Here is a 57671-nt window from a genome sequence, read left to right on the forward strand (position 1 = left end):
TGATCATGCCTGGCAACATCACCTTCGCCAGCAACTCCGCCGATATCTCCAGCAGCTTCTACCCAACCCTCAACTCCCTGGTGCTGGTTTTCAAGGAGTTCGACAAGAACGGCGTGAACATCGTTGGCCATACCGACAGCACCGGCTCGCAGTCACTCAATCAGAGTCTGTCGCAGCGTCGCGCGCAGAGCGTGGCCAGTTACCTGACGGCCAATGGTGTGCCAGCGCAGCGCATCTCGGCCTATGGCGCTGGCTCCAGCCAGCCGATCGCCAGCAATGCCAGCGAAGCCGGGCGGGCGCAGAACCGTCGCGTCGAGATCAACCTGCAACCGCTCTGATACGCCAATTTCTCTCCTCTCCAGCCCCTGCCATGCAGGGGCTGGCTCGACTGTCTGTCGGTTATTTCCTGGCACAAGGCCATCCTCGAAAAGTCTGTCTAGACTACGCTCAATGAATGCGGAACGTTCGTACACGAATGCTGCGCGGTTGCTATTGGATGAGCGGGGGAAAATCAATGGAGGGCAGCGTCGTTGCACCACCCAAGCCGTGGCGTCCCGTACTGTTGGCGCTGCTGCTGCTGTCGGTGCTCGCCGGGTTGCTGTTGTGGCAGTGGCAGGTCTATCAGGATCGGCAGGCCGAAGGGCATCAGCAGCGTTTTCAGCTCGAGGCGCAGGAGATAGGCCAGCAGGTGCTGGCGCGCATGCAGAGCTACGAGATGGTGCTGCGGGGTGTCTCCGGGCTGCTGATCGGCAGCGCTGACGTCTCGCAGGCGGAATGGGATCGTGCCCTCGATCAGTTGCAACTGCAGGATCATTACCCCGGCATCCAGGCCGTGGCCTGGTCACGCTTCATCCGTGCCGAGCAGCTTGGGGAATTTCTTGCCAGGCAGCGGGCACAAGGGCGTCTGGACTATCAGGTATTTCCCGAGGGAGAACGCCAGCACTACCTGCCCATCGACTACGTCAGCCCGCTGGACTGGCGCAATCGGCGTGCGCTGGGGTTCGACATGTTCAGTGAGGCCGTGCGGCAAGCCGCCATAGAGCGGGCCATCGAGACGGGGGAGGCCAGTCTCAGCGGGCCAGTGGTATTGCGCCAGGAGACCGAAATCAACCAGCAGCCTGGGGTGTTGTTGTTTCTGCCGGTTTTTCAGTCTGGCAAGGCTCTGAACACCGCGCAGGAGCGCCGTGCAGCTCTGCTGGGATTGGTGCATGGGGCCTTTCGTATCCATGACCTGATCGAGGGCATTCTCGGGCTGCAGAGTCGCCGCTTCGATATCGTTCTGGCCGATCGGCAGGCGAGCGATAGCCCCTTGCTCAGCATGGCGCGTCCGGGAGCATCGCAGCCGCCGCTGTTCGCCAGCCAGCAGGATCTGGAGCTGTATGGGCGTACCTGGTCACTGAAGGTGTTCGGCACCGCCGAGTATGAGCGTGCGGTCAACGCCGAAACTCGCCAGTTCAATCTCTGGGCTGGGGGGGCGGTGGCCGTGTTGCTGGCTCTGCTGGTCGGCAGTTATCTCTATCAGCGTGATCGCAAGCAGTACACGAGCGCGCTGGCCACCGCCAAGCTGAAGGAGCGCGAGGAGCGCTTCCGCCTGCTGATCGAGCGCCTGCCGGTGGCGACGCTGCTGTGCAGCGACTCAGGCCGCATCGAGATTGCCAACCGCAGCGCAGCCGAGTTGCTCGGCTGCACGGTGGCAGAGTTGATTGGCGAGTCCGTGCTGCGGGTGATCCCCAATCTCGAATCGCCTCATGACTTGCCGGCACAACTGGCCGATTCCGACGAGCGCACGTTGCGCACGCTGCGTGGCGATTCGGTTCCGGTCAGCATCAGCCTGAACAGCCTCTACGAAGGCAGCGGATATCTGCTCAACCTGGTCGACCTGCGTGCACGCAAGGTGGCTGAAGAGCGCTTTCGTCTGGTGGTGGAGGCATCGCCCAATGCCATCTTGCTGGTCGATGGCATGGGGCGTATCGCCATGGTCAATCGCCAGACCGAACTGCTCTTCGGTTACGAACGCCAGGCGCTGCTCGGCGAGCCGGTGGAAATGCTCCTGCCCACCGCGCAGCGGGGCAATCACGTGGCGTTGCGCCGGGGTTATCAAGCCATGCCCGAGCAGCGCCGCATGGGCGGCAATCGCGAGCTCTTCGGGCAGCATCGAGAGGGGCGCATGATCCCACTGGAAGTGGGGCTGTCACCTATACGCAGTGGTGACGAGAACCTGGTGCAGGCGGTGATCATCGACATCAGCGAGCGCAAGGCGGCCGAACACAAGCTGCGCGATCAGGCCGAGCAACTGTTGTTGGCCAACCGCTACAAATCCGAGTTTCTCGCCAACATGTCCCATGAGCTGCGCACGCCGCTCAACAGCATCCTGATTCTCAGCGACCAGCTCCGCCAGAACGTGGCGGGCAACCTTACCGAGAAGCAGACCAAACATGCCGATATCGTCTATCGCGCCGGCAGCGATCTGCTGCAACTGATCAACGACGTACTCGATCTGGCCAAGGTCGAGGCGGGGCGCATCCAGATCAAGCTGGAACCGATCAACATGCAGGACGTGCTGGTGGAACTGGATGCCAGCCTGCGTCCGATGGCCGAGGTCAAGGGCCTGCGTCTGCATACCCAGCTCGATGCCGGTGTGCCGCGCGTGGTGCATACCGACCGCGTGCGTCTGCATCAGATCCTGCGCAACCTGCTGTCCAACGCGCTCAAGTTCACCGACAGAGGCGAGGTGACGCTGACCGTGAGTAGCGAGGGGCGCCAGACCGACGAGCGCGAGTTGCTGTGTTTCTGCGTTCAGGATACCGGCATCGGCATCGATCCCGCGCAGCACGAGCAGGTGTTCCAGGCCTTCCAGCAGATCGACGGTTCCACCAGTCGCCGCTTCGGTGGCACCGGCTTGGGTCTGGCCATCACTCGGCAACTGGTGATGGCCCTCGACGGTGACATCAGCTTGCAGAGCACGCCGGGGCAAGGCTCTGCCTTTACCGTCCGGCTGCCGGTACAGACGGCCTCTGCTAGCGTCCCCGAGGCGCAGTACGAGGCACCACAGCGGGCCGGTGAGGGGCCGCCGCTGCTGATTGTCGAGGACGATGCCAATTTCGCCGCGGTGATCGCTGAAGAGGCCCATGCTCATGGGTTTTCCAGCGTGCAGTGCCGCACTGGGTTGCAGGCTCTCACGCTGTTGCAGCACGAGACCTTCGCGGCGGTGATCCTCGACATTCTCTTACCCGATCTCAGTGGCTGGCAGCTCTTTCGTCGTCTGCGTGCCCAGCCGAGCCACCGCTATACGCCAGTGCACATCATCTCTTGCGTACCGCAACCGGCGGGCTGGAATGACGACGGTACGCGCTATCTGGTCAAACCCATCGGCCGTGATGAGCTGGAGCAGGTTTTCGTCGAGCTGGGCCATGGCTCTCTGCAGGAGCGCAGCCTGCTGCTGGTGGAGGATGTCGAGGCCGAGCGCGAGCATTATCGCGAGCAACTGACGCAACTGGGCTTGCAGGTCACCGCCTGCGCGGATGCCGAGCAAGCCTGTGCTTGCTATGCACAAGGCAGCTTCGCCGCCCTGGTGATCGACCTCGATCTGCCCGAGCAGGATGGCTTCGTCCTGCTCGACAGGCTCAACCAGATACGCCCGTTGCAAGGCACGCGGGTGGTGATCAATACCGGTGTCGACGTCACCCAGCAGAGCCTGCAGCGCTTGCGTCGCTACAGTGCGGTGGTGGTGTGCAAGCAGGGTGAGGACAGTGAGGCGCTATGCCGTGCCGTGCAGGGGTTTCTCGGCGATGTGCGTGCGCCGGAGCCGACGCAGGTGATCCACAGCCCTCTGCAAGGGCGACGCATCCTGCTGGTGGATGACGATGTGCGCAATCTCTACGCCATGACGGCGCTGCTCGACGAGGTGGGGTTGTGCGTGACGGCGGTCAAGGATGGTCTGGAGGCCATCGCCAGTTTTCAGCAGGAGCCCTTCGAGCTGATCCTGATGGACATGGCCATGCCCAACATGGACGGCTACACGGCCACGCGCCTGCTCAAGGAGGAGCATGACTGCGGCGTTCCCATCATCGCTCTCACGGCCCACGCCATGAAAGGTGATCGCGAGAAATGCATCGCCGCGGGCGCTGACGACTATATGGCCAAGCCGGTCAAGCGTGATGAGTTGCTGGTGCTACTGGAGCGCTGGCTGGGGGCGTCTGTCGGGGCGCCTTCTGGCAATGATCTAAGCTGATGTTAGGAGTGAGCCGTGCACGGGCATAAGGACAGAGGTGGAGCGCTGGCGATGAACAGGAACGCTGCCATGGCTGACAGGCAGACCCTGTTGGTGGTGGACGACCGCGAGGAGAACCTCGAGGCCATGCGTGCCCTGCTGGAAGAGGGTGAGTGGCAGTTGCGCTGCGTGAGTTCGGGGGAGCAGGCGTTGCGCTGCCTGCTCGAGGAGGACGTGGGCCTGGTGCTGCTCGACGTGCAGATGCCCGGCATGGATGGCTTCGAGGTGGCTCGCCTGATGCGCGGCAACCCCCGCACCCGCCTGACGCCCATCATCTTCGTTTCCGCCATCGCTCAGACGCAGGATGCCGTGCTGCGTGGCTACAGCAGCGGGGCAGTGGATTTTCTGCTCAAACCCTTCGACCCGACCATGCTGCGGCACAAGATCCACAGCCTGCTGGAGCACGAACGCAATCGCAGCGATCTGTTGCAGCTGACCCAGCAACTCGATCGTGCCCGCGCCTTCAATGCCTCGGTGCTGGACAATGCCGCCGAAGGCATCATGGTGGTGGGCCAGGATGGGCGAATCCAGTTCGCCAACCCAGCCATGGCGCAGATGCTCGACGGCGAGGTGGGGGATCTGGAGGGCAGTGACTTCATGTCCTTCCTGAGAGCGCCTTCGACCAGCGGGGGATGGCTGCACTCGGAGTTCTACCAGCACTTCAAGCGTGATGAGACCTATCGCGAGCACGAGGCCATGCTGCGTACCTTCAAGGGTGGGCTGCTGCCGGTGGCCTTGTCCTGCTCGCCGCTGCCACGCTCACAGCACGCCATGGTGATCATCGCGCTGGACATGTCGGTGGTGCGCAACCTGCACGCGCAGCTCGAGTCGCAGGCGGTGACCGATTCGCTGACCGGCCTGCTCAACCGCCGGGGGTTCCACCAGGCCCTGGAGTCGGCCTTGGCGCGGATCGAACGCAGTGGTCAACGGGTGGCCGTACTCTATCTGGATCTGGACGGTTTCAAACGCATTAACGACTCCCTGGGGCATGCGGCCGGTGACCAGCTACTGCGGCGTGTCGGCGAGCAGCTCAAGTCCTGCTTGCGCCCTTACGACAGCCTGGCGCGTATCGGCGGTGACGAGTTCACCGCCTTGCTGGACAACCTCAGCCACCCCGAGGACGCCGCCAAGGTGGCAGAGAAACTGATCGAGATGATTTCCGTCAGGCATCGCATGGCGGGGGTGGATTTCACCCTGGGCGCCAGTGTCGGCATCGCCTGCTTCCCCGAATGTGGGCAGAGCGTCGAGGGCCTGCTGCGTGCAGCCGATATGGCCATGTACGAGGCCAAGCGTGCCGGGCGCCAGCAGTATCGCTTCTTCTCGCCGGAGATGAATGGCCGTGCGCGTTCGCGCCTGTTGCTCGAGGAAAGCCTGCGGCATGCCATCGAGAACGATGATTTCAGGCTGGTCTATCAGCCCCAGTACCACATGGCGACAGGCCGGCTGCGTGGTTTCGAGGCGCTGTTGCGCTGGCAGCACCGGGTGGCCGGCACGGTGGCGCCGAATGTCTTCATCCCGCTATTGGAGGAGACCCAGCTCATCAATCGTCTGGGGCCGTGGATCTTCCGCGAGGGTGCCAGGCAGCTCGCCGATTTCAGGCAGCGCTTCGGCGAGGAGCTGGTGCTGAGCATCAACGTCAGCCCGGTGCAGTTCGGCATGCCGCATCTGGTCAGCGATCTGCAGCAGGTGCTCGAGACCCATTGCCTGCATCCCAGCCAACTGGAGGTGGAAGTCACCGAGAGTGCGTTGATGCAGGATCTGGAGCGCACCCAGGCGCAACTGCGCCACCTGCGCGAACTGGGCGTGAGAATCGCCATCGACGATTTCGGTACCGGCTATTCATCCCTGGCCTATCTGCGCCACTTCGAGCTGGATACGCTGAAGATCGACCGTCTGTTCATCGCCAACATGCTCGATTCACCCCGCGATGCCGCCGTGGTCAGCACCATCATCGATCTGAGCCAGAATCTGGGCCTGGAGGTGATTGCCGAAGGGGTGGAAACCCAGGAGCAGCGTGACTGGCTGGTTGCCCATCATTGCGGTGTCATGCAGGGGTTTCTGGTGGCACCTGGCATCGCCGCCGATGCCGCACTGCAGGTGCCGGCGCAACTGGACTGGGCGCGGCTCCCTTTGCCGCGGCCTGATTGAGGCCGCTAGCTACCGAGGCCTTCCGAGCCGTAGCCCGGATGCCTCCAGGTCTATCGCCTATGCCTGCTGCTTGAGCGCGTCCAGCTCCGCATCCTTTTCTTGCCATAGCTGGTTGACCCATAGCTGGAAGCGCTGGCGGTATTCCTCGTCCTGATCGTAGTTATGGCCGATGAACTCGCGTGGAATGTCCACCTGCCTGAAGTTGACCTGCACCGCGTCCAGGCGGCCGCAGAGCAGATCCCAGAAACCGGGTATGCCGTGCGGGTAGTGGATGGTCACGTTGACGATGGCATGCAATTGCTCACCCATGGCATCGAGCACGAAGGCGATACCGCCAGCCTTGGGCTTGAGCAGATGCTTGAACGGTGACTGCTGCTGGGCATGCTTGGCCGGAGTCAGGCGGGTGCCTTCGAGGAAGTTGAACACCGCCACCGGGTTGGTCTTGTAGCGCGCGCAGGCCTTGCGTGTGGTGGCCAGGTCCTGGCCGCGCTTTTCTGGATGCTTGGCCAGGTATTCCTTGCTGAAGCGCTTCATGAAGGGGAACTCCAACGCCCACCAGCACAGGCCGATCACCGGCACCCAGATCAGCTCCTGCTTGAGGAAGAACTTGAGCAGTGGCATGCGTCGGTTGAGCAGGTATTGCAGCACCAGAATGTCCACCCAGCTCTGGTGGTTACTGGTGACCAGGTAGGAGTGTTGCGTGTCGAAACGCTCCAAGCCCTTTACCTGCCACTCGATACGACCGACCAGGCGCATCCAGAACTTGTTCACGCCGATCCAGCTCTCGGCGATGCCATGCATCACGAAACGCAGCGCACGCTGCACCGGAGCGAAGGGCAGCAGCAGTTTGAGCAGGGCGATGAAGAACAGCGGCCAACACCAGAACAGGGTGTTGAGGGCCAGCATCAGGCCGGCGATCAGGCCGCGCAGCGGGGCAGGCAGGAAGTGCAGCATCGGGCGAATGTCTCCAAGGGTGGCGCATGCTGGGGGTGTTCCAGACTACCCCCTAGGGTTTCAGACGCTGCGGCAGTCCCTGCTGCGAGCCGTTTCGAGCGGCAAGGTTAACGATTGTGCACTGACCTGCAAGTGCCAGGTGTGACCACCTGGTATCGCGCCGTAGGGTGCGCCGTGCGCACCGTGAAACAAGCGCGCTTCCTCTGGTGCGCATGGCGCACCCTACGGCCGCTTCAGCTCGGCGGATTGGCCGCCTGGATCGCGGTCAGGGCGATGGTGAAGACGATGTCGTCCACCAGCGCCCCACGCGACAGGTCGTTCACCGGCTTGCGCAGGCCCTGCAGCATGGGGCCGACGCTGATGCAGTCGGCGCTGCGCTGCACCGCCTTGTAAGTGGTGTTGCCGGTGTTCAGATCGGGGAACACGAACACCGTGGCGCGCCCGGCCACCGGGCTGTTCGGTGCCTTCTGCCGGCCGACGCTGTCGATCGCTGCGGCATCGTATTGCAGCGGGCCATCGAGCAGCAGCTCCGGGCGTTTCTGCCGGGCCAGGCGGGTGGCCGCGCGCACCTTCTCCACTTCCTCGCCGCTGCCGGAATCGCCGGTGGAGTAGCTGAGCATGGCTACCCGCGGCTCGATGCCGAAGGCCTGCGCCGAGTCGGCGCTCTGCAGGGCGATTTCCGCCAGTTGCTCGGCGCTCGGATCCGGGTTCACCGCGCAGTCGCCATAGACCAGTACCTGATCCGGCAACAGCATGAAGAACACCGAGGACACCAGGTTGTAGCCCGGTGCGGTCTTGATCAGTTGCAGGGCCGGGCGGATGGTGTTGGCGGTGGTGTGGATGGCGCCGGAGACCAGGCCGTCCACCTCGTCCAGAGCCAGCATCATGGTGCCCAGCACCACGGTGTCTTCCAGTTGCGCTTCGGCCATGGGGGCATTGAGGCCCTTGCCCTTGCGCAGTTCCACCATGGGCTCGATATAGCGCTGACGGATCAGATCCGGGTCGAGGATTTCCAGGCCTTCGGGCAGTTCGATGCCTTGCGCACGGGCCACGGCCTGCACCTCTTCCGGCTTGGCCAGCAGCACGCAGCGGGCGATGCCACGCGCCTGGCAGATGGCGGCCGCCTGCACGGTACGCGGTTCGCTGCCCTCGGGCAGGACGATGCGTTTGGCCGCGGCCTTGGCCCGCTGCACCAACTGGTAGCGGAAGGCCGGCGGCGACAGACGCAGATCATGCGGCGTGCCGCAACGGGCGCTCAGCCAGTCATGGTCGATATGGCTGGCGACGAAGTCGGAAACCTTCTCCGCCCGCTCCCGGTCATCCACCGGGATTTCCTTGTTCATACGGTTGAGGTTGGTGGCGGTGTCGTAGGAGCCGGTGCTCACCGTCATCACCGGCAGGCCGTTGGCCAGGGCAGCCTGGCACAGTTCCATGATGCGCGGATCGGGGGCGAAGTCGCTGCACAGCAGCAGGCCGGCCAGGGGCACGCCGTTCATCGCCGCCAGGCAGGCGGAGAGGATGATGTCGTCACGGTCACCTGGCGTAACCACCAGGGTGCCTGGCTTGAGCAGTTGCACGCTGTTGGCCACGGCGCGGGCGCAGAGCACGATCTTCATCATGCGTCGCTGTTCGTAATCGCCGGCGTTGAGGATGCGTGCACCGAGCAGTTCGGCGACGTCCTTGGTACGCGGCGCGTTGAGTTCGTCCTGCCAGGGAATGCAGCCGAGCAGGCGGAAGCTCTCGCTCTTGAGCAGGGGGGAGGTTTCCTCCAGACGTTCGGTGAAGGCGTCGATGCCGTCCTTGCTGCGCACCTTGTTGAGGATCACGCCGAGCATCTTGGGATCCTTGGGGCCGCCGAACTGCTGGGCCTGGATCTCGATACGGTCGCACAGTTCGCTGAGGCTCTCGTCCTCCGGTGCGCTGACCAGGATCACGTCGGCATCCAGGCTCTTGGCCAGGTGGAAGTTGACCCGTGCGGCGTAACTGGCATGGCGGGTCGGCACCATGCCTTCGACTATCACCACGTCCTTGTCGGCAGCGGCCTGCTGATAGAGGCTGATGATCTCTTCCAGCAGTTCATCCAGGTGTCCGTCACCGAGCATGCGTTCGACATGGCTCAGTGGCAGCGGCCTGGGCGAATTGAGGCCGTGGGTGCGCGAGATCAGTTCGCTGGAACGTTCCGGGCCGAGGTCGCCGGCATGCGGCTGGGCGATGGGCTTGAGGAAACCGACCTTGAGGCCGCTGCGTTCCAGCGCACCGACCAGGCCGAGGCTGATGGAGGTAAGGCCGACACCGAAGCCGGTGGGGGCGATGAAGAAGGTATGCATGAAAAAGCCTCAGTCGAGCAGGGCAAGGGTGTCGAGGGCAATCTGCCGCTCTTCGTTGGTGGGCACCACCAGCACGCGCGGGGAACCGGCGTAATGGATGGCACCGGCGACGCCGCGTACGCAGCGCGCATTGGCCTCGGCATCGAGTTGCAGGCCGAGCAGGCCGAGGTGATCGAGCGTCTTGCGGCGAACCAGCGCCGAGTTCTCGCCGATGCCGCCGGTGAAGACCAGGCCATCCAGACGGCGTAGCGCGCAACTCATCGCCGCCAGCGACTTGGCCAGGCGGTAGCAGAACACCTCGATGGCCAGGGTGGCGCCAGCGTGGCCCCGTTCGCGGGCCTGCTCCAGTGTGCGCATGTCGTTGGACAGGCCGGACAAGCCGAGCAGGCCGCTGTCCTTGTTGAGCATGCTGTCGATGCGCTCCAGGTTCCAGCCCAGGGTGCGGGCCAGATGGCTGTGCAGGTTGGGGTCGACGTCGCCGCTGCGCGTGCCCATCACCAAGCCTTCCAGTGGCGTCAGGCCCATGCTGGTATCGCGGCTCTGGCCATTCTCCACCGCGCAGGTGGAACTGCCGTTACCCAGGTGCGCCACCAGCCAACTGCTGGTCTCGAACGCCAGGCCGCTCATCTGTGCGGCCTTTTGGCTGACATAGCGATGGCTGGTGCCGTGGAAGCCATAGCGTCGCACGCCATGCTCGCGGTACAGCGCTTCGGGTACGGCGTAGCGATAGGCGTGCTCGGGCAAGCTCTGGTGGAAGGCGGTATCGAACACGGCGACCTGCGTAAGCGTCGGGAACAGCTTCATCGCCGCTTCGATGCCCTGCAGGTTGGCCGGGTTGTGCAGGGGCGCCAGGGGCGCGACCTGACGAATGGCTTGCAGACTGGCGGCATCCAGGCGGCTGGCGCTGGCGAAATGTTCGCCACCATGCACCACGCGGTGGCCGATGCCGTGCAGCTCACCGGCAGCGGCCTGCTGCACGATGGGCAGCAGATGCGACAGCGCCAGGCGATGATCGGCGCCTGGCAGCACCAGGCTGTCCTGGTGCTCGCCTCGTTGCCAGTGCAGCACCGCTTCCGGGCTGCCCAGGCGTTCGGCCAGGCCGCTGAGGATGAAAGCTTCTTGCGCTTCGTTGACCAGGGCGAACTTGATCGAGGAACTGCCGCAGTTGATGACCAGAATGTTGCGTGCCGACATGTGAGCTTCCTTGGATTCTTCGTGCGACCGATCCCTGGCGCATCGGCCATGGGCGAATGAGGGCCTGGAGCAACTGGGAATGCGTAGCCAGGGCCGATTCTGCCAGGGTGGTCGGTGGCGTACAGACTGAATATGGCCACAAGATAAGACTGCCAGCCAGCCGCCATACTCGCCCTGACGAAAATCAACGATACACACAGTCCATTTGTCAGGGGTCGGGTCGCAATCACGGCCGGCCTTGGTTAGACTTGATCATTCATTCCTCTTTCGCAAAAGGTCTCCCCATGCTGATCGCCGCCAACAAGGCCGTCTCCATCGATTACACCCTGACCAACGATGCTGGCGAGGTGATCGACAGCTCCGCTGGCGGCGCACCGCTGGTTTACCTGCATGGTGCCGGCAACATCATCGTCGGCCTGGAGAAGGCCCTGGTCGGCAAGCAGGCCGGTGACGAAGTGCAGGTCTCCGTCGAACCCGAAGAAGCCTACGGCGAATACAGCGCCGAGCTGGTCGCGACCCTGAGCCGCGCCATGTTCGAGGGTGTCGACGAGCTGGAAGTCGGCATGCAGTTCCATGCCTCCGGCCCGGACGGCAGCATGCAGATCGTCACCATCCGCGACATCGATGGCGACGACGTCACCGTCGACGGCAACCACCCGCTCGCTGGTCAGCGTCTGAACTTCCAGGTCAAGGTCGTCAATGTACGTGACGCCAGCCAGGAAGAAGTGGCTCATGGCCACATCCATGGTGAAGGTGGTCACCATCACTGATCGAGCCGAAGCGACTTGCGGTCGTCCTTTGCGAGGAAACCGCTGCTAAGCTCAATCATGCGATCAAGGCGCCTCAGGGCGCCTTTTTCATGCATCGCAACTGGCAGGGTAGCTTGCCCTGCTGCACTGGATTCGCCGAGGACGTTCGTCATGAGTGCCTTTCACGATCTCAATCTGCGTGCGCTGGACGGCCAGGATCTGCCGCTGGCGCCTTACAAGGGCCAGGTGGTGCTGGTGGTCAATGTCGCCTCCAAATGCGGTCTGACCCCCCAGTACGCCGGGCTGGAGAAGCTCTATCAACAGTACAAGGGCAACGGCTTTACCGTGCTGGGCCTGCCCTGTAACCAGTTCGCTGGTCAGGAGCCAGGCAGTGAGGAGGAAATCCGCTCATTCTGCAGTCTCAATTACGGCGTGACCTTCCCACTGGGCAGCAAGCTGGAAGTCAACGGCCCGGGGCGTCATCCGCTGTATCGCCTGTTGGCCGGTGAAGGCGCCGAATTCCCAGGTGACATCACCTGGAATTTCGAGAAGTTCCTGGTGGGCCAGGATGGCCGCGTGCTGGCGCGCTTCTCGCCACGTACCACGCCGGACGACCCGGCATTGATCCAGGCCATCGAGAAAGCCCTTGGTCTTTGAGAAGCGGCCAGTCTCTCGCCAATCGCCTGCCCATTGGGGGGGCGTTGGCGAGGTTGGGGTGTGACTGACCTGGATCAAGTCGCCCGATCTTGAATACGGCGTAATCGTCCTTATCTAGTCTGCATCTCAGCGAGCATCTTTTTTCGGGGATGTTGTCCCGGCTCGCTCTCCTGGAGGAAGGACATTTATGCGTATCGACCGTTTGACCAGCAAGTTGCAACTTGCACTCTCCGACGCCCAATCCCTGGCGGTGGGCATGGATCATGCCGCCATCGAGCCGCTGCACCTGATGCAGGCGCTGCTTGAACAACAGGGCGGCTCCATCAAACCGCTGCTGATGCAGGTGGGCTTCGACATCAACAGCCTGCGCCAGGGCCTGACCCGCGAGCTGGATCAGCTCGGCAAGCTGCAGAACCCCACCGGCGACATCAACCTGTCGCAGGATCTGGCGCGTCTGCTCAACCAGGCCGACCGCCTGGCGCAGCAGAAGGGCGACCAGTTCATTTCCAGCGAACTGGTGCTGCTCGCCGCTATGGACGAGAACACCAAGCTGGGCAAGCTGCTGCTCGGCCAGGGCGTGTCGAAGAAGGCCCTGGAAAACGCCATCGCCAACCTGCGCGGCGGCCAGGCGGTGAATGACCCCAACGTCGAGGAGTCGCGCCAGGCGCTGGACAAGTACACCGTCGACCTGACCAAGCGCGCCGAGGACGGCAAGCTCGATCCGGTGATCGGCCGTGACGACGAGATCCGCCGCACCATCCAGGTGCTGCAGCGGCGTACCAAGAACAACCCGGTGCTGATCGGCGAGCCTGGTGTGGGCAAGACCGCCATCGCCGAAGGCCTGGCTCAGCGTATCGTCAACGGCGAAGTGCCCGACGGCCTCAAGGACAAGCGCCTGCTGTCGCTGGACATGGGCTCGCTGATCGCCGGCGCCAAGTTCCGTGGCGAGTTCGAGGAGCGCCTGAAGGCCGTACTCAACGAGCTGTCCAAGCAGGAAGGGCGCATCATCCTGTTCATCGACGAACTGCATACCATGGTCGGCGCCGGCAAGGGCGAAGGCGCCATGGATGCCGGCAATATGCTCAAGCCGGCCCTGGCCCGTGGCGAGCTGCACTGCGTCGGTGCCACCACGCTGGACGAGTACCGTCAGTTCATCGAGAAGGACGCGGCGCTGGAACGTCGCTTCCAGAAGGTGTTGGTGGACGAGCCGAGCGAGGAAGACACCATCGCCATCCTTCGTGGCCTGAAAGAACGCTACGAGGTGCACCACGGCGTGACCATCACCGACGGCGCGATCATCGCCGCGGCCAAGCTCAGCCATCGCTACATCACCGACCGTCAGTTACCGGACAAGGCCATCGACCTGATCGACGAGGCCGCTAGCCGCATCCGCATGGAGATCGACTCCAAACCCGAGGAGCTGGATCGCCTGGATCGCCGCCTGATCCAGCTCAAGATCGAGCGCGAGGCACTGAAGAAGGAAGACGACGAGGCGACCAAGAAACGCCTGGTCAAGCTGGAAGAAGACATCGCCAAGCTGGAGAAGGAATACGCCGACCTCGACGAAATCTGGAAGTCGGAGAAGGCCGAGGTTCAGGGTTCGGCGCAGATCCAGCAACGCATCGAGCAGGCCAAGACCGAGCTGGAAGCGGCGCGGCGCAAGGGCGACCTCAACCGCATGGCCGAGTTGCAGTACGGCATCATCCCGGATCTGGAACGCAGCCTGCAGATGGTCGACCAGCACGGCAAGAGCGAGAATCAGCTACTGCGCAACAAGGTCACGGACGAAGAAATCGCCGAGGTGGTGTCCAAGTGGACCGGCATCCCGGTGAGCAAGATGCTCGAAGGCGAGCGCGAAAAACTGCTGAAGATGGAAGGTCTGCTGCACCAGCGGGTGATCGGCCAGGATGAAGCGGTGGTGGCCGTGGCCAATGCCGTGCGCCGTTCCCGTGCCGGCCTGGCTGACCCCAACCGGCCGAGCGGCTCCTTCCTCTTCCTCGGCCCGACCGGGGTGGGCAAGACCGAGCTATGCAAGGCGCTGGCCGAGTTCCTCTTCGACACCGAGGAAGCGCTGGTGCGCATCGACATGTCCGAGTTCATGGAGAAGCACAGCGTCGCCCGCCTGATTGGTGCGCCGCCCGGCTATGTCGGCTATGAAGAGGGCGGCTACCTGACCGAGGCCGTGCGTCGCAAGCCGTATTCGGTGGTGTTGATGGACGAGGTGGAGAAGGCTCACCCGGACGTGTTCAACGTGCTGCTGCAGGTTCTGGAAGACGGTCGCCTGACCGACAGCCATGGCCGTACCGTGGACTTCAAGAACACGGTGATCGTGATGACTTCCAACCTCGGCTCCGCGCAGATCCAGGAGCTGGTCGGCGACAAGGAAGCGCAGCGCGCGGCTGTGATGGACGCGGTGAGCAGCCACTTCCGTCCCGAGTTCATCAACCGTATCGACGAGGTGGTGGTGTTCGAGCCGCTGGGCCGCGAGCAGATCGCCGGCATCGCCGAGATCCAGCTAGGGCGCCTGCGTGGCCGCCTGGCCGAGCGCGAGCTCAGCCTGGAGCTGACGCCGGAGGCGCTCGACAAGCTGATCGCCGTCGGTTACGACCCGGTATACGGCGCGCGCCCGCTCAAGCGCGCGATCCAGCGCTGGATCGAGAACCCGCTGGCGCAGCGCATCCTGGCTGGCGATTTCGCGCCGGGTGCGCAGGTCAAGGCCAAGGTGGAGGGCGAGGAGATCGTCTTCGCCTGATCGTGTGCTGCGTAAACACCAAGGCCCGCCAATTCGGCGGGCCTTGTCTTTTGTAGCCCCGATTACATCCGGGCTAAGGGATATGCACGGCCTACTCCCTCTCCCATTTATGGGAGAGGGTTGGGGAGAGGGTGGTTCAGGCGACTCTAGCGTTTCCGGATAAGCCCTCTCCCCCGACCCCTCTCCCGCAAGCGGGAGAGGGGAAACTGGGCTTGCCCCTCAGCAACAACCACCCCAATGCTTCTTCTTCGAGGTATGGCCGATGCCGGGGTTGAAGGTATTGGTTGGATCCAGCTCGCGATAGAAACCGGCCAGCGCCGGCTTAGCCACGTAGAGGTGGCCGACGTTGTGCTCGGCCGGATACTCGGCACGGCGCGCGTCCAGCAACTTCCACATGCGGTGCTCCATCTCGATCGGGTCGATGCCCTTCTTGACGATGTAGTCCTGGTGGAACACATGGCAGAAAAAGTGCCCGTAATAGAGCTTGTGGATGATCTGCTCTTCCATTTCCTGCGGCAGGGTCTCGACCCAGTCGCGGTCGTTGCGGCGCAGGGCGATGTCCAGGGCGAGGATGTCCTCGACGCTGCTGCGATGCGCTTCGCGGTAACGGATGGCGGCGCCGGCGATGGCGAAGCGATGCAGGAAGGCCTTGCGCCCTTCCTCGGCGTCGCACTCGAAGTAGGCGCCGCTGGTGCTGCCGCTGAAATATTCGGCCAGGAAAGCGCGGGTCTGCTCCAGGGTGTCGTTGGATACCCGTACCAGCAAATGATGCTCGTAGCGATCACGGTACTCGCGCATGCGTGCCGGCAGATGGCTGGGCAACAGGTTCATCAGCGCCTGGATCACCTTGTCGGTCACCCCGCGCAGGCCGAAGCGCTCGAAGAAGCCGTCGACCCGGCTCTTCATGGCGAAAGCAGCAGGCACCTTGGCGGTGCCGAAGGTGTTGATCACCAGGAAGGTGTCCTTGCCGTATTTCTCGCCAATGTCGAAGGCGGTGCGGTGGATGTACTCGCCGGCAATTGGCAGGCGCGGCAGCTTGGCCAGCAGGTGGCGGCGCACTTCGGTCAGATCGTGCGGGTCGTTGCTGCCGATGTAGAACACCGTGCTCGGTTCTTTCGGGAAGGTGTCCAGGCGCACGGCGAACAGGCACAGCTTGCCGGCCGAACCGGAGGCCTCGAACAGCCGCGAGGGGTCGGCATTGAAGCGTGCCGGGGTGTCGGCATCGACGTCGCGCACGTGCTCGCCATAGCGTGCATCGGAGGCCTTGGCGGTGTCCTCGTTGCGTACCTGCTGCGGCGTGTAGTCACCATTCTGCAGGCGGGTGAGGATTTCCTCGGGGCTGTCGCCCAGGTCGATCCCCAGGTGATTGACCAGCTCCAGCGAGCCGTCGTCCTTCACCTGTGCATACAGCGCCAGCTCGGTGTAGGCCGGGCCACGGCGCACCAGGGCGCCACCGGAGTTGTTGCAGATGCCGCCGAGCACCGAGGCGCCGATGCAGGACGAGCCGATCACCGAATGCGGTTCGCGGTTCAGCGGTGCCAGCGCCTGTTCCAGGCGATCCAGGGTGGCGCCGGGCAGGCACACCACCTGCTCACCATCGTTGATCAGTTGCACGCCGGTGATGCGCAGGGTGCTGATCAGCACGATCTCGCGGTCGTAGTCCTCGCCATCGGGCGTCGAGCCGCCGGTCAGGCCGGTATTGGCCGCCTGCATGATGACGATGCGGTCGGCTGCTACCGCCGCCTGCAGGATGCGCCACTGTTCCAGCAGCGAGCCGGGGCGTACCACCGCCAGCACATGGCCTTCGCCCGTGCGGTGGCCCTTGCGGAAGCGCCGCGTGGCTTGTTCGTCGGTCAGCACGTGGCTGGCTCCGACGATCTGGCGCATCTGCGTCAGCAGGGCGTCACGGCTAACGGGAGTGGCGACTGCAGCATTCATGGGCTCAACGCTCCTTGACCAGCAGATCCGAGGTGATTTCGCCGATGGACTTGGCGCCGGTCAGCACCATGGCCACGCGCATTTCCTTCTCGATCAGATCCAGCAGGTTGCTCACGCCAGCCCCACCGGCGACTGCCAGCGCGTAGATGAAGGCGCGGCCGAGCAGCACGGTGTCGGCACCGAGGGCGAGCATGCGCACCACGTCCAGGCCGGTACGGATGCCGGAGTCGGCGAGAATCTTCAGCTCGCCCTTGACTGCGTCGGCGATGGCCGGCAGGGCGCGGGCGCTGGACAGCACGCCGTCGAGCTGACGCCCGCCGTGGTTGGAGACGATGATGCCGTCGGCGCCGAAGCTCACCGCATCACGGGCGTCTTCCGGGTCGAGGATGCCCTTGATCACCATGGGGCCGTCCCAGAAGTCACGGATCCACTCGAGATCCTTCCAGGAAATCGACGGGTCGAAATTGTCGCCCAGCCAGCCGATGTAGTCGGCCAGGCCGGTGGGGTTGCCACGGTAGGCGGAGATGTTGCCGAGATCATGCGGCTTGCCCATCACCCCGACGTCCCAGGCCCACTGCGGGTGGGTCATGGCCTGCAGCACGCGGCGCAGCGGCCCGTTCGGGCCGCTCATGCCGGAGTGGGCGTCGCGGTAGCGCGCGCCGGGTACGGGCATGTCCACGGTGAACACCAGTGTCGAGCAACCGGCGGCCTTGGCCCGCTCCAGGGCGTTCTTCATGAAGCCGCGATCTTTCAGCACGTAGAGCTGGAACCACATTGGCCGGTCGATGGCCGGCGCGACTTCCTCGATGGGGCACACCGAGACGGTGGACAGGGTGAAGGGGATGCCCTTGGCCGCTGCGGCCTTGGCTGCCTGCACTTCACCACGGCGCGCGTACATACCGGTCAGGCCCACCGGGGCCAGACCCACGGGCATGGACATCTTCTCGCCGAACAGCTCGGTGGATAGATCCAGCTCGGACATGTTCTTCAGCACGCGCTGGCGCAGCTCGATGTTCGACAGGTCGGCGACGTTGCGGCGCAGGGTGTGCTCGGCGTAGGCGCCGCCGTCGGCGTAGTGGAACAGGAACGGCGGCAGCTTGCGCTGGGCGGCGGCACGGTAGTCGGTGGAGGCAGAAATGATCATGGAGTCATCCTGTTGCTTGAAAAGAGAAAGCCTAGCCTGACGACAGACGCCCCGACGGAGTCGGGGCGGGGGTTACCAGGCGATCAGCGGGCCATCAGCGGATCGCTGACGCCCAGCACGTAGATCGCAATCATGGCGATGATGCCGGTGAGCAGCACGTAGTAGAGGGTCGGCCAGATGGTCTTGCGCAGCGTACTGCCCTCGCGGCCGAGCAAGCCGACGGTCGCCGAAGCTGCCACCACGTTGTGGATCGCCACCATGTTACCGGCCGCTGCGCCAACGGCCTGCACCGCGACGATCAGCGCGCTGGAGATGCCCAGGCTGCTGGCCACACCGAATTGGAACTGGCTGAACATCATGTTGCTGACGGTGTTGGAGCCAGCGATGAAGGCGCCCAGGGCGCCGATGCTCGGCGCCAGCAGCGGATAGATGCCGCCGACGCTGTCGGCTACCCAGCGCGCCATGAGAATCGGCATGCTGGCCAGCTCGGCGCCGTTGACCCCGGAGTTGATCAGGATGCGCACCATCGGCACGGTGAACAGCAGCACGAAGCCGGCGCTGAGCAGCACGCTGGAGGATTCCTTCACCGCCCTGCCCAGTTCGCGCGCCTTCATGCCATGCAGGAAGAAGGTGGCCAGCACCACGGCGACCAGGATACCGCCCGGCAGGTACAACGGCTGGAAGTTGGCGCTGACGCCGGTTTCGCCCAGCAGGTCGGGGAAGTTCACCACCACGGCCTTCAGCGCATTGCCTACATCGGGGAATACGCGGCTGATCACCAACAGCGCGCCGACCAGCACGTAGGGCAGCCAGGCACGCAGGGCGCTCATGGGTTTGGCGGTCAGTTCGTCCAGTTTCATCTCGACGCTGCCCAGCCACTCGCTCGGCCATTCGTTGGCCGGGGCGAAATCCCAGGTCTTCTTCGGCACCAGGAACCCGACACGTGCAGCGCTGGTGACGATGGCCAGACCGATCAGGCCGCCCAGCAGCGAGGGGAATTCCGGGCCGAGGAACACGCCGGTGAGCACATAGGGCACGACGAAGGCCAGGCCAGCGAAAATCGCGAACGGCAGTACTTCCAGGCCGGCTTTCCAGCTTTTCTCCTGACCGAAGAAGCGTGTCAGCATCATCGCCATGATGGTCGGCATGACCACACCGACGGTGGCGTGGATGATCGCCACTTCACTGGTGATCAGTTGCAGGAACTGCGCCCAGGACGAACCTTGCTCCACCAGTTGCGCACCGATGGTGGCGGTGTCCAGGCCGGTGTTGATGCCGACGATGATCGGCGTGCCGACGGCGCCGAAGGACACCGGCGTGCTCTGCACCAGCATGCCTAGAAGCACGGCAGCCATGGCCGGGAAACCGACGGCCACCAGCAGCGGTGCGGCGATGGCCGCTGGTGTGCCGAAGCCTGAGGCGCCTTCGATGAAGCAGCCGAACAGCCAGGCGATGATGATGGCCTGGATACGGCGATCCGGGCTGATGGTGGCGAAACCGGCGCGAATGGCGGTGATGCCACCGGAGTGCTTGAGAGTGTTCAGCAGCAGGATGGCGCCGAAGATGATCCACAGCAGGCCGAGGGTGATCAGCAGGCCTTGCAGGGTCGAGGCCAGAACGCGGTTGAGGGTCATGTCCCAGGCGAACAGACCGACGGCTGCGGTGACCAGGTAAACCAGGGGCATGGCGCGCTTGGCCGGCCAACGCAGACCGATCAGCAGAATGGCGGCCAGCAGGATCGGCGAGAACGCCAGCAGGGCGAGAATTCCATTGGACATTGGCTTTACTCCGCACGAGCGCGCGGCTGGCGCGGCAGGGATGAGGCGTGATCGAACAGGCTTGCAGCGTCTTGGGCTGTCATGGCGTGACCTCGATGGATTGTTGTTCTTGTCGGTTAAATTGGTAATACCAATTTACAAAGTTGCGGGCTCAGGTTAAAAGTTGGCCAATTTTCTGTCAAATCGAGAAGTTAAGACTTTGGTCGTAGGGCGCCGACTTGTTCGTCGGAGAGCTGCGCTATAGGCTTGCGCGACAGGGTCTTGGGGCCTGGTCAAACCATTGGAGAGGCTTGGGATGGAAGTAGGGCAGGTGCGCCAGCGGCGTCTATCGGATGACATCGTCGCGCAACTGGAAACCATGATTCTCGAAGGCACCTTGCGTGCTGGCGAGCGGCTGCCGGCCGAGCGTGCCCTGGCCGAGCAGTTCGGCGTATCCCGCCCGTCGTTGCGCGAGGCGATCCAGAAGCTGGTGGCCAAAGGGTTGCTGGTCAGCCGCCAGGGCGGTGGCAACTATGTGGCCGAAAGCATCGGCGCGACCTTCAGCGACCCGCTGCTGCAACTGCTGGAAAGCAAGGAAGACGCCCAGCGCGACCTGCTGGAGTTTCGCCACACCCTGGAAGGTTCCTGCGCCTATTACGCTGCCAGACGGGCCACCGACCTCGACCGGCAACGCCTGAGCGAGGCCTTCGAGGCGTTGCAGGATTGCTATAACCGCAAGGGCAAGGTGACGCGCGCCGAAGAAGGGGCTGCTGATGCCCGTTTCCATCTGGCGATTGCCGAGGCCAGTCACAATGCCGTGCTGCTGCACACCATCCGGGGCCTGTTCGACCTGCTCAAACGCAACGTGGTGACCAACATCGGCGGCATGTACGCCCAGCGCGAGGAAACTCGCGACATGCTCATCAGCCAGCACCGCGCACTCTACGAAGCCATCCTCGAAGGTCGTGCGGAAGACGCGCGCGAGCTATCGAATCGGCATATCGACTACGTGCAGGAAGTGCTCTCGGAAGTGCAGCTCGAAGCCCAGCGCGTGGCGCGTGCGCAGAGGCGCTTGGGGATATAAGGCGAGCGGCAAGCTGCAAGCCACAAGCTGCAAGTAAGAGCTTGCGTTGCTTTTGGCTTGAAGCTTGTGGCTTGCAGCTTGAAGCTTGAAGCTGCTCCCTAGTCTTCCTTGCCCTTGCTGCGCATGGCGCGCTGGACTTCGCGGTCGGCGTCGCGCTCTTTCTCGACGTGGCGCTTGTCGAAGTCCTTCTTGCCCTTGGCCAGGGCAATTTCGCATTTGACCAGGTGCTGCTTCCAGTACAGCGACAGTGCGACGGCGGTGTAGCCCTTCTGCTGCACGGAGCCGAACAGCTTCTCCAGCTCGCGCTTGTTCAGCAGCAGCTTGCGGGTGCGGGTCGGGTCGGCGATCACGTGGGTGCTGGCGGTTTTCAGCGGGCTGATATGCGCGCCCATCAACCAGGCCTCGTCGTCCTTGAGCAACACGTAGCTGTCGACTAGCTGCGCCTTGCCGGCGCGCAGGCTCTTCACTTCCCAGCCGGCCAGGGCGAGGCCCGCCTCGAACTTCTGTTCGACGAAATAATCATGCAGCGCCTTCTTGTTCAGCGCGATGGTGCCTTGAGGGTGTTTCTTTTGCTTAGCCATAGGGCGCGCATTATAGGGAGTCGCCCGCGCCTGCGCCATGGGGCCGCATGCTCGGTTGCGAGGCGCGCTTGAGCCCATACGGTGAATCTTCGACAATGCGCGATCTTTTTTCCCGCAGTATGGGTATGGCCTCTGATGGCAAACGACAAAGTCTCGATTCACGGCGCATGGGCCAGTCGCTGGGTGTTCATCATGGCGGCGATTGGTTCTGCTGTCGGCCTGGGCAGTATCTGGAAGTTCCCGTACATGACCGGTGTCTACGGTGGCGGAGCTTTCGTCCTGATGTTTCTGGTGTTCATCGTGCTGGTCGGTGTGCCGGTGATGCTGGCGGAAACGCTGATCGGTCGTCGTGCGCGACAAAGTCCGGCCAATGCCCTGCGCCAGTTGGCCGGCGAGGCAGGTCGTTCGCCACGCTGGTCTTGGGTTGCCTTTGCCGGCATGGTCACGGCTCTTCTGATTCTGTCTTTCTATAGCGTGGTGGGCGGCTGGTCGCTGGATTACATCCTGGGGATGGGGCGCGGTGACTTTCAGGGGGTGACGGGTGAAAGGGCTGGTTCCCTGTTCGGCGCCCTGATCAGCGATCCATGGCGGATGATCCTCTGGCATAGCCTGTTCCTGCTGCTGTCGGCATGGGTCATCGCCAGGGGGGTAATCGCCGGTCTGGAGCGCTGCCTGCGGATTCTGATGCCGCTGTTGTTCGTGTTGCTGCTGGTGTTGCTGGGCTATGCCCTCAATAGCGGTCATTTCATGGAGGCTGTGCGTTTCATGTTCTCCTTCGAGCCGGAGCGTCTGGCCGATGGTCTGCTGCCTGCCATGGGGCATGCGTTCTTCTCCCTCAGTGTGGGGGTCGGATCCATCATGGTGTACGGCGCCTACATGCCCAAGCAGGTCTCGATTGGCGGCACGGTGATGATCGTCGCGCTCATGGATACCCTGGTTTCCCTGCTCGCCGGCCTTGCCCTGTTTCCCATCGTGTTCTCCGCCGGGCTCGATCCGGGCGAAGGACCCGGACTGATGTTCGTCACCCTGCCGCTGGCATTCGGCAACGTCACGCTGGGGCAACTGATGGGCGTGGTGTTCTTCATCTTGGTACTGCTGGCGGCCTGGACCTCCGCGATCTCCATGCTGGAGCCAATGGTGGCCTATCTGGTCGAGCGTACGCGGCGTAGCCGTGCGCTGATCACCGCGTTCCTGGCTTTTCTCTGCTGGTTCGTGGGGCTGGGGACGGTGTTTTCCTTCAATATCTGGAAGGATGCGAAGTTCTTCGTCAACGGCCCGCAAGGCTTTCAGCTCTATCAATGGGGGGCCAGTGGTGGGCTGGATTTCTTCGGCGTGATCGATTTTCTGACTTCGCGCCTGATGTTGCCGCTTGGCTGCCTGTGCTTCGTTATCTTCGCTGGCTGGGTGATGGGGCGTGACGCCGTACGTGATGAGTTGGCCATGCGCAACCCGCGTCTGTTCTCCCTGGCTTTTTTCCTGATGCGCTATTTGGCGCCGGCAGGCATCCTCGTGGTGTTTGCCGTCGAGTTGTGGAAGTAACCGCTATGACCACCCGTATTCAACGCTCGGCGTTGCTGCCTTATCCGGCACAGGCGCTGTTCGATCTGGTCAACGATGTGGCCAGCTATCCGCAGTTCCTACCCTGGTGCTCCGGCAGCCAGGTTCTCGAGGTCAGCGAGACGCACATGCGTGCCAGCCTGGACGTGGCCAAGGGCAGCATCAGCCAGCGTTTCGTCACGCGCAACGCGCTGGTGCCGGGGCAGCGGATCGAGATGAATCTGGAAGAAGGTCCGTTCTCCGCTCTCAATGGCGTCTGGGAATTCAAGGCGCTGGGTGACAAGGCCTGCAAGATCAGTCTCGATCTGACCTTCGACTATGCTGGGCCGTTGGTACGCGCTACCCTCGGCCCTCTGTTCAATCAGGCGGCCAACACCCTGGTGGACGCTTTCTGTCAGCGAGCCAAGCAACTCTATGGATAGCCGCAGCATCGCCATCGAAGTGGTCTACGCTCTGGCTGACAGGCAACGCTTGCTGCGCCTGTCAGTGCCGCTCGGCACTACTGTGCGTGAGGCTGCTCTGCGCTCCGGCATGCAGCAGTATTTTCCCGAGCTGGATCTGCAACAGGCGCCGCTGGGGATTTTCGGCAAGGCCGTGGCCAAGCCGGAAGAGCGCGTATTGGAAGAGGGTGAGCGGGTGGAAATCTACCGGCCGCTGATTGCCGATCCCAAGGAGGTGCGCAAACAGCGTGCGGCCAGGGCCAAGGCCAAGGAAGAGGGCGAAGAGTCAGCCTGAGCTTTGCAGGCGCAGATGCAAAAAGCCCGGAATCGCTTCCGGGCCTTTTCGTGTCCGCCTGTTACTGCGCGTCGGTATCCAGCGGTTCTGGCGTCGGTACCGGCACGGTTTCCACCTGATCCACCTCGCGCTGGATCTGCTCCAGCAGCGAGCCTGGGGCGGCAGGCTCGTCCTTTGGTTTGGCGGGTTGAGCGGTGCTGGTGTCGCTGCCAGCGCCCATGATGGCCTGGTCACGGCTGACACCGGGCATGAAGTCACCCGCAAGGCCGATGAGCTGGTCGTTGCCGTCGAACGCCAGGCTGACGCGTTCCTGCTGACGCTCGCCGCCGCCTGGCTGGATGCTGTACAGGTAATCCCAGCGATCAGCGTGGAAGGTATCGGTGATCAGCGGATTGCCCATGATAAACCGCACTTGGCGCCGGGTCATTCCTGGGCGTAGCTGGTCTATCATGTCCTGCGTCACGACATTGCCCTGTTGAATGTCGATCTTGTAAACCCCGGGGAATGAACAACCGGCGAGTGCGAAGAGCCCGGTCAGTGACAGGCTGGTCAGCAAGAGCTTGGTTTTTTGCATCGGAGGGTGACTTCCACTATCTTGGGCATCTTGAACCCCGGATCATACCCGTATTAAGGGAGGCTGCGAAAGCAGCCCCTACGAGAAAGCAGACCATGGTTGAAAATAACGAACTGCGCAAAGCTGGACTGAAAGTGACTCTGCCACGAGTCAAAATCCTGCAGATGCTCGATAATGCCGAGTATCGCCACATGAGCGCAGAAGATGTTTACAAGGCGCTAATGGAGGCGGGTGAGGATGTCGGTCTGGCCACCGTCTACCGCGTGCTGACCCAGTTCGAGGCCGCCGGTCTGGTCGTGCGCCACAACTTCGATGGCGGTCATGCGGTATTCGAGCTGGCCGACAGCGGTCATCACGACCACATGGTCTGCGTCGATTCCGGCGAGGTGATCGAGTTCTTCGATTCCGAGATCGAGAAGCGCCAGAAGGAGATCGTCAAGGAACACGGCTTCGAGCTGGTCGATCACAATCTGGTGCTTTACGTGCGCAAGAAGAGCTGATGCTCTTGCTGCAACGAAAAAGGCGACCTGCGGGTCGCCTTTTTGCTTTGTCATGATCCGGATTGCATTCGGGCCATGTCGTTTCAGGCGGCCTGGGCGCTGGTGACCATCTTGCGCGCATGGGCCAGGGATTCCTCGGTCAGGTCGACGCCGCCGAGCATGCGGGCGATTTCCTCGACGCGGCCGTTCTCGTCCAGCTTGCTCACGGCGGTTGAGGTGGCATCGACGCCGCGCTGCTTGTGCACGAACAGGTGCTGATGCCCCTGGGCGGCCACTTGCGGCAGGTGGGTGACGCACAGCACCTGGCCGCGCTCGCCCAGGCGGCGCAGCAGTTGCCCGACCACTTCGGCGGTGGGGCCGCCGATGCCCACGTCCACTTCGTCGAATACCAGGGTCGGCACGCGTGAGGTCTGTGCGGTAATCACCTGGATCGCCAGGCTGATGCGCGACAGTTCGCCGCCCGAGGCCACCTTGGCCAGACCGCGCAGCGGCTGCCCCGGGTTGGCGCTGACCAGGAACTCTACGGCCTCCAGGCCATTGCCGTTGGGTTCGGCACCGTCCAGGGGTTGTAGCTGGATGCTGAAACGCCCGCCAGGCATGCCCAGCGTCTGCATCTCCTCTTGCACGGCCGTAGCCAGGCGTTCGGCCGCGTTGCTGCGCAGGGCGCTGAGTTCGGTGGCCTTTTCCTGATAGTGACGTTCATAGGCGGCCAGTTCTTCGGCCAGGCGCTCGCCGGCTTCGTCGTCGGCATTGAGGCTTTCCAGCTCCTCGAACAGTTGCTGCTGCAGGGCGGCCAGTTCAGTGGGTTGGATGCGGTGCTTGCGCGCCAGGGTATAGATGGTGTCCAGGCGCTCTTCGAGAAACTGCTGGCGCTGCGGGTCGGCATCGAAGTGATCGACGAAGCGGTTCAGCTCGCCTACGGCTTCCTCCACCTGGATCTGTGCATTGGCCAGCAGGTTGCTGGCTTCGCCCAAGGCACCGCCCTGTCCGGCGAAGGTGCCGAGGCGGTTGAGGCTGGCGGTGAGCGCCGAGAGCACGTTGCCGGCGTCGCTCTCGCTGCACAGGTCGAGTACCTGACGGCAGGCGCCGAGCAGGGCTTCGGCATTGCTCAGGGCCTTGTGCTCCTGCTCGAGCTGTTCCAGCTCGTTCTCGCCTAGGGCAAGGTTCTCCAGTTCTTCGAGCTGGTAGCTGAGCAACTGGTGGCGGGCGCGTTGTTCGTCACTCTGGCTAGAGATGCGTTCCAGCTCGTTGCGCGTCTGCTTCCAGCGTTGCGCGGCGAGCTGCACCTGGCGCGCCAGTTCCTGACTGCCGGCGTAATCGTCGAGCAGGCGGCGGTGAGTGTCACTCTTGAGCAGCGATTGGTGTTCGTGCTGGCTGTGGATGTCGATGATCAGTTCGCCAAGGGCCTTGAGGTCGGCTTGCGGGCAGGGGCTGCCGTTGATGTAGCCGCGTGAGCGGCCCTCGGCGGTGATCACCCGGCGCAGGATGCACGGGCCGTCGTTGTCCAGGTCGCGCTCGGCAAGCCAGGCGCGGGCTTCGGGGATGTCGGCCAGGTCGAAGCTGGCGAGGATGTCCGCCTTGTCCGCGCCGGGGCGCACCACGGCGCTGTCGGCGCGGTCACCCAGGCACAGGCCGAGGGCGTCGAGCATGATCGATTTACCAGCACCGGTTTCGCCGCTGATGGCGCTCATGCCGGCGTCCAGCTCGAGGTCCAGATGGTCGACGATGGCGTAGTTGTGGATGGACAGGTGCACCAGCATGGCGAACGCTCCCGAATTGATGTCTGGTTATTTATACAGTGTTTTTTCTCGTGCTGACAATCCTCCTTTATCGCCCCTTGAAAGCTGTGGAATTGGCTCCATATAGGCGGCAGGTGCGCGGTTCGGATCCGCGCCGATTCATTCGAGAGGAGAGAGGCATGGCTGACGAACAGAACCTGGATACGCAGAACCCCGAGGCGCAGGCGGCCGAGAATGCCGCGTCGAGCGATGATCTGGCGGCTCGCGTGCAGGCCCTGGAAGAGCAGCTAGCAGCGGCGCAGGATCAGTCGTTGCGCATGGCGGCCGAGCTGCAGAACGTGCGTCGTCGCGCCGAGCAGGACGTGGAGAAGGCGCACAAGTTCGCCCTGGAAAAGTTCGCCAACGACCTGCTGCCGGTGGTCGACAGCCTGGAGCGTGGTCTGGAGTTGTCCAGCCCGAACGACGAAGCGCTCAAGGCCGTGCGCGAGGGCATGCAACTGACCCTCAAGCTGTTCATCGACACCCTGGCCCGGCATTCGCTGGAGGCGCTCGACCCGCACGGTGAGCCGTTCAACCCGGAGCACCACCAGGCCATGGCGATGGAAGAGAGCACCAACGTCGAGCCGAACTCCGTGCTCAAGGTGTTCCAGAAGGGCTATCTGCTCAATGGTCGCCTGCTGCGCCCGGCCATGGTCGTGGTCAGCAAGGCACCGACCACGCCGCCGCCGTCCATCGACGAGCAGGCTTGAAATATCCGGGGGCGACCCCATCTCTGAGTCAAGCGTTTTAGTGCTACCGGCGCCTGCGAAACGAGGCGACGGAAAAATCAAAGTTTCGGGAGAACATTCATGGGCAAAATCATCGGTATCGACCTGGGGACTACCAACTCCTGCGTCTCCATTCTGGAAAACGGCAACGTCAAGGTGTTGGAGAACGCCGAAGGCGCTCGCACCACGCCGTCCATCATCGCATATGCCGGCGACGGTGAGATCCTGGTTGGCCAGTCGGCCAAGCGTCAGGCAGTGACCAACCCGCACAACACCCTGTACGCGGTGAAGCGTCTGATCGGTCGTCGTTTCGACGAGGACGTGGTGCAGAAGGACATCGGCCTGGTGCCGTACAAGATCGCCAAGGCCGACAACGGTGACGCCTGGGTCGAAGTCAACGGCCAGAAGATGGCGCCGCCGCAGATCAGCGCCGAAGTGCTGAAGAAGATGAAGAAGACCGCCGAGGACTACCTGGGCGAGCCGGTGACCGAAGCGGTGATCACCGTTCCGGCCTACTTCAACGACAGCCAGCGTCAGGCCACCAAGGATGCCGGTCGCATCGCCGGCCTCGACGTCAAGCGCATCATCAACGAGCCGACCGCGGCTGCGCTGGCCTATGGCATGGACAAGGCCAAGGGCGACCACACCGTGATCGTCTACGACCTGGGCGGTGGTACCTTCGACGTGTCGGTGATCGAGATTGCCGAAGTCGACGGCGAGCACCAGTTCGAGGTACTGGCTACCAACGGTGACACCTTCCTCGGTGGTGAGGACTTCGACATCCGCCTGATCGACTACCTCGTCGACGAGTTCAAGAAAGAAACCGGCATGAACCTCAAGGGCGACCCGCTGGCCATGCAGCGCCTCAAGGAAGCCGCCGAGAAGGCCAAGATCGAGCTGTCCTCGAGCCAGCAGACCGACGTCAACCTGCCGTACATCACGGCAGACTCGACTGGCCCGAAACACCTGAATGTGAAGATTTCCCGCTCCAAGCTGGAGTCGCTGGTCGAGGATCTGGTGCAGCGCACCATCGAGCCGTGCCGCACCGCGCTGAAGGACGCCGGCATCGACGTCGGCAAGATCGACGACGTGATCCTGGTCGGTGGTCAGACCCGCATGCCGCTGGTGCAGAAGACCGTTGCCGAGTTCTTCGGCAAGGAGCCGCGCAAGGACGTCAACCCGGACGAAGCAGTGGCCATGGGTGCTGCCATTCAGGGCGCCGTGCTGGCCGGTGACGTCAAGGACGTGCTGCTGCTGGACGTCTCCCCGCTGACCCTGGGTATCGAAACCATGGGCGGCGTGATGACCCCGTTGATCGAGAAGAACACCACCATCCCGACCAAGAAGTCGCAAGTGTTCTCCACCGCCGACGACAACCAGAGCGCTGTGACCATTCACGTGCTGCAGGGTGAGCGCAAGCAGGCCGTGCAGAACAAGTCCCTGGGCAAGTTCGACCTGGCCGAGATTCCGCCGGCTCCGCGTGGCGTGCCGCAGATCGAGGTGACCTTCGACATCGACGCCAACGGCATCCTGCACGTGTCCGCCAAGGACAAGGCCACCGGCAAGCAGCAGTCCATCGTCATCAAGGCCAACTCTGGCCTGTCCGACGAGGAGATCGAGCGCATGGTGCGTGACGCCGAGGCCAATGCCGAGGAAGACCGCAAGTTCGAGGAGCTGGCCACTGCGCGTAACCAGGGCGACCAACTGGTGCATGCCACCCGCAAGATGATCACCGAAGCGGGCGACAAGGCCACTGCCGACGAGAAGGCCGCTATCGAGAAGGCCATCGGCGAGCTGGAAGTGGCCATCAAGGGTGACGACAAGGCCGCCATCGAAGCCAAGATGAACGCCCTGTCCGAGGCCACCACGCCGCTGGCGCAGAAGATGTATGCCGAGCAGCCGCAAGGTGGTGCTGCCCAGGCGGATGCTGCCGATGCCAAGGATGCCGGCGACGACGTAGTCGACGCCGAATTCGAAGAGGTCAAGGAGAACAAGTAAGGTCAGCGGCCTCGCGCCGCGCCTTCTTTCGCTCCGACCCGTCGTCCGCGGCGGGCAGGATTCGCCGCGCGGGAGCTCTCTCCCGCGTCGGCGTATCTGGAGCTCACGAATCTGAGAGTGCAGCACAACTATGGCAAAACGAGACTATTACGAAATCCTGGGCGTGGAACGCGGCGCCAGCGAGGCGGACCTGAAGAAGGCCTACCGCCGCCTGGCGATGAAGTACCATCCGGACCGCAACCCGGATGACAAAGAGGCCGAAGAGCGCTTCAAGGAGGCCAACGAGGCCTACGAAGTGCTCTCCGATGCGGCCAAGCGTTCGGCCTATGACCAGTACGGTCATGCCGGTGTCGACCCGCAGATGGGTGGCGCTGGCGGTGCCGGTTTCGGCGGCGCCAACTTCTCCGACATCTTCGGTGACGTGTTCAGCGATTTCTTCGGCGGTGGCCGTGGCGGTTCTCGTGGTGGCGCTCAGCGCGGCTCGGATCTGCGCTACACCCTGGAACTGGATCTGGAAGAGGCGGTGCGTGGTACCAACGTGACCATTCGCGTGCCGACCCTGGTCGGTTGCAAGACCTGCGATGGCACGGGTGCCAAGAAAGGCACCAGCCCGGTGACCTGTACCACCTGTGGTGGTATCGGTCAGGTACGCATGCAACAGGGCTTCTTCTCCGTACAGCAGACCTGCCCGCGCTGCCATGGCACCGGCAAGATGATCACCGACCCCTGTGGCAGTTGCCATGGTCAGGGCCGTGTGGAAGAGAGCAAGACGTTGTCGGTCAAGGTACCGCCAGGCGTCGACACCGGCGACCGCATTCGCCTATCCGGCGAGGGCGAGGCGGGTGCCCATGGCGGCCCGGCCGGCGACCTCTATGTGGTGGTCAACGTGCGCGAGCACGCGATCTTCCAGCGTGACGGCAAGCATCTGTACTGTGAGGTGCCGATCAGCTTCGCCGACGCTGCCCTGGGAGGCGAGCTGGAAGTGCCGACCCTTGATGGTCGGGTCAAGCTGAAGATCCCCGAAGGTACCCAGACCGGCAAGCTGTTCCGCCTGCGTGGCAAGGGCGTGGCCCCGGTACGGGGTGGTGCGGCAGGCGACCTGATGTGCCGGGTGGCGGTGGAAACGCCGGTCAACTTGAACAAGCGTCAGCGCGAACTGCTCGAGGAGTTCCGCAAGTCGCTGCAGGGCGACGACTCCCACTCGCCCAAGGCCAGTGGCTGGTTCGAGGGCGTGAAGCGCTTCTTCGGTGACGTTTAATTGAGCATCAAGCGGCAAGCCACAAGCGGCAAGAGGTATTGCGCTTGGCTTGCCGCTTGAGGCCTGCAGCTTGGAGCTGATGTTATGCAACGTATTGCAGTGATGGGCGCCGCCGGGCGCATGGGCAAGACCCTGATCGAGGCCGTGAGCCAGGCCGAGGGCGCCAAGCTCAGCGCGGCCATCGACCGCGCCGACAGCAGCCTGATCGGCGCCGATGCCGGCGAGCTGGTCGGCCTGGGCAAGGTCGGCGTGACCCTGGTGGGTGATCTGGCGGCGGTGGTCGATGACTTCGACGTGCTGATCGACTTCACCCATCCGTCGGTGACCCTGAAGAACCTGGAGGTCTGCCGCCAGGCAGGCAAGGCCATGGTCATCGGCACCACCGGTTTCAGCGTGGAAGAGAAGCAGCGGCTGAGCGAAGCGGCCAAGCAGATTCCCATCGTCTTTGCCGCCAACTTCAGCGTCGGTGTCAATCTGTGCCTGAAGTTGTTGGATACCGCCGCTCGCGTGCTGGGTGACGACGTGGATATCGAGATCATCGAGGCGCACCATCGGCATAAGGTCGATGCGCCGTCCGGCACTGCGCTGCGCATGGGCGAAGTGGTCGCCGACGCCCTGGGGCGTGACCTGCAAAAGGTGGCGGTCTATGGGCGTGAAGGTCAGACCGGCGCGCGCGCGCGCGAAACCATCGGCTTCGCCACCGTGCGTGCCGGCGATGTGGTGGGTGATCACACCGTGCTGTTCGCCGCCGACGGCGAGCGCGTGGAGATCACCCACAAGGCCTCCAGTCGCATGACCTTCGCCAAGGGCGCCGTGCGTTCGGCGCTGTGGCTGGCCGGGCGTGATGCCGCGCTGTATGACATGCAGGACGTGTTGGGGCTTAAATAAGCTGCAAGTCTCAAGCGACAAGCTGCAAGTAAGGGCTTGACTACTCAGGGCGGACTTTTCCGCTGACGAGCTTGCAGCTTGCAGGGGGCGGCCATCCGTATTGCAGCTTGGAATTCGGGTGGACCGAAAAAGGCTTTTCCTGTAAGCTTCCTGTTTTAGTGTGTCCACTAAAAGTTACGCAGAATGGCTCAAATAAAAAAGCGGGATGACCTTCACACGTCATCCCGCTTTTTTACAACCTGCGTTTGCTTCAAGCCTTGATCGAGACGGAGGTCTTCTTGACTAAGCCAGCCCCCAAACCTGCCATTTTGGCCCTTGCTGACGGCAGCATTTTTCGCGGCGATTCCATCGGGGCCGATGGCCAGACGATCGGAGAGGTGGTGTTCAACACCGCCATGACCGGCTATCAGGAAATTCTCACCGATCCGTCCTATGCCCAGCAGATCGTCACCCTGACCTATCCGCACATCGGCAACACCGGCACCACCCCGGAAGACGGCGAATCCTGCAGCGTGTGGGCGGCCGGTCTGATCATTCGTGACCTGCCGCTGATCTCCAGTAGCTGGCGCGACAAGCAGCCGCTGGACGAATACCTGAAAGCCAATGGCACCGTCGCCATCGCCGGTATCGACACCCGCCGCCTGACCCGCATCCTGCGTGAGAAGGGCTCGCAGAACGGCTGCATCCTCACCGGCGCCGATGCCACCGAAGAGAAGGCTCTGGAGCTGGCGCGCAGCTTCCCGGGCCTCAAGGGCATGGATCTGGCCAAGGAAGTCACCTGCGCCACCGCCTACGAGTGGCGCTCCAGTGTATGGAACCTGGAAAGCGACAGCCACCCGCTGATCCCGGCCGAGGATCTGCCGTACCACGTGGTGGCCTACGACTACGGTGTGAAGCTGAACATCCTGCGCATGCTGGTCGCTCGCGGCTGCCGCCTGACCGTGGTACCGGCGCAGACCCCGGCCAGTGAAGTGCTGGCGCTGAAGCCCGATGGCGTATTCCTCTCCAACGGCCCAGGCGACCCCGAGCCGTGCGATTACGCGATCAAGGCGATCCAGGAAATCCTGGAAACCGAGATCCCGGTGTTCGGTATCTGCCTCGGCCACCAGCTTCTGGCCCTGGCCTCCGGTGCCAAGACCGTCAAGATGGGCCACGGCCACCACGGTGCCAATCACCCGGTGCAGGATCTCGACAGCGGCGTGGTGATGATCACCAGCCAGAACCACGGTTTCGCCGTGGACGAGAGCAGCCTGCCGAGCAATGTGCGGCCGATCCACAAGTCGCTGTTCGATGGCACCCTGCAGGGTATCGAGCGTACCGACAAGGACGCCTTCAGCTTCCAGGGCCACCCTGAGGCCAGTCCCGGCCCGCACGACGTCGCCCCGCTGTTCGACCGCTTCATCGAAGCCATGGCCAAGCGCCGCTAAGCCCGCCGACTGACCCAAGGATTCGAGAGAGATAAAATGCCAAAACGTACAGATATCAAAAGCATCCTGATCCTCGGTGCCGGCCCCATCGTCATTGGCCAGGCCTGTGAGTTCGACTACTCCGGCGCCCAGGCCTGCAAGGCGCTGAAGGAAGAAGGTTTCCGTGTCATTCTGGTGAACTCCAACCCGGCCACCATCATGACCGACCCGGCCATGGCCGATGCCACCTACATCGAGCCGATCAAGTGGGCCACCGTGGCCAAGATCATCGAGAAGGAGCGTCCGGACGCGCTGCTGCCGACCATGGGCGGCCAGACCGCGCTGAACTGCGCCCTGGATCTGGAGCGCCACGGCGTGCTGGAGAAATTCGGCGTCGAGATGATCGGTGCCAATGCCGACACCATCGACAAGGCCGAAGATCGCTCGCGCTTCGACAAGGCCATGAAATCCATTGGTCTGGCCTGCCCGCGTTCGGGTATTGCTCACACCATGGAAGAAGCCTACGGCGTGCTGGAGCAGGTGGGCTTCCCCTGCATCATCCGCCCCAGCTTCACCATGGGTGGCACCGGCGGCGGCATCGCCTACAACCGAGAGGAATTCGAGGAAATCTGCGCCCGCGGTCTGGATCTATCGCCGACCAACGAGCTGCTGATCGACGAATCGCTGATCGGTTGGAAGGAATACGAGATGGAGGTGGTCCGCGACAAGAAGGACAACTGCATCATCGTCTGCTCCATCGAGAACTTCGACCCCATGGGCGTGCACACCGGCGACTCGATCACCGTGGCCCCGGCGCAGACCCTGACCGACAAGGAATACCAGATCATGCGCAACGCCTCCCTGGCGGTGCTGCGTGAGATCGGCGTGGAAACCGGTGGCTCCAACGTGCAGTTCGGCATCTGCCCGAACACTGGACGCATGGTGGTGATCGAGATGAACCCGCGTGTGTCGCGTTCCTCGGCGCTGGCCTCCAAGGCCACCGGCTTCCCCATCGCCAAGATCGCCGCCAAGCTGGCGGTCGGCTACACCCTCGACGAACTCTCCAACGACATCACCGGCGGGCGTACCCCGGCGTCCTTCGAGCCGGCCATCGACTACGTGGTGACCAAGGTTCCGCGCTTCGCCTTCGAGAAATTCCCCAAGGCCGACGCCCGCCTGACCACCCAGATGAAGTCCGTGGGTGAGGTCATGGCCATCGGTCGTACCTTCCAGGAGTCGGTGCAGAAAGCCCTGCGCGGCCTGGAAGTCGGCGTTGCCGGCTTCGACCCGAAACTCGACCTGAACGACCCGGAAGCCGAGAGCATCCTCAAGCGCGAACTGACCGTGCCCAGTGCTGACCGCATCTGGTACGTGGCCGATGCCTTCCGCGCTGGCAAGAGCGTCGCCGAAGTGTTCGAGCTGACCCGTATCGACGAGTGGTTCCTGGTGCAGATCGAGGATCTGATCAAGGACGAAGCCACCGTGCAGACCCTGGGTCTGTCCGCCATCGACTACGACCTGATGTTCAAGCTCAAGCGCAAGGGCTTCTCCGATGCGCGTCTGGCCAAGCTGCTGGGCGTTTCCGAGAAGAGCCTGCGTGCCCACCGCCACAAGCTGAAAGTGCTGCCGGTGTACAAGCGCGTGGACACCTGCGCCGCCGAATTCGCCACCGACACCGCCTACATGTATTCCACCTATGAGGAAGAGTGCGAGGCCAACCCGTCGAACCGCGAGAAGATCATGATTCTCGGCGGCGGCCCTAACCGCATCGGCCAGGGCATCGAGTTCGATTACTGCTGCGTGCATGCTGCGCTGGCCATGCGTGAAGACGGTTACGAGACCATCATGGTCAACTGCAACCCGGAGACCGTCTCCACCGACTACGACACCTCTGATCGCCTGTACTTCGAGCCGGTGACCCTGGAAGACGTGCTGGAAATTGTCCGCGTCGAGCAGCCCAAAGGCGTGATCGTGCAGTACGGTGGTCAGACTCCGCTGAAGATCTGCCGCGCCCTGGAAGAGGCGGGCGTACCGATCATCGGTACCAGCCCAGAGGCCATCGACCGCGCCGAAGACCGCGAGCGCTTCCAGCAGATGGTACAGCGCCTGAACCTGCGCCAGCCGGCCAACGCCACCGCACGCAGCGAAGACGAAGCCCTGGCCCTGTCGAAGAACATCGGTTATCCGATGGTGGTGCGCCCCTCCTACGTGCTGGGCGGCCGTGCCATGGAAATCGTCTACCAGGAAGAAGAGCTCAAACGCTACATGCGCGAAGCGGTGAAGGTATCCAACGACAGCCCGGTGCTGCTGGATCGCTTCCTCAACTGCGCCATCGAGGTGGACGTGGATGCGGTCAGCGACGGCGAAACCGTGGTGATCGGCGCCATCATGCAGCACATCGAACAGGCTGGTGTGCACTCCGGTGACTCCGCTTGCTCGTTGCCGCCGTACTCGCTGCCGGCGCACATCCAGGACGAGATTCGCGAGCAGGTCAAGAAAATGGCCCTGGAGCTCGGCGTGGTTGGCCTGATGAACGTGCAGATGGCTGTGCAGGGCGAGGACATCTACGTCATTGAGGTCAACCCGCGTGCATCGCGTACCGTGCCCTTCGTCTCCAAATGCGTCGGCGAATCCCTGGCCAAAGTGGCAGCGCGCGTCATGGCTGGTAAGACCCTGGCTGAAGTGGGCTACACCAAGGAAATCATTCCGCCGTTCTTCAGCGTCAAGGAAGCGGTGTTCCCCTTCGCCAAGTTCCCCGGCGTCGACCCCATCCTCGGCCCGGAGATGAAGTCCACCGGCGAGGTGATGGGTGTTGGCGACAGCTTCGGCGAAGCCTTTGCCAAGGCCCAGGTCGGTGCCAGCGAGATCCTGCCGAACGCCGGCGTCGCCTTTATCAGCGTGCGTGAGGATGACAAGGCCGAGGCCGTGCAGGTCGCGCGCGATCTGGTCGCCCTGGGCTTCGAGGTGGTTGCCACCGCCGGCACCGCCAAGGTGATCGAGGCTGCCGGTCTGCCGGTACGTCGCGTGAACAAGGTGACCGAAGGTCGTCCGCACGTGGTCGACATGATCAAGAACGATGAGGTAACACTGATCATCAACACCACCGAGGGGCGTCAGTCGATTGCTGACTCCTACTCGATCCGTCGTAACGCCCTGCAGCACAAGATCTACTGCACCACCACCATCGCGGCTGGTCAGGCGGTCTGTGAGGCGCTCAAGTTCGGTCCCGAGAAGACCGTGCGCCGGCTGCAGGATCTGCATGCAGGAATCAAGGCATGAACAAGTACCCCATGACCGTCCAGGGCGCTCGCGCCCTGGAAGAAGAGCTGGCGCACCTGACCAAGGTGCGTCGTCCCGCACTGAGCCAGGCGATCGCCGAGGCTCGCGAACTGGGCGACCTCAAGGAAAACGCCGAATACCATGCCGCGCGTGAAGAACAGGGTATGGTCGAGGCTCGTGTGCGTGATATCGAAGGTCGCCTGCAGAATGCGGTGATCATCGACGTCACCACCATCGAGCACACCGGCAAGGTGATCTTCGGCACCACGGTGGAAATCGCCAACGTCGAGACTGACGAAAGCGTGACCTACCAGATCGTTGGCGAAGACGAAGCCGACATCAAGCAGGGCAAGATCTCCGTCGGTTCGCCCATCGCCCGTGCCCTGGTGGGCAAGAGCGAGGGTGACGTAGTCGGCGTGCAGACTCCAAGTGGCCTGGTCGAGTACGAGATTGTCGAAGTCCGCCACATCTAAACTGCAACAGCCGTCACGGGCCACTGCCGTCAGTTGGCAGTTGGCCCAGACTATCTGGGTCGGCGGCTTGTGGTTATTGCAGTTCGTCATTTTGCCGGCCATTGGCCAGACCGGGCTGGCGCCGCTGCTGGTGCAGGATATTTCCGCGCAATTGACGCCGCTGCTGATCGGCCTGGCGGCTGTCTGTGTGGCAGTGCAGGCTTTTGCGCTGTTACGCGTGGAGGGGCTTGCCAGTTTCTGGCGCGATGTGCGTGGCCAGTTGCTGCTGACCGTTGCTGTCATGGCCCTGAGCCATCTGCTGGTGCGCCAGTACTGGCCCGAGGCCGAGTACTGGCTACGCTTCAGCTATCTGGTGATGGCGTTCTGCGGGTTGCTACTGGTGGTGCAACCCATACCGGGGAAGAGCCGCTAAAAGAGCGGCTATAAGCTGCAAGCCACAAGCTTCAAGTAAAAGCGCGTAGCGCTCGCCAAATCGAGCGGCAGGGCGCGAATCCTGATTTGCTTGCAGCTTGCAGCTTGCAGCCGCTTCAGCCCTGATAACGAATGACGTTGGACAGGTTGCGGTTCGGCTTGGGGTTCTTGCGGTAGAGCAGGGCGACCTTGCCGATCGACTGCACCAGCTCGGCCTTGCCGGCCTCGCACAGGGCGGTGATGGCAGCCTGGCGGTCTTCACGCTCGGCGAGGCGCAGTTGCACCTTGATCAGCTCGTGATCGCTCAGGGCGCGCTCGAGCTCGCCCAGCACGCCTTCGGTCAAACCATTGTCGGCCACGATCAATACAGGTTTCAGGTGGTGGCCGATAGATTTGAATTGTTTCTTCTGCTCTTGAGTGAGCGGCATAATCGTTAGTACCTAATTCGGTCTGGAAAAACGGCGCCTATCTTACCCGAGCCCGCGCTGTTATTCATGACCCGTTGAATCCGAGGTTGCAGTGGCACGTTCCAAGACCAGCCCGCGTTGGCTGAAAGAGCATTTCGACGATCCCTACGTGAAGATGGCGCAGAAGGACGGCTATCGTTCGCGCGCCAGCTACAAGCTGCTGGAGATCCAGGAGAAGGATCGCATCCTGCGCCCCGGCATGACCGTGGTCGATCTGGGCGCTGCTCCGGGTGGCTGGTCGCAGGTCACCAGCCGGGTGATCGGTGACAAGGGGCGGCTGATCGCCTCCGACATCCTGGAAATGGACAGTATTCCCGATGTGGCTTTCATCCAGGGCGACTTCACCGATGATGCTGTATTCGCGCGCATTCTCGAAGCCATCGGAGAAAATCCGGTCGACCTTGTTATTTCCGACATGGCCCCCAATATGAGTGGGGTAAGGGCGGCCGATCAGCCGCGCGCCATGTACCTGTGCGAACTGGCGCTGGATCTGGCCAGCCGCGTGCTGCGCCCAGGTGGCGATTTTCTCATCAAGATTTTCCAGGGTGAAGGCTTCGACCTTTACCACAAGCAGGTGCGGGAAAGTTTCGAGAAGGTGCAGATGCGCAAGCCACTGTCTTCCCGTGACCGTTCCCGCGAGCAGTACCTGCTGGCCCGTGGCTTTCGTGGGGTCTGAGTTGAAACGGGGCGGCCTTGCGCCGGTCTGATGCTGGCAAGTCTCATAAAGGGTTACAGACGGTGCCTGCGGGACGCGGGCGTTTGGTGTAAGTTAGGCGGTATATCATTGGTCGTCATGGGAAGCCTGCTTCGCCACGAGGCCTGCTTCAGAGGGTAGCTAATTGAACGACATGGCAAAGAATCTCATCCTGTGGCTGATCATCGCGGCCGTGCTGGTCACCGTGATGAACAACTTCTCCAGCCCCAACGAGCCGCAGACCCTGAGCTACTCGCAGTTTATCGAGCAGGTCAAGGAAGGTCGCGTCGAGCGCGTCACCGTCGACGGTTACGTGATCACCGGCAAGCGCACCGATGGCGAAGGTTTCAAGACCATTCGTCCGGCCATCCAGGATGGCGGCCTGATCGGTGACCTGATCGACAACAACGTGGTCATCGAGGGCAAGCAGCCGGAGCAACAGAGCATCTGGACGCAGTTGCTGGTGGCCAGTTTCCCGATCCTGGTGATCATCGCGGTGTTCATGTTCTTCATGCGCCAGATGCAGGGCGGTGCTGGCGGCAAGGGCGGGCCGATGAGCTTCGGCAAGTCCAAGGCGCGCCTGCTCTCCGAAGATCAGGTCAAGACCACCTTCGCCGACGTCGCCGGTTGCGACGAGGCCAAGGAAGAGGTCAGCGAGCTGGTGGAATTCCTCCGCGATCCGGGCAAGTTCCAGCGCTTGGGCGGGCGTATCCCACGAGGTGTGCTGATGGTCGGCTCGCCCGGTACCGGCAAGACGCTGCTGGCCAAGGCCGTGGCCGGTGAGGCCAAGGTGCCGTTCTTCACCATTTCCGGTTCCGACTTCGTCGAGATGTTCGTCGGCGTGGGGGCCTCCCGCGTGCGTGACATGTTCGATCAGGCCAAGAAGCACGCGCCCTGCATCATCTTCATCGACGAGATCGATGCTGTCGGTCGCCACCGTGGCGCCGGCATGGGCGGCGGTCACGACGAGCGCGAGCAGACCCTCAATCAGTTGCTGGTGGAGATGGATGGCTTCGAGATGAACGATGGCATCATCGTCATCGCCGCCACCAACCGCCCGGACGTGCTCGACCCGGCGCTGCTGCGTCCCGGCCGTTTCGACCGCCAGGTGGTGGTCGGCCTGCCGGACATCCGCGGTCGTGAACAGATTCTGAAAGTGCACATGCGCAAGGTGCCGATGGGCGACGACGTCAACCCGGCGGTGATCGCCCGTGGTACGCCAGGTTTCTCCGGTGCCGACCTGGCCAACCTGGTGAACGAGGCTTCGCTGTTCGCCGCTCGTGCCGGCAAGCGCCTGGTGGAAATGGCCGAATTCGAGCTGGCCAAGGACAAGATCATGATGGGCGCCGAGCGCAAGACCATGGTCATGTCCGACAAGGAGAAGCTCAACACCGCCTATCACGAGGCCGGGCACGCCATCGTCGGTCGCTTGGTGCCCGAGCATGACCCGGTGTACAAGGTTTCCATCATTCCGCGCGGTCGTGCTCTGGGCGTGACCATGTTCCTGCCGGAAGAGGATCGCTACAGCCTGAGCAAGCGCGCGCTGATCAGCCAGATCTGCTCGTTGTTCGGCGGCCGTATCGCCGAGGAAATGACCCTGGGCTTCGACGGCGTCACCACTGGCGCGTCGAACGACATCATGCGCGCCACCCAGCTAGCCAAGAATATGGTCACCAAGTGGGGCCTGTCCGAGAAGCTCGGCCCGCTGATGTATGCCGAGGAAGAGGGCGAGGTGTTCCTCGGCCGCAGCATGGGCAGCCAGAACAGCAACGTCTCCGGCGAAACCGCCAAGCTGATCGATGAAGAGGTGCGCCGCATCATCGACGAGTGCTATGCCACGGCCAAGAAACTGCTGGTGGAGAACCGCGACAAGCTTGACGCCATGGCCGAGGCGCTGATGAAGTACGAGACCATCGATTCCGAGCAGATCGACGACATCATGAACGGTCGCGTGCCCCGTGAGCCGCGTGGCTGGGGCGGCGGTGATTCCGGCAAGCCGCAGGCCAAGCCGGATGAAGGTACCCGTCCCGAGGCGCCGATTGGCGGCCCTGCTGCCGAACACTAAGGTTCATCGATGTCCGATGCGCAACTGTTGAGCCGGCTACCCTGTGGTAGCCGGCTTCTTGATTTGACCCGTCCACAAGTGATGGGGATTCTCAACGTTACCCCCGACTCCTTTTCCGATGGTGGCCGCTTCGCTCAGCGCGATGCGGCGCTCCGGCATGCCGAGGCCATGGCCAAGGCTGGGGCCTCGCTGATCGATGTCGGTGGCGAGTCGACCCGTCCCGGTGCCCGTCCGGTTTCGCCGACCGAAGAGCTGGAGCGTGTCGCGCCGGTGGTCGAGGCCATTGCCCGTGAGCTGGACGTGATCGTTTCCGTGGATACTTCGACGCCGGCGGTGATGCGCGAGAGTGCACGACTTGGCGCCGGGCTGATCAACGACGTGCGCTCGCTGCAGCGTGACGGTGCGCTGGACGCCGCTGCCGATACCGGCTTACCCGTGTGCCTGATGCACATGCGTGGCGAGCCCGGCAACATGCAGGACGATCCACGCTATCCCGACATCCTCATCGAGGTGCAGGATTTTCTCGTCGAGCGTATGGCAGCATGCGCCGCAGCGGGCATCCCGGCCGAGCGTATCGTGCTCGATCCTGGCTTCGGTTTTGCCAAGACCCTGGAGCACAATCTCTCGCTGTTTCGTCGTATGGAGCGTCTGCATGCGCTGGGGCGGCCGCTGCTGGTGGGTGTGTCGCGCAAGAGCATGATCGGCAAGGTGCTCGGCCACGAAGTCGGCGGGCGGTTGTATGGCAGTCTGGCATTGGCGGCCCTGGCCTTGACTCAGGGTGCGCATATTTTGCGTGTGCACGATGTCGCCGAGACGGTGGACGTGGTGCGCATGATCGCTGCGGTGCAGGCAGCGCAATAAGCAACAAGAAGGAACGCGTTATGGCTAGAAAGTATTTCGGCACCGATGGTATTCGTGGCCGTGTCGGTGAGTTTCCCATCACCCCTGAATTCGTGCTCAGGCTGGGCTGGGCCGCCGGCATGGCGTTTCGCAAGCAGGGCAAGTGCCGCATCTTGATCGGCAAGGACACGCGCATTTCCGGCTATATGTTCGAGTCCGCGCTGGAAGCGGGCCTGGCCTCTGCCGGTGCCGACGTGCAGTTGCTCGGCCCCATGCCGACGCCAGCCATCGCCTATCTGACGCGCACCTTCCAGGCCGATGCCGGCATCGTCATCAGTGCCTCGCATAACCCTCACGACGACAATGGCATCAAGTTCTTCTCCAGCGAAGGCACCAAGCTGCCCGACGCCGTCGAGCTGATGATCGAGGAACTGCTCGATCAGCCGATGACCGTGGTGGAGTCGGCTGCCATCGGCAAGGCGTCGCGCATCAACGATGCCTCTGGGCGCTACATCGAGTTCTGCAAGGGCAGTGTGCCCACTGGCACCAGCTTCCGCCATCTGAAGATCGTGGTCGATTGCGCCCATGGCGCGGCCTACAAGGTCGCCCCGGCCGTGTTTCGTGAGCTGGGAGCCGAGGTCAAGGTGATGGCGGCCCAGCCGGATGGCCTCAACATCAACCACGAGTGCGGTTCCACCCATATCGCCGGCCTGCAGGCCGAGGTGCTGGCCCAGGGCGCCGATCTCGGCATTGCCTTCGATGGCGATGCCGACCGCGTGCTGATGGTGGATCACACCGGCACCGTGGTTGATGGCGACGAGCTGTTGTTCATCATCGCCCGCGACCTGCAGGAGCGCGGGCGCCTGCATGGCGGTGTGGTCGGCACACTGATGAGCAATCTGGGGCTCGAACTGGCGTTGGCGGAGCTGAACGTGCCTTTCGTGCGCGCCAAGGTGGGCGACCGCTACGTGATCGCCGAGCTGCAGGCGCGCAATTGGTTGCTTGGCGGCGAGAACTCCGGCCACCTGGTGTGCTTCCAGCACACCACCACCGGCGATGCCATCATCGCCGCGCTGCAGGTGCTGGTGGCGCTCAAGCGTCGTGAGCAGTCGCTGGCCGAAGCGCGCATGGGGGTCAAGAAGTGCCCGCAGGTGCTGATCAACGTGCGCTTTTCCGGTGACCTCGACCCGCTGGAGCACCCGTCGGTGAAGGAAGCCTGTGCGCGGGTGACCGAGCGCATGGCCGGGCGTGGCCGTGTGTTGCTGCGCAAGTCCGGCACCGAGCCGTTGCTGCGGGTCATGGTGGAAGGTGACGATGAGGCGCAGGTACAAGGCTATGCCGATGAATTGGCTAAGATTGTTGCCGAAGTATGCGCATGATTGAGCTTGCTACGCGCTGGGCTCTTGGGTAACATCTGCGCCCTCTTTGATCGACGAGGTAAAGCATGCGTCGCCCCCTGGTTGCTGGTAACTGGAAAATGCACGGTACCCGCGCCAGCGTCGCAGAGCTGATCGAAGGGCTGCGTCAGCAGGTATTGCCTGTTGATGTCGACGTCGCGGTATTTCCCTCCAGTCTGCATGTTGCCCAGGTCATCGAGGCGCTGGCAGGCAAGGGGGTGAAGGTCGGGGTGCAGGACTGCGCGGCGCAAGTCGAGCAGGGTGCGCTGACTGGTGAGCTGGCGACCTCTCAACTGGCTGACGCCGGTTGTGAGTTTGTGCTGGTGGGTCATTCCGAGCGTCGCCTGATCCTGGGTGAAAGTGACGATGTGGTCGTGCGCAAGTTCGCCGCGGTGCAGGCAGCGGGATTGATCCCTGTGCTCTGTCTCGGTGAAACCCGCGAGCAGCGTGAGTCGAATGCGACGCTGAGCGTGGTGGGTGGCCAGTTGGCGGCGGTGATCGACGCCCTGGGTGTCGGCTCGCTTGGAAATGCCGTCGTGGCCTATGAGCCTGTCTGGGCCATTGGCACCGGCTTGACCGCTACGCCCGAGCAGGCTCAGGAAGTGCATGCTGCCATCCGCGCGCAGGTTGCGCAATTGGATGCCGGTGTGGCGAGCGGGCTGAGAATTCTTTATGGCGGCAGCGTCAAGGCCGCCAGTGCAGCCGAGTTGTTCGGCATGCAGGATATCGATGGGGGGCTTGTGGGTGGAGCCTCTCTGAATGCGGATGAATTCGGCGCGATCTGTCGCGCTGCAGGAAACTGAAGAATGCTGGAAACAGTCGTAGTGGTTCTGCACCTGATGGGTGCGATCGGTATTGTGGCGCTGGTGCTGTTGCAGCAGGGCAAGGGTGCTGATGCAGGTGCTTCTTTCGGTGCTGGTGCTTCGGCAACTGTATTCGGAAGCCAAGGTTCCTCTACCTTTCTGAGTAAGTTTACTGGTATACTCGCCGCAGCTTTTTTCATTACCAGCTTGGGTTTAGCGTTCTTTGCTAAAGAAAAAGCTGAAGCACTGACACAGGTTGGTCTGCCAGATCCAGCGGTTCTGGAAGTCCAGCAAAAACCGGCAGCAGAAGATGTGCCGGTGCTCGAAGAGCAGAAGGCACCTGCATCCGATGCGTCGGACGTGCCGGAGGCTCCAAAGCAGTAACCGTTTTGCCGAGGTGGTGGAATTGGTAGACACGCTACCTTGAGGTGGTAGTGGCCATAGGCTGTAGGGGTTCGAGTCCCCTCCTCGGTACCATACTCAAGAAAGCCCGCAGTTCGCGGGCTTTCTTGTTGCTGGAGTGTTTGGTTGACCCTCGCCAGGGGGTGGCCGTATAATTCCGGCCCGGCTTTGACGCGGGGTGGAGCAGTCTGGTAGCTCGTCGGGCTCATAACCCGAAGGTCGTAGGTTCAAATCCTGCCCCCGCAACCAGTTTCAGCAGGCCCCTTTTCAGGGGCTTTTTGTTAGCTGAAAGACAATGCCCGCAGGTATTTCCGGTGGGTTGAAGGGATGGGCGTTTCGCCCATTTTTTATTTGCACAGCATGCACGAGGGCCGTTAAGTGTCGAGCAAGCTAGAACAGTTGCAGGCCTTGTTGGCCCCGGTAGTCGAAGCGCTTGGCTATCAATGCTGGGGCATCGAGTTCCTGTCGCAGGGGCGTCATTCGCTGCTGCGTGTCTATATCGACAAGGCCGATGGCATTCTCATCGACGATTGCGAGATCGTCAGCCGTCAGCTCAGTGGTGTACTGGATGTCGAGGATCCGATTACCTCGGAGTACACCCTGGAAGTTTCCTCTCCCGGCATGGATCGTCCACTGTTCACCCTGGAACAGTTCGCGGCGCACGTCGGTGAGCAGGCAAAGATCAAGCTGCGTTCGCCCTTCGAGGGGCGCCGCAACTTTCAGGGCCTTCTCCGTGGTGTGGAGGAGCAGGACGTGGTGGTACAGGTGGATGACCACGAGTACCTGTTGCCGATCGATCTGATCGACAAGGCCAATATCATCCCCCGATTTGATTGAGACGCGCATCCCGCGTTGCCCTACCAGCCCTTGGCCTGCAGGTATTCTGCACAGGAACGCGGGGCGAGCAGGGGGTAATGCAGATTGCGCGAACACAGCGCGACACCGCACGAACGTAGCGCCAATGGCGTGAAAGTGGTGCGGGTTGCGTGGATCCAATGGATTGCGAAAGGCGAGGCGTACGATGAGCAAAGAAGTACTGCTAGTTGTTGAGTCGGTATCCAACGAAAAAGGTGTACCGGCCGGCGTGATTTTCGAGGCGCTGGAGCTGGCTCTGGCGACCGCTACCAAGAAGCGTTTCGAGGACGAGGTCGACCTGCGCGTGTCGATCAATCGTCAGAATGGTAGCTACGAAACCTTCCGTCGCTGGACCGTGGTCGACGAATCGGAGTTCGAGGATCCGGCCTACCAACTGACCGACGACATGCCGCAGGCCGTCGAGGCCAACGCCAAGATCGGTGACGTGCTCGAAGAGAAGATCGAGTCCATCGAGTTCGGCCGTATCGCCGCGCAAACCGCCAAGCAGGTCATCGTGCAGAAGGTGCGTGAAGCCGAGCGTGCACAGGTGGTCGACGCCTATCGCGAGCGCCTGGGCGAGATCATCTCCGGTACCGTGAAGAAGGTCACCCGCGACAGCGTCATCGTCGATCTGGGCAACAACGCCGAAGCGCTGCTGGCCCGTGAGGACATCATTCCGCGCGAGACTTTCCGCGTCGGTGTGCGTCTGCGTGCCCTGCTCAAGGAAATCCGCACCGAGAACCGTGGCCCGCAACTGATCCTGTCGCGTACCGCACCGGAAATGCTGATCGAGCTGTTCCGCATCGAAGTGCCGGAAATCGCCGAAGGCCTGATCGAGGTCAAGGGCGCCTCCCGCGATCCGGGCTCGCGCGCCAAGATCGCCGTGCGTTCCAAGGACAAGCGTATCGACCCGCAGGGTGCCTGCATCGGCATGCGCGGTTCGCGCGTACAGGCCGTGTCCGGCGAGCTGGGCGGTGAACGCGTGGACATCGTGCTGTGGGACGACAACCCTGCGCAGTTCGTCATCAACGCCATGTCGCCGGCCGAAGTGGCGGCGATCATCGTCGACGAAGACGCCCACGCCATGGATATCGCCGTGGCGGCGGACAACCTGGCTCAGGCCATCGGCCGTGGTGGCCAGAACGTGCGCCTGGCCAGTCAGTTGACTGGCTGGACGCTGAACGTCATGACCGAAGCCGACATCCAGGCCAAGCAACAGGCTGAAACCGGCGACATCATGCAGTCCTTCATCGACGAGCTGGAGGTCGACGAAGAACTGGCCCAAGTCCTGGTCGAAGAGGGTTTCACCAGTCTCGAAGAGATTGCCTACGTACCCATGGAAGAAATGCTCAGCATCGATGGCTTCGACGAGGAGATCGTCAACGAGCTGCGCGCGCGAGCCAAGGATCGTCTGCTGACCAAGGCGATCGCCAACGAGGAGAAGTTGGCCGATGCCCATCCAGCGGATGACCTGCTGGAAGTCGAGGGTATGGACAAGGCGCTGGCTCTGGAGCTGGCGCTGCGCGGCGTGATTACCCGTGAAGACCTGGCCGAGCAGTCGATTGACGACTTGCTCGACATCGACGGCATCGACGAAGAGCGTGCCGGCAAGCTGATCATGGCCGCCCGAGCCCATTGGTTCGAGTAAGCGGTTGCGGCCTGAGGAGAAAGATGCATGACGCAAGTCACGGTGAAAGAACTGGCCAAAGTGGTCGACACCCCGGTCGAACGCCTGCTGCAGCAGATGCGTGAGGCTGGCCTGTCCCACAGCAGTGCCGAACAAGTGGTAACCGATAGTGAGAAGCAAGCCTTGCTTGCCCATCTCAAGAGCAGTCACGGCGACAAGAAGGTCGAAGAGCCGCGCAAGATCACCTTGCAGCGCAAGACCACCAGCACCCTGCGCGTGGCTGGCAGCAAGACCATCAGCGTGGAAGTGCGCAAGAAGAAGACCTTCGTCAAGCGCAGCCCGGAAGAGCTGGAAGCCGAGAAGCAGCGCGAGCTGGAGGCCCAGCGTGCCGAGGCCGAGGCCGCGCGCCTGAAGGCCGAGGAAGAAGCCAAGCGCAAGGCCGAAGAAGAGGCCAAGCGTCAGGCGGCCGAAGCTGCGGTCGCTACCCCGGCGGCGCCGGCTGCCACCCCGGCAGTGGCCAGCGAACCGGTGGCGACCGTCGCCGCTCCGGTGATCGAGGTCGAGCGCAAGAAAGAAGAAGTGCGTCGCCCCGAGAAGGCGCGCAGCGACGAGGACGAGCGTCGCGAGCGCAAGCACGCCCAGCATCGCCCGACCCTCAAGGAAAAGGCGCCGGCACCTCGCGTTGCGCCGCGTAGCGTCGACGAAGAGAGCGATGGCTTCCGTCGTGGCGGTCGTGGCAAGGCCAAGATGAAGAAGCGCAACCAGCACGGTTTCCAGAGCCCGACTGGCCCGATCGTGCGCGACGTGTCCATTGGCGAGACCATCACCGTTTCCGATCTGGCCCAGCAAATGGCCATCAAGGGTGCGGAAATCGTCAAGTTCATGTTCAAGATGGGCACTCCGGTGACCATCAACCAGGTGCTGGATCAGGAAACCGCGCAACTGGTCGCCGAAGAGTTCGGCCACAAGGTCAAGCTGGTCAGCGACAACGCCCTGGAAGAGCAACTGGCCGAATCCCTGAAGTACGAGGGTGAAGCCATTCACCGTGCGCCGGTGGTGACCGTGATGGGGCACGTCGACCACGGCAAGACTTCCCTGCTCGACTACATCCGTCGTGCCAAGGTGGCATCCGGCGAGGCCGGTGGTATCACCCAGCACATCGGTGCCTACCACGTGGAAACCGATCGCGGCATGATCACCTTCCTCGATACCCCCGGTCACGCGGCGTTCACCCAGATGCGTGCCCGTGGTGCCAAGGCCACCGACATCGTCATCCTCGTCGTCGCTGCTGACGACGGCGTGATGCCGCAGACCCAGGAAGCCGTGCAGCACGCGAAAGCGGCTGGCGTACCCATCGTGGTCGCGGTGAACAAGATGGACAAGCCGGAAGCCAACCCGGACAACATCAAGAACGGCCTGGCCGCGCTGGACGTGATTCCGGAAGAGTGGGGCGGCGACGCACCCTTCGTACCGGTTTCCGCCAAGGCTGGTACCGGTATCGACGAACTGCTCGAGGCTGTGCTGCTGCAGGCCGAGGTGCTGGAACTCACGGCCATGCCGTCGGCGCCTGGCCGTGGCGTGGTGGTCGAATCGCGTCTGGACAAGGGCCGTGGCCCGGTGGCCACCGTGCTGGTGCAGGACGGTACGCTGCGTCAGGGTGACATGGTGCTGGTCGGCGTCAACTATGGCCGCGTGCGCGCCATGCTCGACGAGAACGGCAAGTCGATCAAGGAAGCCGGCCCGTCCATTCCGGTCGAGATCCTCGGCCTCGATGGCACGCCGGATGCCGGTGACGAGATGATGGTGGTGGCCGACGAGAAGAAGGCCCGCGAGGTCGCACTGTTCCGTCAGGGCAAGTTCCGCGAAGTCAAGTTGGCCCGCGCCCACGCCGGCAAGCTGGAAAACATCTTCGAGAACATGGGCCAGGAAGAGAAGAAAACCCTCAACATCGTGCTCAAGGCCGACGTGCGTGGTTCTCTGGAAGCCCTGCAGGGCTCGCTCAGCACCCTCGGCAACGACGAAGTGCAGGTGCGTGTGGTCGGTGGCGGCGTCGGTGGTATCACCGAGTCCGATGCCAACCTGGCACTGGCTTCCAATGCCGTGCTGTTCGGCTTCAACGTCCGTGCTGATGCCGGTGCGCGCAAGATCGTCGAGTCCGAAGGCCTCGACATGCGCTACTACAACGTCATCTACGACATCATCGAAGACGTCAAGAAGGCCCTCACCGGCATGCTCGGCAGCGACGTTCGCGAGAACATCCTGGGCACCGCCGAAGTGCGTGACGTGTTCCGTTCGCCGAAGTTCGGCGCCGTCGCTGGCTGCATGGTCATCGAGGGTACCGTTTACCGCAACCGTCCGATCCGCGTACTGCGCGAGGACGTGGTGATCTTCGAGGGCGAGCTGGAATCGCTGCGTCGCTTCAAGGACGACGTCGCCGAAGTGCGTAACGGCATGGAGTGCGGTATCGCCGTGAAGAGCTACAACGACGTCAAGGTCGGCGACAAGATCGAAGTGTTCGAGAAGGTCCAGGTGGCGCGCAGCCTGTAAACACAACTGCAAGCCTCAAGCGGCAAGCTTCAAGAGGTGGCCTGGCCCACCTGTTGAGCTTGCCGTTTGGCTTTTTGGTATTTTTTAGCTTGAAGCTTAGAGCTTGAAGCTTGAGGCAGCTTTTATGGCCAAAGATTACAGCCGTACCCAGCGTATCGGCGATCAGATGCAACGCGAACTGGCGACGCTGATCCAGCGCGAGATCAAGGATCCGCGCCTGGGTCTGGTGACCATCACCGCAGTGGACGTCAGCCGCGACCTGTCCCATGCCAAGGTGTTCATCACCGTCATGGGCAAGGACGACGATGCCGAGCAGATCAAGCTCAACCTGGAGATTCTTTCCGAGGCGGCCGGCTACCTGCGCATGCTGCTGGGCAAATCGATGAAGGTGCGTACCATCCCGCAATTGCACTTCCAGTACGACGCCAGCATTCGCCGTGGCGCCGAGCTGTCGGCGCTGATCGAGCGCGCGGTAGCGGAAGATCGCAAGCACCAGGATGGCGGTGAGGACTGAGCGTGGCGCAGGTCAAACGTATTCGTCGCAAGGTCGATGGCATCATCCTGCTGGACAAACCCCTCGGCTTTACCTCCAACGCGGCGCTGCAGAAGGTGCGCTGGCTGCTCAACGCCGAGAAGGCCGGGCACACCGGCAGCCTCGACCCGTTGGCCACCGGCGTGCTGCCGCTGTGCTTCGGTGAGGCGACCAAGTTCTCCCAGTACCTGCTCGATGCCGACAAGGGCTACGAGACCGTCGCCCAGCTTGGCGTGACCACCACCACCGGCGATGCCGAGGGTGATGTGCTCGAGCGTCGCCCGGTGACCGTTGGTCGCAGCGAAATCGAAGCGCTGTTGCCGCGTTTTCGTGGGGAAATCAAGCAGATACCACCGATGTACTCGGCCTTGAAGAAGGATGGTCAGCCTCTCTACAAACTGGCCCGTGCAGGGGAAGTAGTGGAGCGCGAAGCGCGTTCTGTTACTATTGCGCGCCTGGAATTGCTGGCTCTCGACGGCGAGCAGGCGCGTCTGTCGGTGGACTGCAGCAAAGGCACCTACATTCGCACCCTGGTCGAAGATCTCGGCCAGTTGCTCGGTTGTGGCGCCCACGTGGCGCAGTTGCGCCGCACCAAGGCCGGCCCGTTCGACCTGGCACGTACCGTGACCCTGGAAGAACTGGAAGCGGTACATGCCGAAGGCGGCAGTGCGGCACTGGATCGCTTCCTGCAGCCGGTCGACGCCGGTTTGCAGGATTGGCCGCTGCTGCAGCTCTCCGAGCACAGCGCGTTCTACTGGCTGCAAGGGCAGCCGGTGCGTGCGCCGGAGGCGCCGAAGTTCGGCATGCTGCGGGTGCAGGATCACAATGGTCGCTTCATCGGCATCGGTGAAGTGAGTGACGATGGGCGTATCGCACCGCGTCGCTTGATCAATACTGGCGCGTGAGCGCCGAAGAGTTCGGCCGAAATGGCTGAACGCCTGATGAGGAAAAGTTCGTCAGGTGTAACGAGGGTGGCTGTCAGTAGGCACGGTCATGCCTCTTTTTAAAACACGGGAAGCGATTCCCGGCCTATTGAGACTGCTCCGGCAGTCTCCAGATGAGAGGAAGCCAACATGGCACTCAGCGTTGAAGAAAAAGCCCAGATCGTAAACGAGTACAAGCAAGCTGAAGGCGATACCGGTAGCCCGGAAGTGCAGGTTGCCCTGCTGACCGCCAACATCAACAAGCTGCAGGATCACTTCAAGGCCAACGGCAAGGATCACCACAGCCGTCGCGGTCTGATCCGCATGGTAAACCAGCGCCGTAAGCTGCTGGACTACCTCAAGGGTAAGGACACCTCTCGTTACAGCGCCCTGATCGGTCGCCTGGGCCTGCGTCGTTAACAGACGCGAGCTGCACAAGTTGGAAGCTGGGAGTTCGGCGTCGCGAGTGGGGAGTGATCCTCAGCTCGGGGCGCTGGGCTTCCAGCTTTTGGCTTTTCGAGGGATGCATCGGGTCCGACTCCCGCGCTTCTTTCCAATTTCCCCCAAGGCAACAAAGAGAAGGAAAACACCGTGAACCCGGTAATCAAGCAATTCAAGTTCGGTCAGTCGACCGTGACCCTCGAGACTGGCCGCATCGCCCGTCAAGCCAGCGGCGCCGTGCTGGTGACCGTCGACAGTGACGTCACCGTGCTGGTCACCGTGGTCGGTGCCAAGAGCGCCGATCCGAGCAAGGGCTTCTTCCCGCTGTCCGTGCACTACCAGGAAAAGACCTACGCTGCCGGCAAGATCCCGGGTGGCTTCTTCAAACGTGAAGGCCGCCCCAGCGAGAAGGAAACCCTGACCTCGCGCCTGATCGACCGTCCGATCCGCCCGCTGTTCCCCGAAGGTTTCATGAACGAAGTGCAGGTCGTCTGCACCGTCGTTTCTACCAGCAAGAAGACCGATCCGGACATCGCTGCGATGATCGGCACCTCCGCTGCCCTGGCCGTTTCCGGCATCCCGTTCAATGGCCCGATCGGTGCCGCGCGCGTAGCCTTCCACCCGGATACCGGCTACCTGCTGAACCCCAACTACGAGCAACTGCAGGCCTCCAGCCTGGACATGGTGGTGGCTGGTACCGAAACCGCCGTATTGATGGTGGAATCGGAAGCTGACGAGCTGACCGAAGACCAAATGCTGGGCGCCGTGCTGTTCGCCCACCAGGAATTCCAGGCCGTGATCCAGGCCGTCAAGGAATTCGCTGCCGAAGCCGGCAAGCCGACCTGGAACTGGCAGGCCCCTGCCGCCAACACCCCGCTGCTGGACGCCATCCGCAACCAGTTCGGCGCGGCCATCAGCCAGGCCTACACCATCACCATCAAGCAGGATCGCTACAACCGTCTGGGCGAGCTGCGTGATGAGGTCGTCGCGGCCCTGGCCGGCGAAGGCGAAGGCAAGTTCTCTGCCGACGAGGTCAAAGCCGCTTTCGGCGAGATCGAGTACCGCACCGTTCGCCAGAACATCGTCGACGGCAAGCCGCGTATCGACGGTCGCGACACCCGCACCGTGCGTCCGCTGCAGATCGAAGTCGGCGTACTGGACAAGACCCACGGCTCGGCCCTGTTCACCCGTGGCGAAACCCAGGCGCTGGTCGTTGCCACCCTCGGCACCGCCCGCGATGCCCAGCTGCTCGACACCCTGGAAGGCGAGAAGCGCGATGCCTTCATGCTGCACTACAACTTCCCGCCGTTCTCGGTCGGTGAGTGTGGCCGCATGGGCGGTGCCGGCCGCCGCGAAATCGGTCACGGCCGTCTGGCCCGTCGTGGCGTTGCCGCCATGCTGCCGAAGGGCGACGACTTCCCGTACACCATCCGCGTGGTATCGGAAATCACCGAATCCAACGGTTCGTCCTCCATGGCTTCGGTCTGCGGCGCTTCCCTGGCGCTGATGGATGCCGGTGTGCCGATGAAGGCGCCGGTTGCCGGTATCGCCATGGGCCTGGTGCTGGAAGGCGAGAAGTTCGCCGTGCTGACCGATATCCTCGGTGACGAAGACCATCTGGGCGACATGGACTTCAAAGTAGCCGGTACCGCCAAGGGTGTTACCGCGCTGCAGATGGACATCAAGATCCAGGGCATCACCGAAGAGATCATGGAGCAGGCGCTGGAACAGGCGCTGGAAGCGCGCCTGAACATCCTCGGCCAGATGAACCAGGTGATCAGCCAGTCGCGCACCGAGCTGTCGGCCAATGCCCCGACCATGCTGGCGATGAAGATCGACCAGGACAAGATCCGCGACGTCATCGGCAAGGGTGGCGCCACCATCCGCGCCATCTGCGAAGAGACCAAGGCCTCCATCGACATCGAAGACGACGGTTCGATCAAGATCTTCGGCGAAACCAAGGACGCCGCCGAGGCTGCCAAGCAGCGCGTGCTGGCGATCACCGCGGAAGCCGAGATCGGCAAGATCTACGTCGGCAAGGTCGAGCGCATCGTCGACTTCGGCGCCTTCGTCAACATCCTGCCGGGCAAGGACGGCCTGGTGCACATCTCCATGCTGAGCGATCAGCGCGTGGAGAAGGTCACCGACGTGCTGAAGGAAGGTCAGGAAGTGAAGGTACTGGTACTGGACGTGGACAACCGCGGCCGTATCAAGCTGTCGATCAAGGACGTGGCGGCGGCAGAAGCCTCTGGCGTCTGATAGACCTGCGTTGCAATACGAGGAGCCCCGCGAAAGCGGGGCTTTTTCGTTGTTGTTCGTGGGATCTGGGGAGGTCAGTTTTGATACCGGACTGGCAAGTTTGTGTGATCTTGTTGGTTTGCGTTGGTATTCTGGACGCCGCTTTGGGTATCTTCGGAAACTCCTTGTTTCGCCCCCTCGGGCGACTCACTTTTCTTTGAACTGCGCAAAGAAAAGTAAGCAAAAGAAACGCACCCCCGCCATCCGGAACTAGGCGTCCCCGTCATGCTGCGCTCGACTCCCCTCACTCCGGCACCGCTCCGGGGTCGGCTTGCAAGGGCCATCCATGGCCCTTCAAGCCTCTCGCGGCATCCATGCCGCTCGCCCCCTGCGCAGTGCCTGCGTTCGGCCTCCTGAAGGGGGAGTTAGCGCGCCTGAACGTACATCGATTCCGGGCATGCCCGGCGTGTTCTGGTAACAGTGGAACCATGACGTGGCCATCGAATTAACCCAAAACTTTCATTCGCGCAGTTTCATTCGCCTGGATAGCTTGCCGGCTTCCAGCCGGCATCCTGGTCAGCCCTAAGGCTGACCCATGTTCAAACACTCCACGCTACTTCTGGGTTACCGCGGGTTCAGGCGCGTGCAGAGCCCGCCCAGGAGGGCGAACGGAATCGTCGTGGAAGAGGTTGAGCGACATGGATGTCGCGAAAGCCACGATGGGCCATGGATGGCCCACCGTGGCGGGCCTCTGGAGCGGCGATGGAGTGAGCGAACCCTCGCGCAGCGAGGGCCGGATGAAAGGGCGGAGGTTTTGGTTACTTTTGCCTGCAAAAGTGACTCGCCCGGGAGGGCGAAACCAAGAACATCAGCAAAAACGCGGCAAGCCGGAACAAGCACCCGAACAACCAACAAGCCAACAACCCACACACAAACTTGCCAGTCCGGTATCAACCAAGCATTCCCTAAACCGCGAAGAACCTTTTTCGTCTCCAAGAGAGCGGAGATGGCATTTCGGTATCGTGCAGGCTGCCCGAGCGAAAGGACGCATATCGGCGAAATGCAAGATCGACCCATCTCAAGATAAACTTCAAATTATTGATTTATAAGCATTTTAATAATTTCAAAAACCTGGCACAGGCATTGCGATATCCAGAGTGAACCTGCAACCCGGAGATGGTTTGCAGATCATCTGGAATGTACAGGAGTCAAACCATGAAACAGTCCATCAATCGTTTTGCCGTAGCTACCCTGACCGCGACAGCGCTGAGCCTGACGCTCGCCTCGGCGGCCTTCGCCCAGCCGACCATGCTCGCGGCCAACGACACCGTGGACAAGGCTGAGCAGGCTGTCTCCGATACCTGGATCACCAGCAAGGTCAAATCCATCTTCATCGCCGACAAGGATCTCAGCGGCCTGGATATCAAGGTGGAGACCAACCAGGGCGTGGTTTCCCTGTCCGGTGTGGTGGCCACCGATGCCGAGCGCGATCTGGCGGTTGCCAAGGCCAAGGAAGTTGATGGGGTCAAGGACGTTGCCGCAGAAGCCCTGAAAACCGCCAACTGAATCAGCACGGCGGCCGGGCCCGATGGCCCGGCCCTGACGGAGGCCGAACATGAACAGTGACATCATCAAAGGCAAGTGGAAGCAACTCAGCGGTCGCCTCAAGGAGCGTTGGGGCAACCTGACCGATGACGACGTCAACGTGGCCGAGGGCCACAGCGACTACCTGGTCGGCAAGCTGCAGGAGCGTTATGGCTGGAGCAAGGAAAAGGCCCAGCAGGAGCTGCGTGACTTCAGCGACAAGCTCTGACACGCAGCCACGCACGGATTGCAGAAAAGCCCCGTCGGGACACACCCGGCGGGGCTTTTCGTTGGCCGGCTCATTGGCCGCGCTTGCTGCGTATCTCGTTCAGGCGGCCGCCCTCGAAGCGCAGGAAGTGGTACATGCCATTGTTCGGCCCGTAGATCCATTCCTCGACGCTGACCTCGTTGCGAAAGCCATAGGCATCGACCACTTCCTTGTAGCCGAGAAAGGCGCGGCTGCTCGGCTCGCCGCATTTATTCAGCACCTCGCTGGTCGGCGCCTCCTTGCTGACCAGGGCGCTGCCGCAACGGTAGGTGGAAGAGGCCTGCGCCAGCAGGGGCAAGCACAGCAACAGTGGCAGGTATTTCAGGGCGTGCATGAGGGCTCCGGGTCAGCGTTCGCGGCGGCGTTCGATCTCGACCAGACGGTTACCCTCGAAGCGCAGGATGCTGAGCATGCCATTGCTCGGGCCATAGACCCACTCTTCGATCCGATACTCTCGGCGGTCGTAGGGGCCCAGGGTATAGCCGATGGGGTCACGGTATGCCGGGGCGCCGCACTTGCGTTCCACCTCGAAGGCCCGATCGCCCAGGCTGACCAGTTGGCTGCCGCAGCGCAGGGTGTCGGCCTGCGCGGCACTGCCGAGCAGGAGAAGGGTGGCGAACGGCAGGAAGGAAGGTCTGCGCATGATCATTGGCTGTCCAGATGCAGGGCGGTGAGCACCCGACCATCGGCTTGGGGTTCTGCCAGGTTGACATCGATCAGGTAGACCCGTTCATCGCTCAGATGGCCCTGTTCCACCAGATAGTCCTTGATCACGGCGGCACGTTGCTGGGCCAGTTGGCGTAGCAGCAACTGGCTCTGCGCCCAGGAGTCCAGCACCGCCTGGCGCATCTTCTGCAGACGCTGCTCTTCGTCCAGCTCAGCCCATTCCGCCGGCGGCTGCTGTTTGAGGCGCGAACGATAGATGCCTTCGAGCAGGGCGGCCTGTTCGTCTTCGTCTACCGTCAGCTCGTCGGGGCTGGCCGGCACTTTGTCGCCACGGCGCTGCAGCACCTTGTACCAGGTTGTACGGAATTCTCGCTGCAGGCGCTGTTCGGCCAGCAAGGGGCCATCGGCGCGCTGTGCGCTCTGGCCCTCCACTTCCAGGCGCAGGGCCGGGCGTTCCTGCAGGGCCTTGGCCAGGGTATCGAGTGCCTGACGGGCGTCGCCGGACAATTCAGCGGAGCCGGCGGCGAAGGGGATGGTGCTCAGATCCATGTCAGCACTGCCGCCCACCAGCCCGGCAACGAACTTGAAGGGGGCCTGAGCGGCGCGCAGCACCAGGTTGCGCAGGGTCTGCCAGACCACCGGCATGACGCTGAACTGCGGGTCATTGAGGTTACCCTTGACCGGCAGCTCGATGGCAATACGGCCCTGGGTGTCCTTGAGCAGTGCGACCGCCAGGCGCACCGGCAGGTCGACGGCATCGGGGCTGTCGACCCGCTCGCCCAATTGCAGGTTCTCCACCAGCACCTTGTTATCGGCATTCAGTTGGCCTTTCTCGATGCGGTAGTGCAGGTCGAGATTGAGGCGCCCCTTGCGGATGCGGTAACCGGCGAACTTGCCGGAGTAGGGGGTGATGGTGGTCAGCTCGACGTTCCTGAAACGCGTGGCGATATCCAGGCTGTTGAGTGGGTCGAAGGGGGTGAGTTTGCCTTTGATGCTGACCGGCGCATAACGGTCGACCTTGCCGCTGATATCGACGCTGGCGGCCAGCGGACGCTGGTTGTCGAGGGTGCCGATCTGGCCATCGAGCTGCTGGATGGCAGTGGCGAAGTTCGGCGTCAGGCTGAAGTCGGCGAAGTTGGCCGAGCCGCCATTGATGGCGATGCCGCCGATGTGCACGGCCAGCGCCTTGCCTGAATCCTCCTGCGAGGAGGCCGGTTGCGGCACGATCAGTTCGCTGAGGTTGGTGCTGCGGTCTTCATTGATCATGAAGCGCGCATAGGGCTGATCCAGCTCGATCCGGTCTATGGCCAGGCTCTCGCCATGCTGATAGGCGATGCCGTTGACCCGCACCTGCTTCCAGCGCACCAGATCGCGTTCGCGCAGGGTGTCGAGGGTATGCAACTGGTCGATGCGGGCATCACCCGTCACGTTCAGGGCCAGGGGGTTGGTGCCGTCGAGCTGGACGTCGAGGTTGCTGCCGAGCAGGCCGCTGCGCAGTTCCAGGCGGATGAAGGGGCTCAGGTAGGCCTGGGCCAGGCGTAGGTCGAGGTCTTGCGTCGCCACCTCGAGCCTGGCCGTGGTGGGCTGGAGCTGGACTTCACCCTTGGCCTGCAGCTTGCCCTGTTTGCCCACCCCGGTATCCAGGCGCAAGGTGAAGGGCTTGTCGCCGAGGCTGTCGAAATCCGCGAGGTCGAGGTTCAGTGGGCCGACATCCACCGCCACGTCCTGTTCCGGGGCGCGGTCGGCGAGGTGGGCCTTGTAGTCACGCAGTTGCACATCGGCCAGGCGCACTTGCCAGGGCTTGTCTGGCTCCTGTGGCGTCTCGCCCGCTTTGGCCTCGCTGCCCTGTGGCCTGGCGAACAGCTTCTGCCAGTCCAGCTCGCCATCAGCTTCGCGCGCAGCCCAGGCCTCCAGGCCCTGGCTGCGCACCTGGCCGATCAGCACCTGCTGCTTGGCCAGATCCAGGCGGCTGTCGGCGATATCCAGGCGTTGCAGGCGCACCAGCGGCTTGCCTTGTGGGTCGTCGATGGCGAAGGGGGCCAAGTGGGCGCTGACAGCGCTCAGTTGCAGTTCGGTGCCGCTGCTCAGATCCAGTTGGTAGTCACCGGCCAGGTCGATCTGGCCTTCTTTCAGTACCAGCGGCACGGCATCGCGGACATAGGGCCAGAAGGTGTTCAGGTGG

49 protein-coding genes, 2 tRNA genes and 1 pseudogene (2 of these 52 only partly in view) are annotated in these 57671 nt (G+C 62.8%); 37 read left to right on the top strand and 15 right to left on the bottom strand.

The features are described 5' to 3' along the window. The 3 genes from OU800_RS04630 to OU800_RS04640 form a co-directional block, all read left to right on the top strand. A protein-coding gene (locus OU800_RS04630; RefSeq protein ID WP_268181555.1) for an OmpA family protein crosses the window boundary here: on the top strand, positions 1 to 338 show its 3' portion. Its footprint begins 319 nt before the window's first position; the window shows 338 of its 657 coding nt (coding positions 320–657); its start codon lies beyond the left edge, outside the window; the stop codon is at positions 336 to 338. A 176-nt stretch (positions 339 to 514) separates the two neighbouring features. After that, positions 515 to 4231 carry a CHASE domain-containing protein gene (locus OU800_RS04635; protein WP_268181557.1) on the top strand — a complete coding sequence of 1239 codons (3717 nt, stop codon included), beginning with the start codon at positions 515 to 517 and terminating at the stop codon, positions 4229 to 4231. 69 nt (positions 4232 to 4300) lie between these two features. Continuing rightward, positions 4301 to 6418 carry a putative bifunctional diguanylate cyclase/phosphodiesterase gene (locus tag OU800_RS04640; RefSeq protein ID WP_268181558.1) on the top strand — a complete coding sequence of 706 codons (2118 nt, stop codon included), beginning with the start codon at positions 4301 to 4303 and terminating at the stop codon, positions 6416 to 6418. A 57-nt stretch (positions 6419 to 6475) separates the two neighbouring features. Here the strand turns inward: OU800_RS04640 and OU800_RS04645 are convergent, their stop codons facing one another. The 4 genes and pseudogenes from OU800_RS04645 to OU800_RS24190 all read right to left on the bottom strand — a co-directional run. Continuing rightward, positions 6476 to 7372: an acyltransferase gene (locus OU800_RS04645; protein WP_268181559.1), complete on the bottom strand. Its 897-nt coding sequence runs from the start codon at positions 7370 to 7372 to the stop codon at positions 6476 to 6478. Between the two features lie 233 nt (positions 7373 to 7605). Continuing rightward, positions 7606 to 9699 (bottom strand): phosphate acetyltransferase, encoded by a 2094-nt coding sequence (gene pta, locus OU800_RS04650; RefSeq protein WP_268181560.1) that lies wholly within the window; start codon positions 9697 to 9699, stop codon positions 7606 to 7608. 9 nt (positions 9700 to 9708) lie between these two features. Continuing rightward, positions 9709 to 10893 carry an acetate kinase gene (locus OU800_RS04655; protein ID WP_268181561.1) on the bottom strand — a complete coding sequence of 395 codons (1185 nt, stop codon included), beginning with the start codon at positions 10891 to 10893 and terminating at the stop codon, positions 9709 to 9711. A gap of 132 nt (positions 10894 to 11025) precedes the next feature. After that, positions 11026 to 11091 (bottom strand): annotated as a pseudogene (locus tag OU800_RS24190) (DUF3565 domain-containing protein); the annotation flags it as partial. Positions 11092 to 11177: 86 nt separating this feature from the next. Between OU800_RS24190 and OU800_RS04660 the strand changes: the two are divergent. Then, on the top strand, positions 11178 to 11663 hold the full coding sequence (locus OU800_RS04660; protein WP_268181563.1) for an FKBP-type peptidyl-prolyl cis-trans isomerase: 486 nt from the start codon (positions 11178 to 11180) through the stop codon (positions 11661 to 11663). On the opposite strand, the gene OU800_RS04665 is transcribed toward OU800_RS04660, so the two are convergent. Beyond that, positions 11657 to 11815 carry a hypothetical protein gene (locus OU800_RS04665; RefSeq protein WP_268181564.1) on the bottom strand — a complete coding sequence of 53 codons (159 nt, stop codon included), beginning with the start codon at positions 11813 to 11815 and terminating at the stop codon, positions 11657 to 11659. The genes OU800_RS04660 and OU800_RS04665 overlap by 7 nt on opposite strands. Here OU800_RS04665 and OU800_RS04670 point away from each other — a divergent pair. Together OU800_RS04670 and clpB are read left to right on the top strand one after the other, a co-directional pair. After that, complete coding sequence (locus OU800_RS04670) at positions 11814 to 12299, top strand: glutathione peroxidase (protein WP_268181566.1); 486 nt, start codon at positions 11814 to 11816, stop codon at positions 12297 to 12299. The genes OU800_RS04665 and OU800_RS04670 overlap by 2 nt on opposite strands. Before the next feature lie 187 nt (positions 12300 to 12486). Further along, positions 12487 to 15051, top strand: a complete 2565-nt coding sequence (clpB, locus tag OU800_RS04675) for an ATP-dependent chaperone ClpB (RefSeq protein ID WP_268181568.1) — start codon at positions 12487 to 12489, stop codon at positions 15049 to 15051. A 219-nt stretch (positions 15052 to 15270) separates the two neighbouring features. Here clpB and dld read toward each other — a convergent pair whose 3' ends face one another. The 3 genes from dld to OU800_RS04690 form a co-directional block, all read right to left on the bottom strand. Continuing rightward, on the bottom strand, positions 15271 to 16989 hold the full coding sequence (gene dld, locus OU800_RS04680; RefSeq protein ID WP_268181571.1) for a D-lactate dehydrogenase: 1719 nt from the start codon (positions 16987 to 16989) through the stop codon (positions 15271 to 15273). Between the two features lie 4 nt (positions 16990 to 16993). Further along, complete coding sequence (gene lldD, locus OU800_RS04685; RefSeq protein WP_268181573.1) at positions 16994 to 18133, bottom strand: FMN-dependent L-lactate dehydrogenase LldD; 1140 nt, start codon at positions 18131 to 18133, stop codon at positions 16994 to 16996. Positions 18134 to 18216: 83 nt separating this feature from the next. Next, on the bottom strand, positions 18217 to 19911 hold the full coding sequence (locus OU800_RS04690; RefSeq protein ID WP_268181575.1) for an L-lactate permease: 1695 nt from the start codon (positions 19909 to 19911) through the stop codon (positions 18217 to 18219). Between the two features lie 295 nt (positions 19912 to 20206). On the opposite strand from OU800_RS04690, the gene OU800_RS04695 reads away from it, so the two are divergent. Continuing rightward, the gene (locus OU800_RS04695) at positions 20207 to 20974 is read left to right on the top strand and encodes an FCD domain-containing protein (RefSeq protein ID WP_268181577.1); all 768 of its coding nucleotides are present in this window, start codon (positions 20207 to 20209) and stop codon (positions 20972 to 20974) included. Between the two features lie 98 nt (positions 20975 to 21072). Here the strand turns inward: OU800_RS04695 and smpB are convergent, their stop codons facing one another. Further along, entirely contained in the window at positions 21073 to 21555 is a 483-nt protein-coding gene (gene smpB / locus OU800_RS04700; RefSeq protein WP_268181579.1) for an SsrA-binding protein SmpB, read from the bottom strand. 135 nt (positions 21556 to 21690) lie between these two features. Here smpB and OU800_RS04705 point away from each other — a divergent pair, with 135 nt between their 5' ends. From OU800_RS04705 to OU800_RS04715, 3 genes are read left to right on the top strand one after another with little or no spacing between them, the layout of a single operon-like run. Continuing rightward, positions 21691 to 23094, top strand: a complete 1404-nt coding sequence (locus tag OU800_RS04705) for a sodium-dependent transporter (RefSeq protein WP_268184190.1) — start codon at positions 21691 to 21693, stop codon at positions 23092 to 23094. Between the two features lie 5 nt (positions 23095 to 23099). Then, complete coding sequence (locus OU800_RS04710; protein WP_268181581.1) at positions 23100 to 23534, top strand: type II toxin-antitoxin system RatA family toxin; 435 nt, start codon at positions 23100 to 23102, stop codon at positions 23532 to 23534. Next, complete coding sequence (locus tag OU800_RS04715; protein ID WP_268181583.1) at positions 23527 to 23847, top strand: RnfH family protein; 321 nt, start codon at positions 23527 to 23529, stop codon at positions 23845 to 23847. Before OU800_RS04710 ends, OU800_RS04715 begins: the two co-directional genes overlap by 8 nt. A 61-nt stretch (positions 23848 to 23908) precedes the next feature. Here OU800_RS04715 and OU800_RS04720 read toward each other — a convergent pair whose 3' ends face one another. Further along, on the bottom strand, positions 23909 to 24421 hold the full coding sequence (locus OU800_RS04720) for an outer membrane protein assembly factor BamE (RefSeq protein WP_268181585.1): 513 nt from the start codon (positions 24419 to 24421) through the stop codon (positions 23909 to 23911). A 95-nt stretch (positions 24422 to 24516) separates the two neighbouring features. Here OU800_RS04720 and fur point away from each other — a divergent pair, with 95 nt between their 5' ends. Beyond that, positions 24517 to 24921 (top strand): ferric iron uptake transcriptional regulator, encoded by a 405-nt coding sequence (fur, locus tag OU800_RS04725; RefSeq protein WP_268181587.1) that lies wholly within the window; start codon positions 24517 to 24519, stop codon positions 24919 to 24921. 83 nt (positions 24922 to 25004) lie between these two features. Here fur and recN read toward each other — a convergent pair whose 3' ends face one another. Then, on the bottom strand, positions 25005 to 26681 hold the full coding sequence (gene recN / locus OU800_RS04730) for a DNA repair protein RecN (RefSeq protein ID WP_268181589.1): 1677 nt from the start codon (positions 26679 to 26681) through the stop codon (positions 25005 to 25007). Between the two features lie 158 nt (positions 26682 to 26839). On the opposite strand from recN, the gene grpE reads away from it, so the two are divergent. From grpE to OU800_RS04770, 8 genes are all read left to right on the top strand, one after another. Next, complete coding sequence (grpE, locus tag OU800_RS04735) at positions 26840 to 27409, top strand: nucleotide exchange factor GrpE (protein WP_268181590.1); 570 nt, start codon at positions 26840 to 26842, stop codon at positions 27407 to 27409. A gap of 99 nt (positions 27410 to 27508) precedes the next feature. Further along, positions 27509 to 29425, top strand: coding sequence for a molecular chaperone DnaK (gene dnaK, locus OU800_RS04740; RefSeq protein WP_268181592.1), 1917 nt, complete (start codon positions 27509 to 27511; stop codon positions 29423 to 29425). Between the two features lie 130 nt (positions 29426 to 29555). After that, positions 29556 to 30683 (top strand): molecular chaperone DnaJ, encoded by a 1128-nt coding sequence (dnaJ, locus tag OU800_RS04745; protein ID WP_268181594.1) that lies wholly within the window; start codon positions 29556 to 29558, stop codon positions 30681 to 30683. An 84-nt stretch (positions 30684 to 30767) separates the two neighbouring features. After that, a complete protein-coding gene (dapB, locus tag OU800_RS04750; protein ID WP_268181596.1) occupies positions 30768 to 31571 on the top strand; it encodes a 4-hydroxy-tetrahydrodipicolinate reductase in 804 nt (267 codons plus the stop codon). Positions 31572 to 31849: 278 nt separating this feature from the next. Continuing rightward, a complete protein-coding gene (carA, locus tag OU800_RS04755; protein WP_268181598.1) occupies positions 31850 to 32998 on the top strand; it encodes a glutamine-hydrolyzing carbamoyl-phosphate synthase small subunit in 1149 nt (382 codons plus the stop codon). A gap of 36 nt (positions 32999 to 33034) precedes the next feature. Beyond that, positions 33035 to 36256, top strand: a complete 3222-nt coding sequence (gene carB / locus OU800_RS04760; protein ID WP_268181600.1) for a carbamoyl-phosphate synthase large subunit — start codon at positions 33035 to 33037, stop codon at positions 36254 to 36256. Further along, positions 36253 to 36729 carry a transcription elongation factor GreA gene (gene greA, locus OU800_RS04765; protein ID WP_024309422.1) on the top strand — a complete coding sequence of 159 codons (477 nt, stop codon included), beginning with the start codon at positions 36253 to 36255 and terminating at the stop codon, positions 36727 to 36729. The genes carB and greA overlap by 4 nt, the downstream gene beginning before the upstream one ends. Then, positions 36707 to 37141, top strand: coding sequence for a DUF4149 domain-containing protein (locus tag OU800_RS04770; protein ID WP_268181601.1), 435 nt, complete (start codon positions 36707 to 36709; stop codon positions 37139 to 37141). Before greA ends, OU800_RS04770 begins: the two co-directional genes overlap by 23 nt. Before the next feature lie 115 nt (positions 37142 to 37256). Here the strand turns inward: OU800_RS04770 and yhbY are convergent, their stop codons facing one another. After that, on the bottom strand, positions 37257 to 37568 hold the full coding sequence (gene yhbY, locus OU800_RS04775; protein WP_268181602.1) for a ribosome assembly RNA-binding protein YhbY: 312 nt from the start codon (positions 37566 to 37568) through the stop codon (positions 37257 to 37259). Positions 37569 to 37659: 91 nt separating this feature from the next. Between yhbY and rlmE the strand changes: the two genes are divergently transcribed. From rlmE to OU800_RS04865, 18 genes are all read left to right on the top strand, one after another. Further along, positions 37660 to 38283, top strand: a complete 624-nt coding sequence (gene rlmE, locus OU800_RS04780; protein ID WP_268181603.1) for a 23S rRNA (uridine(2552)-2'-O)-methyltransferase RlmE — start codon at positions 37660 to 37662, stop codon at positions 38281 to 38283. 172 nt (positions 38284 to 38455) lie between these two features. After that, positions 38456 to 40366 (top strand): ATP-dependent zinc metalloprotease FtsH, encoded by a 1911-nt coding sequence (gene ftsH, locus OU800_RS04785; protein WP_268181604.1) that lies wholly within the window; start codon positions 38456 to 38458, stop codon positions 40364 to 40366. A gap of 9 nt (positions 40367 to 40375) precedes the next feature. Then, entirely contained in the window at positions 40376 to 41227 is an 852-nt protein-coding gene (gene folP / locus OU800_RS04790; RefSeq protein WP_268181605.1) for a dihydropteroate synthase, read from the top strand. A 20-nt stretch (positions 41228 to 41247) separates the two neighbouring features. Next, positions 41248 to 42585, top strand: coding sequence for a phosphoglucosamine mutase (gene glmM, locus OU800_RS04795; RefSeq protein ID WP_268181607.1), 1338 nt, complete (start codon positions 41248 to 41250; stop codon positions 42583 to 42585). Between the two features lie 65 nt (positions 42586 to 42650). After that, positions 42651 to 43406, top strand: coding sequence for a triose-phosphate isomerase (tpiA, locus tag OU800_RS04800; protein ID WP_268181608.1), 756 nt, complete (start codon positions 42651 to 42653; stop codon positions 43404 to 43406). A 3-nt stretch (positions 43407 to 43409) separates the two neighbouring features. Further along, positions 43410 to 43790 carry a preprotein translocase subunit SecG gene (secG, locus tag OU800_RS04805; protein ID WP_268181609.1) on the top strand — a complete coding sequence of 127 codons (381 nt, stop codon included), beginning with the start codon at positions 43410 to 43412 and terminating at the stop codon, positions 43788 to 43790. 7 nt (positions 43791 to 43797) lie between these two features. Continuing rightward, positions 43798 to 43883: transfer RNA gene (locus tag OU800_RS04810), tRNA-Leu, on the top strand. 97 nt (positions 43884 to 43980) lie between these two features. After that, positions 43981 to 44057: transfer RNA gene (locus OU800_RS04815), tRNA-Met, on the top strand. 129 nt (positions 44058 to 44186) lie between these two features. Continuing rightward, the gene (rimP, locus tag OU800_RS04820) at positions 44187 to 44645 is read left to right on the top strand and encodes a ribosome maturation factor RimP (RefSeq protein WP_268181611.1); all 459 of its coding nucleotides are present in this window, start codon (positions 44187 to 44189) and stop codon (positions 44643 to 44645) included. A 184-nt stretch (positions 44646 to 44829) separates the two neighbouring features. Beyond that, positions 44830 to 46311: a transcription termination factor NusA gene (nusA, locus tag OU800_RS04825; protein ID WP_268181613.1), complete on the top strand. Its 1482-nt coding sequence runs from the start codon at positions 44830 to 44832 to the stop codon at positions 46309 to 46311. 27 nt (positions 46312 to 46338) lie between these two features. Beyond that, positions 46339 to 48837, top strand: a complete 2499-nt coding sequence (gene infB / locus OU800_RS04830) for a translation initiation factor IF-2 (RefSeq protein ID WP_268181615.1) — start codon at positions 46339 to 46341, stop codon at positions 48835 to 48837. 124 nt (positions 48838 to 48961) lie between these two features. After that, on the top strand, positions 48962 to 49351 hold the full coding sequence (gene rbfA / locus OU800_RS04835) for a 30S ribosome-binding factor RbfA (RefSeq protein WP_268181617.1): 390 nt from the start codon (positions 48962 to 48964) through the stop codon (positions 49349 to 49351). A gap of 2 nt (positions 49352 to 49353) precedes the next feature. After that, the gene (gene truB, locus OU800_RS04840) at positions 49354 to 50274 is read left to right on the top strand and encodes a tRNA pseudouridine(55) synthase TruB (RefSeq protein WP_268181620.1); all 921 of its coding nucleotides are present in this window, start codon (positions 49354 to 49356) and stop codon (positions 50272 to 50274) included. A gap of 168 nt (positions 50275 to 50442) precedes the next feature. Next, positions 50443 to 50712 (top strand): 30S ribosomal protein S15, encoded by a 270-nt coding sequence (gene rpsO, locus OU800_RS04845; RefSeq protein ID WP_187670332.1) that lies wholly within the window; start codon positions 50443 to 50445, stop codon positions 50710 to 50712. Between the two features lie 171 nt (positions 50713 to 50883). Beyond that, positions 50884 to 52992, top strand: coding sequence for a polyribonucleotide nucleotidyltransferase (pnp, locus tag OU800_RS04850; protein WP_268181623.1), 2109 nt, complete (start codon positions 50884 to 50886; stop codon positions 52990 to 52992). A 677-nt stretch (positions 52993 to 53669) separates the two neighbouring features. Then, positions 53670 to 54080: a hypothetical protein gene (locus OU800_RS04855; RefSeq protein ID WP_268181625.1), complete on the top strand. Its 411-nt coding sequence runs from the start codon at positions 53670 to 53672 to the stop codon at positions 54078 to 54080. Between the two features lie 106 nt (positions 54081 to 54186). Further along, positions 54187 to 54537, top strand: coding sequence for a BON domain-containing protein (locus OU800_RS04860; protein WP_268181626.1), 351 nt, complete (start codon positions 54187 to 54189; stop codon positions 54535 to 54537). A 49-nt stretch (positions 54538 to 54586) separates the two neighbouring features. Further along, positions 54587 to 54784 (top strand): CsbD family protein, encoded by a 198-nt coding sequence (locus OU800_RS04865; RefSeq protein WP_268181628.1) that lies wholly within the window; start codon positions 54587 to 54589, stop codon positions 54782 to 54784. Between the two features lie 70 nt (positions 54785 to 54854). On the opposite strand, the gene OU800_RS04870 is transcribed toward OU800_RS04865, so the two are convergent. The 3 genes in view from OU800_RS04870 to OU800_RS04880 are tightly spaced (at most 12 nt apart) and all read right to left on the bottom strand, a layout consistent with a single transcriptional unit that may run on beyond the window. Then, positions 54855 to 55157 carry a DUF2845 domain-containing protein gene (locus OU800_RS04870; protein ID WP_268181630.1) on the bottom strand — a complete coding sequence of 101 codons (303 nt, stop codon included), beginning with the start codon at positions 55155 to 55157 and terminating at the stop codon, positions 54855 to 54857. Between the two features lie 12 nt (positions 55158 to 55169). Further along, positions 55170 to 55472, bottom strand: coding sequence for a DUF2845 domain-containing protein (locus tag OU800_RS04875; protein WP_268181631.1), 303 nt, complete (start codon positions 55470 to 55472; stop codon positions 55170 to 55172). Continuing rightward, on the bottom strand, positions 55469 to 57671 hold the 3' portion of the coding sequence (locus OU800_RS04880; RefSeq protein WP_268181633.1) for a DUF748 domain-containing protein. The gene runs 671 nt beyond the window's last position; only the last 2203 of its 2874 coding nucleotides appear in the window; the start codon falls outside the window, past its right edge; the stop codon is at positions 55469 to 55471. The genes OU800_RS04875 and OU800_RS04880 overlap by 4 nt, the downstream gene beginning before the upstream one ends.

It is taken from the genome of Pseudomonas sp. GOM7, from assembly GCF_026723825.1.
GTDB lineage: Bacteria > Pseudomonadota > Gammaproteobacteria > Pseudomonadales > Pseudomonadaceae > Aquipseudomonas.

Coding starts and splice junctions, on each gene's coding strand:
- OU800_RS04635 (WP_268181557.1), top strand. CDS start 515: ATGGAGGGCAGCGTCGTTGCACCACCCAAGCCGTGGCGTCCCGTACTG.
- OU800_RS04640 (WP_268181558.1), top strand. CDS start 4,301: ATGGCTGACAGGCAGACCCTGTTGGTGGTGGACGACCGCGAGGAGAAC.
- OU800_RS04645 (WP_268181559.1), bottom strand. CDS start 7,372: ATGCTGCACTTCCTGCCTGCCCCGCTGCGCGGCCTGATCGCCGGCCTG.
- pta (WP_268181560.1), bottom strand. CDS start 9,699: ATGCATACCTTCTTCATCGCCCCCACCGGCTTCGGTGTCGGCCTTACC.
- OU800_RS04655 (WP_268181561.1), bottom strand. CDS start 10,893: ATGTCGGCACGCAACATTCTGGTCATCAACTGCGGCAGTTCCTCGATC.
- OU800_RS04660 (WP_268181563.1), top strand. CDS start 11,178: ATGCTGATCGCCGCCAACAAGGCCGTCTCCATCGATTACACCCTGACC.
- OU800_RS04670 (WP_268181566.1), top strand. CDS start 11,814: ATGAGTGCCTTTCACGATCTCAATCTGCGTGCGCTGGACGGCCAGGAT.
- OU800_RS04665 (WP_268181564.1), bottom strand. CDS start 11,815: ATGACGAACGTCCTCGGCGAATCCAGTGCAGCAGGGCAAGCTACCCTG.
- clpB (WP_268181568.1), top strand. CDS start 12,487: ATGCGTATCGACCGTTTGACCAGCAAGTTGCAACTTGCACTCTCCGAC.
- dld (WP_268181571.1), bottom strand. CDS start 16,989: ATGAATGCTGCAGTCGCCACTCCCGTTAGCCGTGACGCCCTGCTGACG.
- lldD (WP_268181573.1), bottom strand. CDS start 18,133: ATGATCATTTCTGCCTCCACCGACTACCGTGCCGCCGCCCAGCGCAAG.
- OU800_RS04690 (WP_268181575.1), bottom strand. CDS start 19,911: ATGTCCAATGGAATTCTCGCCCTGCTGGCGTTCTCGCCGATCCTGCTG.
- OU800_RS04695 (WP_268181577.1), top strand. CDS start 20,207: ATGGAAGTAGGGCAGGTGCGCCAGCGGCGTCTATCGGATGACATCGTC.
- smpB (WP_268181579.1), bottom strand. CDS start 21,555: ATGGCTAAGCAAAAGAAACACCCTCAAGGCACCATCGCGCTGAACAAG.
- OU800_RS04705 (WP_268184190.1), top strand. CDS start 21,691: ATGGCAAACGACAAAGTCTCGATTCACGGCGCATGGGCCAGTCGCTGG.
- OU800_RS04710 (WP_268181581.1), top strand. CDS start 23,100: ATGACCACCCGTATTCAACGCTCGGCGTTGCTGCCTTATCCGGCACAG.
- OU800_RS04715 (WP_268181583.1), top strand. CDS start 23,527: ATGGATAGCCGCAGCATCGCCATCGAAGTGGTCTACGCTCTGGCTGAC.
- OU800_RS04720 (WP_268181585.1), bottom strand. CDS start 24,421: ATGCAAAAAACCAAGCTCTTGCTGACCAGCCTGTCACTGACCGGGCTC.
- fur (WP_268181587.1), top strand. CDS start 24,517: ATGGTTGAAAATAACGAACTGCGCAAAGCTGGACTGAAAGTGACTCTG.
- recN (WP_268181589.1), bottom strand. CDS start 26,681: ATGCTGGTGCACCTGTCCATCCACAACTACGCCATCGTCGACCATCTG.
- grpE (WP_268181590.1), top strand. CDS start 26,840: ATGGCTGACGAACAGAACCTGGATACGCAGAACCCCGAGGCGCAGGCG.
- dnaK (WP_268181592.1), top strand. CDS start 27,509: ATGGGCAAAATCATCGGTATCGACCTGGGGACTACCAACTCCTGCGTC.
- dnaJ (WP_268181594.1), top strand. CDS start 29,556: ATGGCAAAACGAGACTATTACGAAATCCTGGGCGTGGAACGCGGCGCC.
- dapB (WP_268181596.1), top strand. CDS start 30,768: ATGCAACGTATTGCAGTGATGGGCGCCGCCGGGCGCATGGGCAAGACC.
- carB (WP_268181600.1), top strand. CDS start 33,035: ATGCCAAAACGTACAGATATCAAAAGCATCCTGATCCTCGGTGCCGGC.
- greA (WP_024309422.1), top strand. CDS start 36,253: ATGAACAAGTACCCCATGACCGTCCAGGGCGCTCGCGCCCTGGAAGAA.
- yhbY (WP_268181602.1), bottom strand. CDS start 37,568: ATGCCGCTCACTCAAGAGCAGAAGAAACAATTCAAATCTATCGGCCAC.
- ftsH (WP_268181604.1), top strand. CDS start 38,456: ATGGCAAAGAATCTCATCCTGTGGCTGATCATCGCGGCCGTGCTGGTC.
- folP (WP_268181605.1), top strand. CDS start 40,376: ATGTCCGATGCGCAACTGTTGAGCCGGCTACCCTGTGGTAGCCGGCTT.
- glmM (WP_268181607.1), top strand. CDS start 41,248: ATGGCTAGAAAGTATTTCGGCACCGATGGTATTCGTGGCCGTGTCGGT.
- tpiA (WP_268181608.1), top strand. CDS start 42,651: ATGCGTCGCCCCCTGGTTGCTGGTAACTGGAAAATGCACGGTACCCGC.
- secG (WP_268181609.1), top strand. CDS start 43,410: ATGCTGGAAACAGTCGTAGTGGTTCTGCACCTGATGGGTGCGATCGGT.
- nusA (WP_268181613.1), top strand. CDS start 44,830: ATGAGCAAAGAAGTACTGCTAGTTGTTGAGTCGGTATCCAACGAAAAA.
- infB (WP_268181615.1), top strand. CDS start 46,339: ATGACGCAAGTCACGGTGAAAGAACTGGCCAAAGTGGTCGACACCCCG.
- rbfA (WP_268181617.1), top strand. CDS start 48,962: ATGGCCAAAGATTACAGCCGTACCCAGCGTATCGGCGATCAGATGCAA.
- rpsO (WP_187670332.1), top strand. CDS start 50,443: ATGGCACTCAGCGTTGAAGAAAAAGCCCAGATCGTAAACGAGTACAAG.
- OU800_RS04855 (WP_268181625.1), top strand. CDS start 53,670: ATGGATGTCGCGAAAGCCACGATGGGCCATGGATGGCCCACCGTGGCG.
- OU800_RS04860 (WP_268181626.1), top strand. CDS start 54,187: ATGAAACAGTCCATCAATCGTTTTGCCGTAGCTACCCTGACCGCGACA.
- OU800_RS04865 (WP_268181628.1), top strand. CDS start 54,587: ATGAACAGTGACATCATCAAAGGCAAGTGGAAGCAACTCAGCGGTCGC.
- OU800_RS04870 (WP_268181630.1), bottom strand. CDS start 55,157: ATGCACGCCCTGAAATACCTGCCACTGTTGCTGTGCTTGCCCCTGCTG.
- OU800_RS04875 (WP_268181631.1), bottom strand. CDS start 55,472: ATGATCATGCGCAGACCTTCCTTCCTGCCGTTCGCCACCCTTCTCCTG.